The sequence below is a fragment of the Aeromonas sp. R4-1 genome (assembly GCF_040908325.1).
GTDB classification, from domain to species: domain Bacteria; phylum Pseudomonadota; class Gammaproteobacteria; order Enterobacterales; family Aeromonadaceae; genus Aeromonas; species Aeromonas veronii.
This window is the reverse complement of record NZ_JBFODM010000026.1, coordinates 1-56,629: the sequence shown is the minus strand read 5'-3', so window position 1 is coordinate 56,629 and position 56,629 is coordinate 1. Positions and strand designations below refer to the sequence as shown.

Sequence of the window (56,629 nt, the reverse complement as noted above, 5' to 3'; positions counted from 1 at the left end):
GGCCACCTGTGGTGGACATCCCCTGAATGGGAGGCGGGTTGAAGGAGGCGACAAAGCCATCCGCCAGCCCCATCAGGCTCAAGCCCTGGAAGGTCTTGGCCAGCGAGAAGGAGTCCTGCCCGGCCCCCTGACGCTCGCTCCAGTCCTTCAGGGTAATGAAGGTCATGCCGCTGTTGCTGATGATGGCATTGGAGAGAATGTCAAAGCCCGAGAAGGTGATCACATCCTTCACATGGGGGTTTGCCATGGCGATCTTGTCGAACTGATCCGCCACCGCCTGGGTCCGGCTCATCGCGGCGGCATCCGGCAGCATGACGGCGGAGATGAGGTAGCCCTGATCTTCGTTTGGTACCAGTTCGCCCGGCACTTTCAGGAAGAGGCCGTAGATGGAGAGGATCAGCACGGCGATGATGGCAAAGGCGACCCCCACCCGACGGTTCAGGAAGGCCACACCCCGTACATAGCCGCGGGTCAGCTGGTCAAATTTTTCGTTGAACCAGACGAAGAAGCGGGCCGGTTTGTGGTGTCCCTCTTTCAGCAACACGGCACAGAGGGCCGGGGAGAGAGTCAGTGCCACCAGACCGGAGATGGCGACCGAGACCGCGACCGTGATGGCGAACTGCTTGTACATCACCCCTGTCATGCCACCCATAAAGGCGACCGGCAGGAACACGGCGCAGAGCACCAGCACGATGGCGACCACCGGACCGGAGACCTCCTGCATGGCGAGGATGGCAGCCTCCTTGGCGGAGCACTTCTTCTCGCTCATGATCCGCTCGACGTTTTCGAGCACCACGATGGCGTCATCCACCACGATACCGATGGCAAGCACCATGCCGAACAGGGTCAGCAGGTTGATGGAGAAACCGAGCACCAGCATGCCGGCGAAGGTCCCGATGAGCGACACCGGCACCGCGATACAGGGGATCAGGGTGGCGCGGAAGTTCTGCAGGAACAGATAGACCACCACGAACACCAGTACGATCGCCTCGAACAGGGTGTGTACCACCTCTTCGATGGAGATCTTCACGAACTCGGTAGTGTCGTAGGGGATCTGGTACTCGATATCCTGCGGGAAGCGCTCCTTGAGTCGCTCCATGGTGGCATGTACCGCATCGGCGACCGCGACGGCGTTGGCGCCCGGTTGCAGATAGGTGGCGATACCGATGGCCGGTTTGCCGTTGGCGCGGGCGACCAGATCATAATCCTTGCCCCCCAGCTCGACCCGGGCGACATCGCGGACCCGGATCTTGGAGCCATCGGGCATGGAGCGGACAATGATGTTCTGGAACTCCTTCACATCCTCAAGGCGCCCCTTGGTCTGCACCGTGTAGGTGAAGTCGATGGGGGCCGTGGTGGGTTGGGCACCAATCTTGCCTGCCGCGAACTGGGTGTTCTGCTCGCGAATGGCGCCGATCACGTCGCTCGGGGTGAGCTCGAGCTGGGCCAGTCGATCCGGCCGTAGCCAGATACGCATCGCATAGTCGGTACCGCCAAACAAGGTGGTATCACCGATGCCGGGAATCCGCTTGAGCTCGTCGATGATGTTGAGCAGGGCGTAGTTCGACAGATAGGTGGTATCAAACGAGCCGTTCGGTGACTGGAGGGTGACTACCTGCAGGATGGAGGTCGATTTCTTCTTGACCGTCACCCCCTGCTTTTTCACCTCTTCCGGCAGCTGGGCCATGGCAGCCGAGACCCGGTTGTTGACGTTGATGGTGGCCTGATCCGGATCGGTGCCGATCTCGAAGTAGACGTTGAGGTTCATCTGGCCGTTGGAGGCCGACCCCGACTGCATGTAGATCATCCGCTCGACGCCGTTGATCTGCTGCTCCAGCGGCGCTGCCACGGTCTGGGAGATCACCTCCGGAGTTGCGCCCGGATAAAACGCCGTGACCGAGACCACCGGCGGGGTTATCTGGGGATATTGCTCGATGGGGAGCGCCCGCATCGCCGCCAAACCGCCCAGCACGATAATGATCGAAATCACGCTGGCGAAGATGGGGCGTTCTATGAAGAACTTGGAAAACATACGGGCTCCTTACTTGGCCGCAGACTGGCTGACCACCTTGCCGGTGATCGCCTTCATCTCGTCGGCAGAGACAGGTTTTACCACGGCGCCGGGGCGAGCCTTCATCAAGCCTTCGACGATATAGCGCTCACCAGCCTGCAGGCCGCTCTCGATCAGCACGCCGGAGTCGACTGCCGCGCCCAGGGTCACCGGACGGGGCACTACTTTGTTGTCGGCATCGACCACCATCACCATGCGGTCAGCCTGGGACTGGACGATGGCGCGCGGCGGCACCACGATGGCGTTTTTGCGCAGGCCCAGATCGATGGTCATGCGGACAAACTGGCCGGGCAGTAGTACGCCGTCCTTGTTGTCGAAGATGGCGCGGGCACGGATGGTGCCGGTCTGGGGATCGACCCTGTTGTCGGAGAAGTTGAGCTTGCCCGCCTCCGGGTAGAGGGAGCCATCGGCCAGACGGATATGGGTGCGCCAGGTGGTGGCATCCTTCGCCTCAATCACCCCTTTCTTTACCGAGTTTTCGAAGTTGAGGCGATCCTGCTCCGAGTAGGAGAAGTTGACGTAGAGCGGATCAAACTGGGTGATGGTAGTGAGCAGGCCGTTGTCGCCGCTGGTGGAGATAAGGCTCCCCTCGGACTGGGAACTCTTGCTCGCCATGCCGTTGATGGGGGCGGTCACCTGGGTGTAGCTGAGGTTGAGCTCCGCCTCTTTCACCTTGGCCTGAGCGGCCTGATGACTGGCGATGGCCGCTTCATAGTTGGCGATGGTGTCGTCATAGTCCTTGCGACTCACCACCTGACGCTTGAAGAGGGGAATGATGCGATCCCGATCGGCACGGGCCTTGTTGAGACGGGCCTGCTCCTGAGCCAAAGTCCCTTTGGCCTGCTCCAGTGCCACTTTGTAGGGCTCCGGGTCAATCAGAAACAGCTCCTGACCGGCGGTAACCGGCTGGCCTTCCACATAAGTGCGCTTGAGCAGGATGCCACTGACCCGGGAGCGCACATCGATCTCCCGAAAACCGGCGGTCTCTCCCACCATCTCGGTGGTGAGCGGCACATCGGTCAGCTTGACCTCGGCGACCACCACAGGGACGGCGGGCATGGTCTGGGCCGTCTGGGTCGTCTCGCCGCCACAGGCACTCAGACCGCTGATCAGCGCCAGGGTCAGCAAGCTGCGTTTGTAAACCTCTCTTCCGGCATTGGGCACCTTCATCATCACACTCCTGTTGGATCGATTTCGGCTGCTGCGTTCAGCATGTTTCTCCATACACATCATTAACTTCATGATTAAAAAAACAACTTATTTATGATTGGAATGGGAGATGATAGGGCGGCAACCTTGAACACAACCTTCTCAAAGTGGCAATTAGGGTTGCCGATTGACGAAAAAAGTCTGACTTTTCCGATTTGGGCGGGGGGGCTTCGGGGATGTTCATCCCGGGCCAGGGCTCTTCGTAACCGTATCACGCCAGCCATTCCTTGCTGCAAAAAACAAGGTGCCATAAGGCACCTTGTCTGGATGGGGTTTTTACGCCCTTTTATCGCAGGCAACCGCGAGCCGCTTCACAGTTTACGAATTCGTCGCGACTCATCGGTTAATCTTGCGCCGCATCAGGCGAAGCAGGCCCAGATGGGGGCGTGGTCGGAGGGTTTCTCGATGCCGCGCAGCTCGTAGTCGATACCGGTCTCGGTCACCTTGTCCTTGAGAGCATCGGAGGCCATGATGAGGTCGATGCGCAGGCCACGGTTCTCGTCAAAGCCCTTGGAGCGGTAGTCAAACCAGGAGAAACGCTCGCACTCGGTGGGATTGGCGGCGCGGAAGGTGTCGGTCAGGCCGAACCCTTTCAGTCGCTCCATCCACTCCCGCTCGATGGGCAGGAAGGAGCACTTGCCATCCCGCAACCAGCGCTTGCGGTTCGCTTCGCCGATGCCGATGTCGAGATCGGTGGGGGAGATATTCATATCCCCGATCAGCACCAGCTGGTCGTCCGGGGTGTGGTTGGTCTCGAGGTAGTGCTGCAGATCCTCGTAGAACTTCTGCTTGGCCGGGAACTTGGTCTCGTGATCCTGACTTTCACCCTGCGGGAAGTAGCCGTTCATCACCTTGATGAGAGATCCGTCTTCGCGCTCGAAGGTGGCCATGATCATCCTGCGCTGGGCCTCTTCATCGTCGGTGGGGAAGCCTTTCTCCACCTTGACCGGCTTCTGCTTGCTCATGATGGCGACCCCGTAGTGAGCCTTCTGGCCATGAAACTCCACGTGATAGCCCATGACCTCCACATCGGCCAGCGGGAAGGCTTCATCGTGCACCTTGATCTCCTGCAGGCCGATCACATCGGGCTGGTGCTTGTCGATGATGGCTTGCAGCTGGTGCAGACGGGCGCGCAGGCCATTGATATTGAAAGAGATGATCTTCATGTCCGGGATGCTCATGTCATTTTTATAAGTGGCTATTGGACTAGGAATCGGCGGTGGATGCAAGTTTGGCCGCGGGCCTGCATCAGTGGCAGGCACCGCGGGGTGGGCAGAGGTGTCAGCGGGTCATCTTTTTGACGAATACCACCACAAACAGCGCCAGCGTAAAGCTGCCGGTAAAGGCTTCAAAAGCGGCGAAGATCCTGGAGAGGCCGACTGGAGTGAAGTCGCCGTACCCTAAAGTGGTGAAGGTGACCACGCTGTAGTAGAGGCATTCGAGCAGGAAGATGGCATTTTGCTCGAGCGGGGCACCGGGCTGGTAGATGAGGTGCTCGCCCTGAAAATGTAGTCCGCAGAAGAAGTAAAAAATGCTGCAGATAAAGATGAGCAGCAACGAGAAGAGCACCACCCGCATAGGGGCCTCGCCATAGCCGCAAAAGAGATCGACCACCCAGGAGGTAAAACGCTGGCTCGACCAGAACGGCAGTTGCAGGCGGCGCATGGTGAGCTCCTGCTGGATATAGTTGCCGGACATGGTGAAGATCCCCTGTGCCTCGGAGGCTTTGCGCAGATCCCGGTAGGTCTCTTCCGCCTCCTTGAACCAGATGCGCGCCTGTTTGGGATCCCGTTCGCGGCGCCCCTTGCGATCCTGCATCACCCGTTTGCCGGTCTGCATGTTGTCGAGCCGGGTGTTGTGCCAGCGGATGCCGAGCAGGTTGACGTCATCGAGGGTAGCGCACTGGAGGTTGGCATCACTCAGATCAGCCTTCATCAGGCTGCCGCCCTTCATGTGCAGGCCGTAGAGGTGACCACCGCGCAGGTTGGCTCGATAGAGGTTGCACTGCTCCAGTAAAAATCCCTGATCGGACTCTTTGTTGACCAGATTGAGACCCGCCAGATTGGCGCGGGCCAGCTGCAGGCCGTGGCAGAGTCCGCCAGCGCGAACGTACTGTTCAAGCGCCTCGGCGGTGTGGGCTTCCTGGTGGGTATGGTGGGGATCATGCCAGTGGCAGAGATCGTGCTCGCCAGCCTCTTCACTGCAGTGGCGGCCATCGGCCACCAGATAACGACACATCGCCATCTTCGTTTCCCTCGCATTGCCGAACTGGTTTCAGCATAGGCGGGGAAAAGGGGGGGCGGCGGCGTCTTAGCTGAACTGGTTGAACTCCTGACGCAGCTTGCGAAAACGCTCCTGCTGGGCCGGGTTGAGGGGGATGCCGTCGAGCACGTCCAGGGTGTCCTTGCACTCGGCACCAAATTCCGGACTCTTGCGGTTTTTCTGCATCAGTTGCAGCAGCACCTGGATCTTGTTGAGAGCCGCACCGGTATTGGCGGGAGCGCGGCGCAGGGCCTCGCGAAAATGGCCGAGGGCCTGCTCCAGCTCGCCGCTCTGATAGGCCTTGATCCCCAGATCGTTGAGCTGCTGGTAGCGCTGACGCCGCTCCAGCACCGTCTTGTCATCCCGGGTTGCCTGAATGCAGGTGGTGAGCAGCCGATCTTCGTCCTCCGCCAGCAGCCCTTGCAGGCTTTCGGCATATTCGAACTCGCCGAGCTGATAGAGGGCGAGGATGGTCTCGCCAAGGAGGGCGGGGGGCATGGTGGCAGGCTCATCGAGCCAGTTCTGGTTGGCGCGATAGAGCATCTTCTTGCCCTTGAGCAGCTCCCCCAGCGCAATCTGCACCCTGGCCTGACAGATCTGCTCGAACACCGGGTAGTTGAACTCCGACATCATCAGCGAATCGCGGATGCGCGACAGGGCCGAATTGACCTGCTTTTGCAGGTTGGCGATGTGGTAGCTGTCGTTGCTGTTGAGGGCGTAGAGGGTCAGGGTCTGGATATAGGCCCCCAGATAATGGGGCGTGCGATGGATGGAGTTGCGCGACAGGTCGATCAGCGACATCAGCACATCCTTGGCCTGGGCGTAGTCGTGGCGCTGCAGGCAAACCTCCGCCAGTCGTCGGGAGAGTTGCACCGACTGAGGGGAGATATCCACTGCCCGTCTGAGCTCCTGCTGCGCCTGCTCGTCATTGCCAAGGGCCAGCAGGGATTCTGCCAGCCAGAGGTGAGCCTCCACCATCAGCGGGGTATTTTTGAGGGTCGCCTGCAGATGGCTGACCGCCTCTTCGTGGAGCCCCAGGGTGTTGCACGCCTTGCCCAGAGTCAGGCGGGCCCAGCTGTTCTCTTGCCCGGCCAGCAGTTGGCGCATCAGGGAGCGCGCCTCCTGCGCCTGACCCAGCTTGAGGTGGGTATCGGCCTGCAGGCAGCGGCAGTAGTTGGCAAAACGGGGCACCGCATCGGCCCGCTCGGCGCAGGCGGTAATGAGCGCCGCCAGATTGTCATCGGCCAGTGCGGTAAAGACGCTGGCCAGGGCGTTGCGCCGGGCGAGGGCGCGCTTCAAGCGAAACGAGAACTGCTCCTGAGAGAAGGGCTTCATCAGGTATTCGTCGGGTTCGGCTTCCAGCGCGCTCAGTACCATGGCGCGGGAGCTGTCTCCACTGACCATTATCACCACGCTCTGGGGCGGGATCAGGTCTTTGTCGCGCAGGCTCTCGAGCAGCTGGCGGCCATTCTCGCCAACCCCCAGATCGTAATCGATGAGATAGATGTCGAAACTGCCCTTCTGGCAGCGGCGCCGCGCATCCTCGGCGGTATTGGAGTAGGTGATGTTGCTGATACCCAGATTGAGCAGCATCGCCTTCATCATCACCTGAAACGAGCGCTGCTCATTGACCATCAGAATGCGTTGTGGCTTGGCTGGGCTCTTTTTTTCTGGCTCTTGTTCAGGTGTCTGCATCTGTCTGGGTCGAGGCGCTACGGGCTGATGGGAGAAAGTGTGCCACCAAAGCGCCCGAAGAGGCAATTGGCCAAGTTGTCGATTGCGAACCATCTCCGTTTGTCCGCGATGAGTGAAAGAAAAAGGCCCTGTTGCCAGGGCCTTGAACTCACCGTTTTTTCTCTGCCAGATAGGGAGCAAATTGCGGCGTGTACTCGGACTTGAACCCCTGTTCGGTCTTGATGATGAGATAGACCGCCAGCTGGTGCTGTTTGGCAAATGCCAACCCCGCTTCAGGCCCCATCACCATCAGCGCGGTATCGAGAGCATCGGCCTCCAGCGCGGTCGGGGTGATGACGCTGGCGGAGACCAGCTTGTGGGTGACCGGCTGGCCGGTGGCGGGGTCGATGATATGGGAGTAACGCTGGCCATCCATCTCGTAGTAGTTGCGATAGCTGCCCGCGGTGCTGAGCGCCATGTCGTTGGGGATGACGATATCGGAAAACGCTCCCGGCTGATCGGAAGGTTCGACGATGGCCACTTTCCATGGCGAGCCCTTGCTGTTGTTGCCCTTGCTGCGCACCGCACCGGCCACTTCGATCAGGTAGTTGTGTACCCCCTTGCCCTCGAGCAGGGTGGCGATTTCATCCGATGCCGCCCCTTCGCCGAGAGTGGAGAGGTCGAGATAGAGATCCGGGATCGTTTTTTCGAGCAGGAAGTGATCCCCTTGCGGGGTCAGGCTCAGCTTGTCGATCCCCACCTTGTGGCGGGCGGCGGCGATGGCCGCCTCATCGGGTCGCTTGACCGGCCGTTTGTCCGGGCCAAAGCCCCACAGATTGACCAGAGGCCCCACGGTCACATCCAGCTTGCCGTCGGTCAACTTACCGGCATCAATCCCCTGCTGGACTATGATGGCCATGGCGGGCGGGATGGCAAACGGGGTATTGGCGGGCCCCTGATTGAAACGGGAGATGAGCGAGCCCGGATCGTAGGTGGAGATCTCCTTGTTCATCCGGGCCAGCAGGCTCTCTACGTCGCTTTTGAGGGCGGGCTCCCCACCGGGGTAGCTATCGCTCAGGGTCACCACATAGTAGGTGCCCATGGTCTTGCCCTGAATACGGGTCTGGGCAGGCGGGGTGGGCTGGCAGCCGGCCAGCGCCAGCAGCAGGGTCAGCAGCAGGCCGCGCAGGGCCGCCACGGGGGTTATCGCAATCATCCGGCGCTCTCATCTGGAGAAGGTTCATATCGGGGCGCTAGCTTAGCCAAGGGGCGCCCGCCGGGCGAGCCCTGATAGGGGCAATCGGAGGGAAAAGGGCAGAAAAAATTAAACAGTTTTGAACCTGTGGCGGGAGCGGGTCGTATCGTCCATCCGTGAGGGAGAGAGTGGCGAGTAGAGCACCGTCTGGTGACCTGGCCCGCAGCTTTGGCCAAAAGCCATAGCCGATTGAAGACAATTGAGTAAAATGAAGGTCGATTTAGACGGCATCTTTGCGAAGCGTTAACCGCATCCGCCAAGTCGTTGCCATCCATTGCCAATCAAAGGAGAAGATGATGAAAAAGGCGATTACCCTGCTGTTTCTGAGTACCCTGGCTGCCCCCGTGCTGGCGGATGAGTGTGCACTGGTCATTGAAGGCAATGATGCCATGCAGTACAACCTCAAAGAGATGAGCGTGCCGGCCACCTGCAAGGAGGTGACGGTCACCCTGAACCACACTGGCAAGCTGCCTGTGACCGCCATGGGTCACAACTGGGTGCTGGCCAGCACCGCCGACTATCAGACCGTGGCGACTGCCGGGATGAGCGCCGGGGCCGAGAACGGCTATCTGCCCAAGGATGATCCCCGTGTGCTGGCTCACACCAAGCTGATCGGCGGCGGCGAGAGCAGCAGCGTCACTTTCAAGACCGACGGTCTGGCGGGCAAGGATCTCACCTTCTTCTGCTCCTTCCCCGGCCACTTCGCCATGATGAAGGGCTCCTTCAAGGTCAACTAAGGTGCTGACCGGCACGAGCCGGTTGCCTCGATAGCAAAAGCCGGAATTACCCGGCTTTTTCATCTCTGCTGTTTGTGTGTGGCATGACTGCACACCGCCGACTTTCGCGCTATTTGGCCTGCAGGGTAAAGAAGGCGATGGCGGTCTTCTTCTGGCATTCGAAGTGAATGCTCTCTTCACCGGTCACCATCAGCGTCTCGTTGATGGCCACATCTTTGCCCTGCACGGCCAGCTGGCCGCTCAGCAGGTGACAGAGGTAGGTCTTCTCTGGCTCGAGGGTAAGGGTCAGCGGGAAGGGGAGGTTCAGTACCCGCACGTTGGCGCTGATGCGATCCGGATGGTAGATAAGCCCGAGATCGGTCACCTCTTTTTTCAGCAACTCGCAGTGGGTCTCCTCATCGCCGCTAAAGTGCGCCGCCTCGAAGGTGGCGTAGGGGTGACCGTTGAGCACAAAGCCTGCCCCGCTCACCGGCAGCAAAATGCGCTGATAGCTGGGAAAGGGGGAGAAGGGGCCCGCGCTCTTGATGGGGGCCGAGCTCAGTCGATAGTCAAAATCGAGTTTGGCAAGGCTGCTCCCCTTGGGGGAGATGAGGATCTGGCTGGTGGTGCCCTGCTGGTTTTTCCAGGGCATCTTCTGGTGGTCAGACTCTTTAATCAGGGTGATCACGGGCACTTCCTCACGATAAAAAAACGCAGGGAGCCGGGGACATCTGCCCCGGCTCCCTGATAGAGATTGGCGATGGTAAAGGCGATCAGCCCTGACCATCCAGTGCTGCCAGCCGCGCTTCCATGGCGGCGAGACGGCTCTTGAGCTCGTTCACCTCCTGCTCCAGCTCGCTCAGGCGGTCGGCGGCAGGGGAGGCATAGGCCGCAGCGGGGGCAGCATCCATCATCGCCTGAATATCCACTTCGCCGCTGAACAGGTGGGCGTAGCGGGATTCGCGCTTGCCCGGCTCGCGCGGCAGCTTGACCACGTAGGGGCCACGCTCGATGAGCTGGGTCAACACCGCATCCACCTCGGTGACATCATCAAAGCTGCAGAGGCGGTTGGTGCGCGAGCGCAGCACCCCCGGGGTTTGTGGGCCGCGCAGCAGCAGTTCGCAGACAATGCCGAGTTCCCGGGCACTGAATTTCAGCTCGCCAAATTCGGTGTTGCAGAATCTGTGCTGATAGCGGGGCACCCGGGCGTTGAAGCCTGCAGTGTTGACCACCAGCCGCTTGCGGATCAGCTCGTCCACCACGGCGCGGATATCGAGCTCGGAGAGCTCCAGCACCGGCTCGCGGTTGCTCTTCTGGTTGCAGGCGTTGACCAGTGCATTAAGGGAGAGGGGATATTGATCCGGGGTGCAAATCTCTTTTTCAATCAGACAGCCGATGACGCGGGCTTCCAGCGGGCCAAGTACTAACTCCATTTCCTACTCCCTTCCAAATCGAGACATCAAGAGCCCCTATCTTAGTCATGGTCCGCGCCGCGTCTAGCGTTGCGCGCCATTTTTGCGAGCTGATCAGGGCGTTGGCGAAAGGCTCGCCAACGCCACAGACCTTTGCTTTTTATCGCTGTCCCTGATAGAAGCGCGCCTTATTGGCATACATGGCGTCGTCAGCCACCCGGCTCAGCTCCGCCAGCGGGGTCTGGTCGCTGCTGCTCCAGCCGATGGCAAAACGCAGCGGGAAGCTATGCTCCCCATGCTGCACGATGGCGTGTTGCTGGCTTGCCTCCAACCTGCCTGCCAGCTGCTGGCTGGCGAGGTGATCCGCCTCCGCCAGCAGAACGAACTCGTCGCCGCCGATGCGGAAAATCTTCTCATTCTGACGGCAGAGAGTGCGCAGCTGGCGAGCCATCTGGATTAGCAGGGCGTCGCCTGCCTCGTGCCCATACTGGTCGTTGGTACGCTTGAGGCCGTTGAGATCGAGCATGAAGAGGGCGAGGTGACGCTCCGGATGGCGCGCCAGCACTGCTTGATAGTGGTGGAAGGCCTCTTCGAACGCCTGCCGGTTGGGTAGCCCGGTGAGGTTGTCGGTGCGGGCGACCCGCGCCAGCTCGTCGGTGAAGAGGCGCCCCTCGATGCCCACCGCCAACTGCTTGGCAAACAGCCGCAAGATGGCCCTGTCTTCGGACTCCAACCCTTCTGCGCTCACCATCAGATAGCCAAACAGCACGCCGCTTTGGCTGCCGGGCAGGGTCATGATCTTCCAGAGTGCGTTATCCCACTGGCATTCGGAGTGTTTGACCTCCTCATCCATCAGTTGAGCCAGTTTCTCCTGCAGGGCATCCCGCAAGGGGGCATCGACCCCCTGGGTCAGGGAGTAGTGAGGCTGGCCATCGCGGCGGATCACCAGCCCCCAGCGGTGGCCGGGATAGAGCTGCGAGAGTTGCAGCAGGGCGGAGCTGGCCAGCTCGGCAATATCGATATCCAGCTGCTGGTGCAGACCGAACTGCAACCAGGATTGCAGGATATGGCGGCTGCGCTCCTCCCGGCTCAGGGCCGAGCGCAGGGCGGTCGTTTGCGAGGCGACCTCTTGCTCCAGTTCGTCGTTGAAGCCGAGCAGCCGCTGGTTGAAGGCCTCTTTCTCGCTATTGGCCTGCTGCAGCTGTTCATTTTGCTGATAGAGCGCCCGCACCTGATCCGAGATGGTGCTGGCCATCTCCTGCAGCAACTGGCGCACCTCGTCGTACTCCACAAAGCGCAGCGGTGCCTGCCGTTGCTGGTAATTGCCCTTGCCATAGCTGCGCACCAGCGCGGCCAGCGAGCGCAGCGGTCGGGTGAGCCAGCGGGTGAGCCAGACGCAGCCGATGGCCACCAGCAGCAACATGACAGCGATGCTGACGGTCAGCAACTGCTGGGATTTATTGAGCTCGCTGACCCTGTCATTGCTGTAGCTGTAGAGGGTGATGGTGGGGGTGCTCTCCTGCTCCAGCTGGGGCCAGCCAATGGCCAGGGGCTGCGCCATCTTGCTTGGCTCCCTGTCATCCATGGCGTTGGCGCTCTGGTGAGCCCCTTCGTAAAGACGGTTCTCGCCCTGGGAGATCACCAGATATTCGCTTCCCTTGAGATAGGGTTCCAGCAACTGGGCCATCTGCCGCCAGGGGAGAATGGCCATCACGAAGCCGGAAGGGGTCTGCATCACCCCTGCTCGCTGGTGGTTGCGATAGATGGGGGCTACCAGCGCCAGCCCGCCGCTGCGGTTTTGCTCCATGTCGTCGACCAGCACGGGATCATCGACGGGCAGCAGCAGATGCTTGCCCTGTTTTGCCTCGCGGGTCTTGCCCCAGGCTATCAGCTGCGGCATCAGGTTGCTCGATTCGAGGTGGGAGGCCTGGCCATTGATGTACTCCACCACCAACCCCTTGTCATCGATGAGGTAGGCCGAGGTGATCAGGCTGTTGGATTTGACAAAGGTGGCCAGCGCCAGCCGGGCATGGCTGGAGAAGAGAAAGTTGTCGAGGGCCTGATGGAGTACCCGATCCTGGCTGAGCTGATTGAGCTGGGTGCCGATCAGCTCGCTGCGAAAGCGGGCCTCGCGGGTCATGCTGGTGAGGGCTCGCTCCAGCTGCGACTGCTCGCTCTGGGCGATGATCTGGTGCTGACGGATCAGCAACACAGTGCTGGCCAGCAGCGCCGGCAGCAGGGCGACGGTGAACAGGATGATGATGAGGGTCGGGCCGAGCCGAAAGGTGCGATGTTTCATGGTGCTTTGACCTGCCGGTACTGCTGATCGGCCAGCTGCTGCATATAGCGGGCGGTGTCGGCGGCACTGATCCCCTCTTTAAAGCGCTCGAACCCTTTCTCCATCGCTTGCCAGGCGATGGACATGGCGCTGTCGGAGGGCATGGGGGTACTGAGGGTGAACTGTTCCAGCAGCACTTTTTCCTGAGGCGTGGGACGGCGGCTGATGGCGGTAAAAGCCTGCTGATTGACCGGCAGCAGCGCCCCCTGATGATAGATGAACTGTTGAATATCCTGACGCTGGATAAAGGTCATCAATGCCTTGATGACGGGTTGCCGATCCTCATCGTCCATCGCCCCGCGGGAGGCTCCCAACACGTAGGCGCCGCTCATGGAGTGCATGGGATGGCTTTGCCAGCGGGGCAGCAGGGCGACGCCCAGCTTATCCCCCATGTTCTTCACCAGATCATTGAACGCCCAGTCCCCATTGATGAGGTAGGCGCTCTTGCCCTCATTGAAGCGGGCGAGGGCGGTGTCATAGTCGCACTCGGGATCGACCCACTGTTCGCTGGCGACGGTGCGGTAGGCCTCCAGCGCCTGCACCATGGCCGGGCTGTCGAGGGTGATGCGCCCTTCGGTCACCGGCGAGCCGCCAAAGGTGTGTAAAAAGGCGGCGAAATAGTACATGTCGTGATAGGGCCAGCTGACGGGGTAGACCCCCTTGGCCTTGAGGGTCGGGGTGATAGCAGTCAGTTGCTGCCATTGGGTCACCGGAGTCGAGACCAGCGCCTTGTTGTAAAACAGCATCAGATGGTTGCCCTGCATCATGGGCATGCCCCAGCGTTGCCGATCCAGGGTGACATAACGCAAGGCACTGGCCATTAGCGCGGGGGAAAACCACTCGGCCGGGAGGGGAGCGAGGGTCATCTGGCGATAGAGGCCGATAAAATCGGAGGGGATCAGCATCAGGTCGGGCAGCCCCCTTGCCTGAGCCGCCAGCAGGAGATCCGCCTTGATCTTGCCCGGCTCAATCTGGGTGACCCGTACTCTGTGGTTCCCCTCCTGATTGAAGCGGGCGATCACGTCGTCGATCACGTAACCAGCCTGCTGGGAGTGCCACAGCTCCAGTTCAGGCTCCTGAGCCTGCAGGGGATGGCTCAATGCGAACAGGCAAAGCAGCAAGAGATGATAAAAAGATAGTTTTCTGCTCATGTTATCATCACCGTTATTCCCTGAATTCCAAGGGAAAAATGTAACAAACTACCGGCAAGATCGGTAGGCTCGGGTGTCAACTAATTGACTGAAACAACAAAAAGCCCGGCGCGTGGGCCGGGCTGGGGGATAAATTGCTTATCCGCATATTCTTCGAGGCATCTATTGTGGATGTTGTTTGAGGATGTCGTATATCTCCTCTTTCAGTTTGAGTTTCTGTTTTTTCAGATCTCTCACCTCGGCGCTATAGTCGCTGGCGTGATGCTTTTCCAACTTTCTAATCTCCGCATCCAGGTCGTTGTGCAAGTCAAACTTCTTCTGGAAATGGACATCACTGCTCTTCAGTTTCGAGATAAGTTCTCTGTACTCTGGGAACATGTAATGGAGCCTCCTTGGTTTCGTTTGATTGTGCCTGTAAGACCAAAGCTACCCCTTAGTGCCGGGGATAAATGTGATCCTGATCGGATTTGGGGGCAATGATTTGGAGTATTCGGCGGGATATTTATAACTTGTTGAATCAAAACAAGATAAGTGATTTATCAATCTGAATGGTGAGCCAAACTGTGGGACAAGTCACAACAGGGGCTGTGTCGGCGTGAGGGTGCAGGATCAAAAAAGGGGCCGACTGGCCCCTTTTTATGGATGCACAGGCAACGTTACTCTTTCTCTTCGTCCGCCTGCTCTTTTTTCTTTTTCTTCTCGGGCAGCGGCTTGCCGTCGCGGTGGATCACCTTGCCCGCCTCAAAGCCAATCTGGGCCGCCAGCTCCTCCAGATCCGCCGACTTGGCCTGATCCCCGATGGCGTAGCGATAGTTGGCGATGGAGAGCTTTTCGGCCACCGGCGTGCCCGGGACGATAGGCTCGCGCCAGCCCTGGCCGATGTGGGCCACTAGGGTGCCGTTCATCAACAGCTCGCCGACGATCTCCTGGGTTGGATTGCCCTTGCCGTAGGTGAGACCCTGCGGGTGCTTCTTGCCGACCAGCGGCTCGTTGCTGGCGGGGATCAGCTTGGTGCGGATCAGCCACTTGGGCTTTTTGGTGTTGCCCACCGCCTTGCCGGTCTGGTACTCGTTGATCTTGATGGTCTTGATCATCTGGGCCATGAAGTCCTTGGTCAGCGCCTTCTGGGCGTCGCTGGTTTCATCGATGGCGATGGGGGCCACATACCAGGTCTGAGTGGCTTGAGCCTTGGGAGCGGCAGGGGCAGTTTGTGCCATGGCCAGGGGGCTGAGCAGGATGGCAGCCAGCAAGAGTCCTATCTTCTTCATTGTGATTCCGCTTTTGTTTCAACAAGAATTTTGTTTTGCCAGCGACGACTGCGCCAGCGCCAGAACATGGCCAGACCGCGCACCCACTCGTCGCAGGCCAGCGCCAGCCAGATACCGACCAGTCCATAACCCTGCATGATACCGAGGAAATAGGAGAGTGGCACGGCAATTCCCCACATGGAGAGCAACGCCATGTAGAGGGGGAAACGGGCATCCCCGGTGGCCCGCAGGGCGTTGATTACCACCAGATTGAAGGTGCGGCCGGGCTCGAGGATAAGGCTGATGAGAAACAGTTGCGCCACCTGGGTGATGATGTCGGCATCATCGGTAAAGAGGCTGATGATGGTGCGGCCGTTGAGGGCCGCCGCCACGGCGATGACGCAGGTGACCGCCAGCCCCAGCTTGAGGCTCTTGAGCAGCTGCTGATAGGCGCGATCGAACTGTCTGGCCCCCGCCAGATGGCCGATGATGATCTCGTTGCCAAGGCCGATGGAGAGGCCAAACAGCAGGATAAACAGGCAGATCTGGAAGAAGTAGGATTGGGTCGCCAGCGCCTTGTCCCCCAGCAGTCCGACAAAGGCTGTCACCACCATAAACTGCAGCATCCAGGAGAGGTTCTCTCCTGCCGCCGGCAGGCCGATATGGAGCACCTTGCCCAGCATCTCCCGGCTGGGGTGGACGATATCGCGCACCACCAGTCGAATGCCGGTCTTGCGGGCTACCAGCCACACCAGCAGCACCACGCCGATCAGGCGGCCCGCGACCGTGCTGATGGCGACACCGGCGACGCCAAGCTGGGGCAGGCCGAACCAGCCGTAGAGCAGCAGCAGGTTGCCGACGAAGGTGATGAGGTTGACGATCAGGGTCACATACATCGCCTGACGGGTGTGGCCGTGAGCGCGCAGGGTGGCTGCCAGACAGAGGGCTGCGGCCTCCGGCAACAGGCAGAGACCGATGATCTGCAAGTAAAGCGTCCCGTCGCTCATCAGATTGGCAGGCAGGTTCATCAGCGCCAGCATGGTGCTGGCCCCCGCCATCACGCCGATGGCTGCTACCAGACCGATCAGCAGGTTGAAGCCGATAGCGGTGTGGATCACCACCCGACTCTTCTCCCGATCGCCGGCCCCCAGATACTGGGTGATCACCACGCTGGTACCGATACTGACGAAGCTGAACAATGTGATGGCGAGATCGAACACCTGATTGCCGACCGCCAGCGCCGCCACTCCCTGATAGGAGACATGACCCACCATGAAGGTATTGAGGGCACCCGTCAGAAAGTGCAGGGCGAGATCGATAAAGAGCGGCCAGGTCAGCGCAAAGAGGGTGCCCGGGCCTGCGTGGGATTGAGATTGCATGGCATGTCCAACAGCTGGGAGGGCACGGGGGAGTGCCCTCTGGGGGCGCATTTAACACCAAGGCCAAGGCCGGTGCAATCCTTGTGCAGGATTGCACCGGCCAGGGGCGCAGGCCAAGGGGTCAGGCAGGCGTGGCGCCCGCCTCCTGTTCGCTTGGCAGGGTGAGGCGAGCCGAGTCGGGCAGGGCATCATCCTGCGGCCAATTCGAGCGGATGGCATCTGTGGTGCTCTCCACCACCGCATCATCCTTGAACACCGGCTCGCGGTAGCAGCGGGTCAGGCGTAGCGCCTGATACATATCGGGGCAGAGGATGATCCCCTCATCGCCCACCCGCACGCCTGCCTGCTTTAGCCAGTGGGTCATCTGGCCGTGGCGACCCGCCATCACCATATGGATGCCGCGCCGTTTCAGCTCCTTGTGCAGCTCTCCCACCATGCTCATCACGCTGATGTCCTGATGGGTGAAGCAGGCGACCGCATCGATCACCAGGCACTTGGGGGCTCGGGGATCCTGCACCAGCAGGGCCAGTACCCGCCGCTTGAAATAGGGGGCATTGAAGTAGGTGAGCGGCGAGTTGAAGCGATAGACCAGAATACCCGGGATCGCCTTGGCCTGTTCGTTGTCCCCCAGGGTGCGCACCACCCCCTCGTCATCCATACCAAGCAGCTGGTCGGTGGGACGCATCACATTGCGCAGGAACTGGAACAGCCCCAGCAACACGGCGAGGGTGATCCCGGGGATCACCCCCATGGTGAGCACGCTGATAAAGGTGACCAGCGCCAGCCAGAAGGCGGATCGATCGGAGTGGCGCAGTGCCCAGAGACCGCGAAAATCGGTGAGCGACAGGGAGGCCATCACCAGCACCACCCCGAGGGCGGCGGTGGGTATATATTTGAGCGGCGCCGTCAGATAGAAGGTGATGAGGGCGATCACCGCCGCAGCGATGATGGAGACCAGCTGGCTCTTGCCGCCGTTGGCGTCGTTGACCGCGGTGCGTGAATCCGCGCCGCTGATGGCAAAACCCTGGGAGACCGCGGAGGCGAGGTTCGCCATACCGAGGGCCCGAAACTCCTTGTCCGCGTCGATTTCGTAACCGTTTTTGGCTGCAAAGCTGCGAGCGGTCAGCATCATGGAGACGAAGCTCACCATGGCCAGGTTAAGGGCAGGCAGCACCAGCTCCCGCATCAGACCGGGGGGAAATTCCGGCATCTGGAAGGCGGGCAGACCGGAGCCCACCGCCCCCAGGGTGGCGATATCAAACTGGCCGAGATTAAAGCCCCACACCAGCGCAGCGGTCACCACCATGGCCACCATGGAGGAGGGCCATGCCGGTTTGTAGCGCTTGGCCAGCAGCAGGGTGAGCAGAGCCACCAGACTCATGGCCAGGGTCGGCAGATGGGTCTGGGTGATATAGGTGGCCCCGCTGGCGATCCGCTCGATGAGGTAACGTTCGCTGAAAGTGAAGCCGAAGATCTTGGAGAGCTGGCCCACCATGATGGTGATGGCCACACCATTGAGCAGCCCCATCAGGATCGGGCGGGAGAGAAAGTCCGCCAGCACTCCCAGCTTGAAGCGGCTGGCAATCAGGCACCAGAAGCCGGTCATGGCGGTCATGGTCATCACCAGTTGCCAGTGACGGGTGGGGTCGCCTGCGGCCAGCGGCGTCACCACAGCGGCGATGACCGCACAGGTGGCGGCATCGGGGCCGACAATCAGCTGGCGGGAGGTGCCAAACAGGGCGTAGACCAGCATGGGCAGGATGCAGGAGTAGAGGCCGACGATGGCACCCACCCCGGCAAGCTCGGCATAGGCGATGGCGACGGGCAGCGCCACGGCCGCCACCGAGAGTCCGGCGCGAAGATCTGGCATCAACCAGGCGCGCTGGTAATGCAGCAGGGCGGCGAGGCCCGGTAGCCAGCGTTCGAGAGAGAAGAAGTCGCGCATTATTTAACCCATTGAGTTACAACCAGCTTTTCCCCTAGTGTGCCCAAGGTTATCGAAAGATTGCAATCAGGTTATGGCCAGTTTACCTGAAGGTCAGGCCAGATAGCCCGCCAGCGTTTCTCCTTGATGCGCTGGGTAAAAATCTGTTTGTCCTGGCGACATCTGGGGTTGGCACTCACTTGCAGCGACCAGTTGATGGTAAAGCCGTAGGGGGCAAGCCACTCGCACTCGCCATCCTGATTCAGGCGCACGCCTATGCAGGTGGGCACCTCGACCCAGTGGCTGAGCGCCTCAAGGCTGCTGGCAAACGGCGTCACCAGCTGCCGCGTGTGCATGCGGGCCTGATTGCGCACCTCCCACTGCTGGCCGGGCAGGCGTTTGGCGAGCCAAGCTTCGTGCTCCGCTTCAGCCAGCCCTTGCGGATCGGTTTTGTCGAGATAGATAAGGTCGATATCGTTGAGCGGGGTGGGCTCTGCCTTGTGGTGAAGGTGATCCCAGATGAGGTTGCGGATAAAGCCTGCTCCCAGCGCCCAGTCGGGCAGATTGAGCTCGGCCGCGGCTTGCAGGCAGGCCATCCGCTGCGGATCGGCCCGCAGCAGGGCTTCTGTTTTGGCTTGGAATTGCTGTTCGAGGGCGGAGTTCAGAGGTTCAGTTGTTGGCATTGCGGCGTAACCAGACATCAATGTAGCGGCAGCTCGGCACTATAGTGAGCCCCTCCGCCTGAGTCCAGTTGAAGAAGGCGCGCGCCAGCTGATCGGCAATCCCCTGCACCCGCAGCTCGGGAGGCACGAAGGTGCTGTAGGCGTCGATGGTCTTGGCATCGAGCCGCCGGTAGCGCAGTCTCGACTCTTTCCCCTCCACCATACAGATGAACTGCTGCTGGTTGGCCTGATGGATGATGTCGCTCATGGTGGGCACCTCTGGCATAAAGTTGGGTCTCTCGGCACAACATAACTGTTAGCCAAGGTATAGAACAGATAATGAGAGCCCGTGGTCAATATCATCCCCCTTTGACAGAGGGCGCATCGATATCGCGATGCAGATCAAGGTGCCCGATGGTGAGTCGGGCACCGCGTTAGTGTCAGCACAAGAGTGTTGGCAAAGGGGGGAGGGATCAGGCCCAGGCCCGCTCCAGCAGGGTAAGTAACTGCTCACGGTCGGCATCCTTGCGATTGAACAGCAGGGCACCATCGTTGATCGCCAGATCGCGGATCTCGGTCAGTAGCGAGCGATCGCTTACCCCAGCCTCACTCATGGTGCGCGGCAGCTTGACCGCTTGCCACAAGGTGTCGCGCAGGGAGCGAATGGCTGTGATGGTCGCCTCCGCCCGCTGATGGGCCGGGGTGGCGGCAAAGCGTTCTGCCCCCACCAGCGGCAACAGCAGCCGGGCCAACTCGCTATCCACCTCGGGGCGGTTGTAGTCGAGCACGGTCGGCAAAAAGAGGTTCATGCACAGCCCGTGGGGCAGATGGCAGCGGGCTCCCAGACTGTGGCCGAGGGCGTGCACCAGCCCCACCATGGAGTTGGAGAATGCCATGCCAGCCAGCGTGGAGCCTTCCGCCAGTTGCAGCCGCAGCTGTTTGTTTTGCGGGTCGTGGATGATTTGCGGCAGGGCGCTGGCGATCTTCTCCACCGCCATCAGGGCCAGTGCATCGCTCACCGGGTTCTTGGCGGTACCGATAAAGGCCTCGATGGCGTGGGTCATGGCGTCCATGGCGGTGGCGGCGGTGATATTGAGGGGCAGCCCCTGGGTCAGGCGCGGGTCGAGCACCGCCAGCTGGGGAAGCAGGAAGGGGGAGGTGAAGGGCACCTTGCGCCCGCTCGCCTCATCCTTGATCACTGCAACCAATGTCACTTCTGATCCTGTGCCCGCCGTGGTGGGCACCACCGCCAGCGGCTTGAGGGGACGGGTCAGGCAACCGGCGCCCGAGGAGTCGAGCAGATGATCCCCCCCCATGGATGTGAGAATGTTGACCGCCTTGGCGGTGTCGATGACCGAGCCGCCCCCCAGCGCCACCAGACTGTCGCAGTCGAGCTCACGATAGCGTTTGGCGATCCGCTCCACCACGGCGGTGGAAGAGTCGGCCGGGATCTCGTCCCAGATGGCGGCGACCGGCAGCTCCCCCTCGGCCAGCACATTGGCCAGCAGGGTGGCAAGGCCGGTGGCATTGACCCCCTTGTCGGTCAGCAGCAGCGGGCGACGAGCACCCAGGCTGGCCAGCTCGCTGGCCAGCTGCTCCAGCGCCTGTTCACCGGCCAGCAGTTTGACCGGGCAGAAAAAATCGTAATAGCGGCTCATTTCAAGGCTCCTTGCGCGTTAGCCGGTCACCAGACCCAGATAGATGTTGCAGGCCCGGCCAAGCTTGTTGGTCGGGGCGGGATAGTGGCGCAGCAGCGGCCGCGCGATAAAGGCGGGCAGGATCAGGGACTGCAACTGCTCAAGCCCCCGCACCAGATGCATGGCAACGGTCAGGTCTCCCTCCACCAGCAGCCGGTTTTCGCCAAATGCCTGATTGACCCCGAGCCGAAAACTCAGGGCGCGAAAGGCGATATTGGGATGCTTGAAGCGCACCCGTAGCGGATGGATGGTGGCATGAGGGGCGGCTGGCGCACCGGGATACCAGCGGCCACCCTGCTTGTGCATGTTCATGGCGTAGCCGATGCCGCCCACTTCGAGGCGGATTGCCAACCCGTCCGGCAACGGCGCCAATTCGCGGCGTACCGCCTCATCGGTGCGGGCGGCGCGGCAGAGTGTGCGACCCACCACCCAGAGCAGAGTGGTGATCCAGAGGCGGCGACCAAGGGCGGCTAGAGATTCAACGGTCGGAGTTGTCATAGGGGTTGGCTCCTGAGATGGCTGACCAGAAGAGGGCGAACGCACTGGCTTGCCAGTAGTCGTCCTCTCCCAGCTCCGGTTGATCGACAAACAGTGATGCGCAGGCGAGGAACTGGCCCTGACACACCTCCAGCAACAGTGGCGCGGGGGCCTGCATCAGCTCGCCGCTGGCCTGCCCCTTTGCCAGCAGGGCAGGCAGAAAGCGCAGGGCATCGTTCAGGATCTGGCTGCGGGCCGGTCTGGCCAGCAGCGGAGAGTGAAAGAAATCCAGCACAAATTTGAGCTCATTGGGGTTAGCCTGCATCCACTCCATCGCCAGCTGCCAGTAGTGGCGGGTCTGGTCGTACAGCGGCAGGGTGGGATCTGCTTCATGGATGGCGCTCCCCATCCGGGTCTTTACATCCTGATAGAGGGCGAGGATCAGCGCCTCCTTGCTCGGAAAGTGGTGGAACAGAGTACCGTTGGCTACCCCGGCCGCCTTGGCGATACGGGCGGTGGCAGCCCCCTGCAAGCCATCTTCGGCGCAGAGGGCGAGGGCGGCATCCAGGATCTGGCGGCGCTTGTCGGTCATGTTTTGTGGCTGCGGGATAGCCTGGTTCATGGTCATCTCCATCAGCGCAGGAAGAAGGCCATCATCAGCTTCTGGATCCAGCTGTGGTAGGGCGGATGGATCAGGGAGCCGGTGGTGAACTTGCCGCGGGTCAGCACGGTTTTCGCCTTGGAGAAGGTAAGAAACCCTTCGTGGCCGTGGTAGTGGCCCATGCCGGAGGCGCCGATGCCGCCAAACGGCACATCGTCGGCAGCCACCTGAAACAGGCTCTCGTTGATCGCCATGCCGCCGGAGTGGGTCTCCCGGGTCACCCGTGCCTGCAACTCGGGGTCGAAGCTCATCAGATAGAGGGCCAGCGGGCGGGGCCGCTCAGCCACATAGGCGAGCGCCTCCTCCAGGGTGTCGTAGGGGATGAGCGGCAGCAGCGGCCCGAAGATCTCCTGCTGCATCACCTGACACTGACCCGCCACCCCGGTCAGCAGGTGGGGCACCAGCAGGCGACGCTGATCATCGCGGGCCGGACTGCCACAGGGGTGGAGCTGGGCACCCGCCTGCTCGGCTTCATCCAGCCAGCTGACGAGACGTTGATACTGGCGGTCGTTGATGATGGCGCCGTAGTCAGCACTATTGAGCCCCTGCGGGTAGAGCTTGCTGAAGTGGCGGCGATAGGCGGCGATAAAGTTATCCACCTCGCTGCGGGGCAGCAGCACATAGTCGGGGGCGACGCAGATCTGTCCGGCGTTGAGGCTCTTGCCGAAGATCATCCGCTCGACCGCGGTGGCGACCGGCATGTCGGGGGCGATGAGACAGGGGCTCTTGCCACCCAGCTCAAGGGTGAGGGGGGTGAGCTGGGGCGCGGCGGCGGCCATCACCAGCTTGCCCACCATGGTGGAGCCGGTAAAGAGCAGGTGATCAAACGGCAGTGAGCTGAACGCCGCCGCCATCTGGGCATCCCCCTCGATGATGGCGATCTCGTTTTCGTCAAACACGCTGGTGAGCATGGTGCGCAGCACGGCATTGGTGTGGGGGGTGAACTCGGAGAGTTTCAGCATCGCCCGGTTGCCCGCCGCGATGGCGGTGATGAGGGGGCCAAGGCTCAGCATCACCGGAAAGTTCCACGGCACGATAATGCCGACCACCCCCAGTGGCTGGAAGTGCACCTCTACTTTGGCGGGTGCCAGCAGCAGGCCGGTGTGACGGCGGTGGGGCTGCATCCAGCGTTTGAGTCGCTTCTGGGTGTAGTTGATCTGCATGATGCAGGGCAGCACATCGGCAATCAGACTGTCGTAGTGGCTGCGCTGGCCATAATCTGCTGCCAGCGCCTTGCACAGCTGCCCCTTGTGGGCGAGCAACGCCTGTTTGAGTTTGGTCAGCTGTGCCCGGCGCTCGGCCAGGGTTGGCATGGGGTGAGCCAGACTCGCCCGCTTGAGCCGCGCCAGCTGATCCGGCAGGGACAATTTGATGGCGAGGATATCCTCAGGAGTGTGTTGAAGCTGCGCCGCACCCATGTTGTTCTCCGCATGAAAAATGACCGACTGATTAGTCGGTCTAAATCTAGCCGTTTGTTGCCGGAATGTAAAGCTGGCAAGCTGTCTGCCGTTCACCACGAGCTGGACGCAAGAGAGAACTGTGTGTCTCCCCACACTTTTGTGGTTTGCTCGTTGGTGACTTATCTAATAAGGGGTAGTTTTTGGCTATTAACCTACACGGAGAGAGCACTATGACCAGGGAACTGAACAGCTTGTTGGCCCGGCTTGAAGATGTGGTTGAGCGGATGCCGGATTGCTTCAACACCTACGAATTCGCCCAGAAGCTGGCACTGCAATATCAGCCGGAATTCTTTGCCGCGGGCCACTCTCTGGCCGAGCACGAGGGCAAGGTACTGCGGGTGCTGCACCAGAAGATCGCTGAGGCGCTGGCAGGCAGCGAGATGGTGATTGAAGGGGCTCTGCTCCCCTGCGTCACCCCCTGGGGGGAGAAGGCGACCTCACCGCGCTGGCATCGCAAGCACTGAGGGTCGTAGTCAGGCAGATCACTGCCAGATAGCAGATAACAGATAACAAACAACGATAAAGGGCGCGGCGCTGGCAACAGGGCTGCGCCGTTTTTTGTGCAGATTGTCGCCAGCCGTGTGTTGTTGCCGGGAGCAAAGGCCCGCTCTGTGATCCCATGCCGGGATACGAGACCGTCAGCCGGGTAGACTCTCCCTTTTGTCGCAGGGTTTGTCACCGTAGGAATTTCTCATGACCCATAAAATCATTCTGGATACTGATCCGGGTATCGACGATGCCATGGCCATCCTGTTTGCCGAGGCCCACCCCGCCATCGAGCTGCTCGCCATCACCACTGTTTTTGGTAACGCCACCATCGACAATGGCACCCGCAACGCCCTCTGGCTCAAGCAGAAGTACGGCATGAAGGCGGATGTGGCCAAAGGCGCTGCCGCCCCGCTGCTGCGCGAGCCGGTCGGCCCCACCACCATAGTCCACGGCCCGAGCGGCTTTGGCGACATGGAGGCGGGAGAGGTGACTATCGCTCCGGATCCCCGCCCCGCTTGGCAGTACATAGTCGAGGCAGTGAAAGCTGCGCCGGGGGAGATCACCCTGGTCACTATCGGCCCGCTCACCAATCTGGCGCTGGCGCTACAACAGGCCCCCGAGATTGTCTCGCTGGTGAAACAGGTAGTAGTGATGGGCGGCGCCTTTGGCGTCAACGGCCATCGTGGCAACGTCACCCCCTATGCCGAGGCCAATATCCACGACGATCCCGATGCCGCCGACCGGGTCTTTACCGCCGATTGGCCGGTAGTGATCATCGGGCTTGATGTGACTCAGCAGAGCTTCTTCAGCAGCGCCTATCTGGATGAGCTCAGGGACAAGGCGGGGGAGCCGGGCCGCTTCCTGTGGGATGTCAGCCGCTTCTACCTGCGCTTCTACTCCGAGAAGCTGGGGCTCTCCGGTTGCCATGTCCACGACCCGTCCGCCATCGCCTATGTGATTGATCCGACCCTCTTTACCCTGCGGGAAGGGCCGGTGCGGGTTATCACCAGCGGCCCGGCCATCGGCCACACCCTGCAAAAGTTCGATGGCAAACGCCACTCCCACGATGACTGGGCAGCCTATCGTCCGCAGCAGGTCGGGGTGGCGGTGCGCGATGAAGCCTTGCTGGCGCTCTATCGCGAGACGCTGGTGGGCTGGGGCAAGGATTGCTGAGCAAAGAGGCGCTATTACGTTGAGGCGGGGGCTGTGATCGGCGCCAAACAATCGGAACGCTCGGCCGCTTATACTGCCTGATATCAAGAGCTTGGGAGGGATGAAGATGGCCTGGATTTCCTTGATAGTGGCGATAGCCCTGATCTGGTGGTTGATGAAGCTGGGACGTGGCGCCCTGTTCGAGATCCGTCTTGCACCCGGCAAGGTAGTGGTCAAGCAGGGCAAGGTGTCACCCGCCTTTATTGAGCATGCCAAGCAGATCCTGCGCCACGACACGGTGCGCGGTCGCATTGTGGGGCAGCGTGATGGCGATGGCGTGAAGCTGATCTTCTCCCGATCCATCCCCGAGCCGGTGGCCCAGCGGTTTCGCAATATCTTCCCCTATGGCGATTACCGCCAGCCAACGGCGCCACTGCCGGGGCCAAAATCCCGCAAGGGATAAGCACCGGAACCTGGTTCATCAATAGCAAACGGGCCTCCAGTGGAGGCCCGTTTTCTTATGGCACTTGGTCAAGAGAGAGCTGACAGCCCTTACTCCTTGCCGTGCAGCTCGCGCTGGGTCTTGACCGCCGCCGCCTTGACGGCGGTGCCTTCATTGCCCCAGGAGGCGCGCAGGGTGTTGACCAGCTCGGCGAGCCGCTCGTCATCCATGGTCCAGCCATAACCCGGCATGTGGTAACCCAGATGGCCGTGGGTGACCGGTGTTTCGGCGCCGTGCAGCAGCACATTGATCAGGCTCGACGGATCGCTCGCCAGCACGGTGCGGTTGTTGACCAGCGAGGGGATGACGTGGTCATTGCCCTGGCCGTTGACCCCGTGACAGGTGGAGCAGTACATGGCGTAGTCCGCCTTGCCGCTGGCACTGGCGTAGGCACGGGCCCCTTTCTCCTCCACCGGTTCATCTTTCAGATCGGTCAGATAGGTGGCGATGCTGGCCAGATCGGCGTCGCTGAAATACTGGCTGCTGTGAGTGATCACTTCCCCCATGGGGCCCGCGACCGCTTCATGCTGGCTGCGGCCGGTTTTCAGCAGGTCGATCAGCGCCTGCTTGCTGTAACGGCTGTCGCGAATATCGGGGGCATACCAGCCATCCAGCGCAGCACCGCTCAGGTAGACGGGATCCGCCTCGGTCAGCGCTTTCTCCTGCATGCCGAGCCCGCGCGGGGTGTGGCAGCTGCCGCAGTGACCGGCACCCTGCACCAGATAGGCGCCGCGGTTCCACTCTTCGCTCTTGCCAGCCACAGGGGTGAAGCGGCTGTCATCGTGGTAGATCCAGTTCCAGCCCATCAGCGGCCAGCGCATGTTGAGGGGCCAGGGGATGTCGCTCTCCTTGTTGGCGATGGCCAGCGGCTGCACCTCCTTCATCAGATAGTGATAGAGATCTTCGAGATCCTTATCGCTCATCTTGGCGTAGGCGGTGTAGGGCATGGCCGGATAGAGGCGATGCCCATCGCGGGCCACCCCTTCGCGCATCACCTTGATGAACTCCGGCAGGCTGTAGTTGCCGATACCGTGGGTCTTGTCGGGGGTGATGTTGGTGGCAAATACGGTGCCGATGGGGGTCGGGAACCCTTTGCCGCCCGCCAGTGACTTGCTGGTTTCGCTGGTGTGACAGGCAGCGCAGTCGCCCAGCTTGGCCACGTACTCGCCTGCCGACATGGCGGGGGCTGCGTTGGCGGCAAGGGCGGGCAGGGCCAGCAGCAGGGCGCTGGCGGTCAGTGACAGGGCGCGGTTCATTGGGCACCTCCCTTGCTCATGGCTACCAGCTCGTTGACGGCGCGCCACGCTTCGTCGATGGCGGCGTGGGCGTAGGGGCTCCAGCCTGCATCCGAGTTGGCGATGGTGATGTTGCCGATCGGCTGGCGACCCAGTTCAATCCATTTTTCGCACTGCGCTTCGTCATCAAACAGGGTGTTGGTGACATAGGAGTAACCGTGAGACCAGCGGTTGACCGTGATGGCGAGGATATCCTGCTCATGGTTGAAACCGGCGCTGCCCAGCATCCCCTGCAGCTGTTCGCGGATCATCTGTTCATGCTGCTCGAACGGCATGCCGAGGATCATGGCGCGCCCCTTGCGGGACTGTTCGCGGGCCGACAGACCGCTGCCCGGCAGGGTCGGCACATAGACCATGTGCAGGCACATCGGCTGATCCGGGCTCTTGGGATGCTCGTAGCCACCCATGCTGACCGGATAGTCGAGCTTGACCCGGCTGTAGGGGGCGGCGGGGGAGTAGACCTCGTGTACCCCCAGCTTGACGAAGGCTTGCCAGTTCTTGATCACCACCTTGGTGTAGACCAGCGGCGCCTTGGCATTCTGGCGCAGCGCCTCCTTCTGGGGCTCCGGCATCTCGGGCACCATGTAGGGGATCATCATGTTGTAGCCCGCCATGATCGACTGCTTGGCCCGCACCCGATGCAGTTTCCCCTCCTTGATGTAGGTGACATCCACCGCCAGCTTGCCGTCGGCGAGGCGCACGTTTTTGGCCTGCAGCGCCGTGCTGCCAAGGCGCAACTGCACCTTGTGCTCCGGCAGGTCGAGCTTGCTGTAGTCAAACTTGGCCAGCACCACATCCTGCATGGTGTGACCCGGCGCCACCTGCGGAATGAGCTTGCGCACCATCAGGCGGGTGAGACCGGCGTTGCCATCGGGGAAGTGGAAGATGTAGGGATCGTCCAGCTCCGCCTGCTCCTCGGCATCCAGCGGTGTCAGATTGAGGCCGTCGAACCCCGGCAAGGCGCAGAGGCGCGCATCGGCGCAGGCGGTGGCGTCGATGCCGACCGCCTGGAAGTCGTTGGTGCGCTGCTGGAAGTAAGTGATCGCCCGCTCGCTGAGACCCACTTTATCGCGCAGGAAGGTGGTGTAGCTGTTGCGAGTCACCCACTCATCCTGCTGCTCGCGGGTCATGCCGCTCAGGTAGTCGATCTTCGATTCGTGCAGGGCCAACAGGGCGGCCTTGTCGGCATCATCGAGGGGGAAGTCACCGATAAACTCTGCCAGCGGACGACCGTTCAGGCGATCGCGCGGGATATCGTCCGCCACGTTGTGGCCCGGATCCCCGTTCACTATCTTGTTGACGCCAAAGTGCTTCTCGTCGAAATAGACGCCACGGCTCAGCCCCAGATCCGGATAGAAGGTCTGCTGGAAACCGGCGGCCAGCTCGTCGATGTTGACCTCCAGCGCCTTGAGCAGCCCGAGCGCCACCGGGCTGTAGACCGAACGCGGTGATTGCAGGGATTCGCTGCCGCCGTAACCCAGCCGCAGGCCATCGGGGGTGGTGAATTCGTTGCGCTTGGCGTGGCCGCCAAAGTCGTCGTGGTTGTCGAGTAGCAGGATCTTCTTATCTGCGCCGAGCAGTTGCTGATAGAAGCAGGCGGCGGCCAGACCGCTGATCCCGGCGCCGACGATCACCAGATCGTACTCCCCCTCAAGGGGAATATTGGCAAAGTCATACTGCTTGCCGTCACGGGCGATGCTGTGGGCCGGTTCGAAGGAGCCCGGGTGGTTACCGCGCAGGCCGGTGAGGGCGGGCGGGTAGGCCAAGGTTTTATCCGCCAGCGTGCTGCCGCCTTCGGCAGCCTTGAGCAGATTGATGGGGGCGACGCCTGCCGCAATGGTGATGGCAACGCCGTTGAGAAAATCTCTGCGTGTAATACTCATGGCTATCCCTGTGTTAGGAGAAGTAATGAATAAGTGGATTCATTATGGGAGGGAGACACAGATCCTGTTCAGGATTGGGCGCCGAATCTACCGCTATCCTCACGCTGAGTCCATACGATTGCTAATGGATTATTAAGCACCATTTTCCTGCTTGTGACGAGAGTGATGCGCTGATGGGGGTGATTTGCCCTGTTGCAGGGCAAATTATCTTCCGGCTCGGTCGGTCAATGATTGCCGCAGCTGATTAGTTTGGGAGGCGTTCGGGCATCATTGTCGACTCGGGGGGATGATCGCGCTAAGCTCTTAACTACTTGTTTTATCGACTCTCTTTTTATTCATAGGCATAAAGGCCACTCAGGAGGCGTAATGAACTGGTACATCTCGGTCCTCAAGCAGTATGCGGTATTCAGTGGACGGGCCCGTCGCACCGAATACTGGATGTTCGTGCTGTGCAACGTCATCGTTATGCTGCTGCTCGGCATGGTGGACAAGCTGATTGGCGGTGACAATGAGCTGATCAGCTCCATCTATTCGCTGGCGGTGCTGCTGCCCTCGCTGGCGGTAGCGGCCCGTCGCCTGCACGATACCGACCGCAGCGCTTGGTGGCTGCTGCTCGGGCTTATCCCAATCATCGGTACCCTGGTGCTTATCTACTTTATGGTTTGCAACGGTCAGCAGGGGCCAAACCGCTTCGGTGACGATCCCAAAGCGGCCCCCTCACAGGGCTTTATCGTCAGCTAACGGGCGCGGCTCAGCCAATAATCGGCCAATAAAAAGAGAGGGAGGCGTGATGCCTCCCTCTCTTTTTCGTGTTGATGGCCTATCAACGCTCGATCAGCGGGGCGGAGCGGTAGCTCCACATGCCGTAGGTGCGCAGGGCGTCGCGGTAGATGCCGAGCAGCTCACTCTCGCTCGGGGTGGCCAGCTCCTCGAGGGGCTTGTCGGGGTAGCTGACGCTCGCCACCTTGATGTTGGCCGGGCCAATCTGGTCGCAGGCGATTTCCAGCACCGTCTGGCCGCGGCGTACATGGCTGGCGGAGCTTACCAGCACCGCATAGTCAATCTGGTGGCGGGCGAGGGCATAGGCGCTGTAGAGGGCGTTATCCACCGTGCTAGTGGCGTAGTTCTCTTCAATCAGGCGGCTGCGGTCGATGCCGTGGTTGGCCAGCCAGTCAGCCATCAGCTTGCCCTCGGTCTGGCGGTTCTGGGGCACGCCGCCGGTCAGGATGATCAGCGCTTCCGGGTCGGCTTTGGCCAGCTCAAGGGTGGTTTGCAGACGGCCCAGCAGGATCTTGTCCATGCTGCCGTCGGGATTGAGGGCGTAGCCCAGGGTGACGATGGCGCGTTTGCCCTCCCTGCTGGCCTTGACCTGATCCTCGGTCAGTTTGGTCTGCAGCGGGGCGGCGGTGATCCGCTGCACCCGGGCGATGATCTCCTCCAGATCGGCGGCGCGGCCACTGTTGCGATCCGCCACTTTCGCCAGATAGCTGCGGGAAGCCTCCTTGTTGCCCTTCACCAGCTGCCAGATGGCGAGATAGCTGTTGATGTCGAGATCATCGGGGGCGACGGCCTGCGCCTGCTCCAGCAAGGTGATGGCGCGGCTCAGGTTGCCGTTGTAGATCTGGGCGTTGGCCGCCGAGATGAGCAGGTCGGTGCGGTAGGGTTCCAGCTGGTAGGCGGCCAGCAGCCGCTCGGTCACCAGCTCCATATTGCTCGGCATCTTGGCGGTAAAACCGGCGTGGGAGATCTTGGCTGGCGACTTGTAGATCTGCAGCGCTTCGCCGAGCAGCATGTCCACCGCCTGGCGTTTGCTGACCAGGGTATTGAGGTCGTGCTCCATCTGCATCGAACTCTCGGCCGCTTGCAGGGTGAGGGGCGAGAGCGCCAGCAGGCCGCCGAGGGTGAGGGCAAGAAGGGTCTGTTTCATCAAAAGGTCCTCTGTCGGGCTGAATCGCGCCGTGGCGCAGCGGTTTGCGGGCCGATGCGACGAGGCAAATGTGCGTCAATTCAGTCTGTTAGTGCCAAAGAGGGGGCAATATACCAGTTAACGGTGCGGCAAACTGTGAGTCGGGGCGAGTCGTCGGGTGATGCCACACCTGTGGCCGCAAAAGTGGCCGCAACGGATCAGCTGCCATCTGAAAAGGGCAGGGGGAGCGTGACTCCCCCTGCTGGGAGGGGCGTTGGCCCCTCCCTCTATCGCGATGCAAGAGAGCTGGGGTGTCAATCCATCTGCTGGCGAGTGCTCGCGGTCAGTTCCACATCGGGGAGATGCGGGCTTCCAGCGTCTCTTGCTGCTCTTCGGGCATATCGCTGAAGAAGTTGAGCTGGGTCTGCTCTTCCACCTCGCGTACCGAGACCCGGTAGTCGGCGATCTGGCTGATGGGCACCTCTTCCTGCGGCATGATAAAGGCGATGGCCTGCAGTCTGGCCGGGTCCATCACGATCTTGTAGTAGGCGCTCGGGATCGCCACACCCTGACCGATGGACTCTTCAGAGCCGGTAAAGATGGGGCCGGTGATCACCTGCACATCCTTGCGGGAGACCGCCCACTTGTTCACCTTGTCCTCCAGCACGCGCCACGCCTTCTGGTTGAGCACCCCGATCTGCGGCGTCATGTTGCTCAGCAGGAAGCTCTCTTTCATGGTGTTCTTGTTCGATTTCATGTCCCCCGCCGGGGCCTGATGGCCACGGTCGTAGCCCGAGCCCTTGTAGTCGGAGAGGGTGGCGCGGTAGGCGACCGGGATCTCCCTGTCCTCGGCGAAGGCATCCTTGCGCGACACTGTGCCCTGTGCGCTCTGGGCGGTCATCCGGTAGGAGACCCAGTCCGCCACCTTGTAGTCGTAGTTGTAGCCGACCGCATACCCTTCACGGCAGAGCTTCTGATCCGATTCGGAGGGGAGGCCAAAGCGCACGTGCTGGCCGCATTCCCAGTGGGCGGCCAGCAAGGGGGTGGCAGTGAGGGTGAGGGTAACAGCCAGAACCAATTTATTGATTTTTATCATTTTTGTGATGCTCCAGTTTAGTAGGCGGAGCCATTTGACATGAGAGCTGACCAGCGCTTCAATTGCTGTTTTTTTACACGTCACCGTTCTGTGACGGCTCGCCAAGATCCGTGATGTGACTGGTTAATATGTTTTAAATCAGTGGCTTGGTCGGTGGGATGATATGCGGTTGCTCGGCAGACAACGAAAAGGGGCCCGCGATGGGCCCCTTGTGATGAGCTGTCTGACTGCTATCAGGCGGCGTTTGCCTTATTGCCCAGCGTGCGGGCCAGCAGTGCTTCCGGATTGTGAATCGCCTCCTTGGTCTTCACATCGATGACCTCGATATTGGTGAAGCGCTCGCGGTTCTTGATAGCCACGTCGTGGGCGAAGATGACGCAGCGGGCGTTTGCGACATCCTTGGCGGTAATGCGGTTGATGATGCCGTTGGCGCCCTGGGTCTCGACCTTGATCTTGATCCCCTGCTTGGCGGCAGCCTTCTGTAGGCTCTTGGCGGCGAGGAAGGTGTGGGCCACGCCAGACGGGCAAGCAGTGATGGCCAGAACGTCTGCTTCTCCTTCCGCTTCAATGATCTCGAAGCTGGTTTGGGTGGTGGTCACGTCATCTTCTTCGCTCACTGGCTTCTTCAGCAGGTTGACGATGATGGCGGTGGTCAGTGCGCCGAGGATGGTACCCAGGATGTAGCCCATCTTGCCTTCAACAACCGGCAGGACAATCCAGCCACCCCAGGGGGCGTGGTTGATACTGTGCATCATAAAGCCGGTGATGTTGCCGACGATGCCGCCTGCGACGATGGCCGGGATAACGCGCATGGGGTCAGCAGCGGCAAACGGGATGGCACCTTCACTGATACCGATCATGCCCATGATGGCGGCCGCTTTACCGGATTCACGCTCCTCTTTCTTGTAACGCTTCGGAGACATGAAGGTCGCCAGCGCCATACCCAGCGGCGGTACACAGATGGCGATACCGACGCCGCCCATCAGCCAGGGCTGGGTGTTGACCTGAGTCTGGGCAAACAGGGTTGCAACCTTGTTGACCGGGCCGCCCATATCGAAGGCAGTCATACCACCCAGAATGGCACCCAGCATCACTTTACCTGAGCCCGCCATGCTGGAGAGCCAGTGGTTCATCCCTTCCATCATGGCGGCGATCGGGGCACCGATCCCCCACATCACGATGCCACACACCAGGAAGGTACCGATCAGCGGATAGATGAAGATGGAACCGAGGGAGGTCATGGAGTCAGGCAGCTTGATCCGTTTGAGCTGATTGACCACGAAACCTGCGATAAAGCCCACCAGAATGGCACCAAGGAAACCGGTTTGATAGTGCTGAACGGCAATCCAGGAGCCGATCATGCCCGGGGCCAGGCCCGGCTTGTCAGCCAGCGAGTAGGCGATGTAGCCACCCAGTACAGCGGTAAACAGGGTCAGACCGGCGATACCCATGGTGGCCATGTCTTTAAGGAAGCCCGCTTCCGGCACGGCGCCCTTGCCGCTCATCATCACCGACAGTGACAGCAGCACACCGCCTGCCACGATGAAGGGGATCATGTGGGAGGTACCAAACAGCAGGTGCTGCTTCATGGTATTGAGGCGATCCTTGAAGGGGCGCTCTTCAGGGGCCGCCGGGGCAGTGGCTGCCGGTTTGGCGGCTGGCGCCGGTTTTTCCGCTTTCGGGCCTTGCTTGAGCAGAGTCAGGGCTTGCTCGACGGTAGTGGCCGCCTTCATCTGCTCGATAAAACCGGGTTCCAGCAGACGGGTAGAGAGCTCCGCCAGCACTTCGATGTGGTGGTTGGCACCGCCATCCGGGGAGGCGATCATGAAGATCAGCTGGGTCGGTTTGCCATCTTCGGCGCCGTACTCGATACCTTGGCGGCTGACACCGATGGCAATGGCCGGACGACTGACCGCCTTGCTCTTGGCGTGGGGCAGGGCGACACCCTGCTCGAAGCCGGTGCAGTCCAGCTGCTCGCGGGCCCAGATATCCTTGACGAATTGCTGTTGATCAGACACGGCGCCATCGCGCGCCAGCATCTGTGCCATCTCGTCGAACAGGGCCTCCTTGCTGGTGGCCTTCAACTCCAGGCAGATGAGTCTGCCGTTGGTCATGGTGGGTAACATATTACTCTCCTGGCTCCGTTGCCGAGCCGCATGATGGGGGGAACAATTGACCTGGATATTGTTCTCCCATTGGCGCGGTGCCGAAATCGGACAAATGTGCCGTTTACTGGATTTTTGTGCTGGCAAGAATGAGCTGTGACTCTCATCTCGTTTTGGCGTGATGATTGAATTCGATGTGAATGTAAATTTAATCATTTAATATCAAATGCTTATTTTGTTTTTGTTCGTGCGAAATCTTATCTGGGTGTCCAGGTCGATGATGAATTTGCTGTGATGGAATGGATATTTGTGTGATTAGTTATGGCGCAATAGTGTGAGCTGGTTGGCAAATAGCAGGCGCCTCAAGTGATTTTATTGTCATTAATTGGGAGGGAGATAACTCTGTGAGTCTGGTCAACCGTGTTGTGAAGCGATGAAAGGGGATGGATGGGGATAAAAAACAAGGGCCATCATTGATGGCCCTTGGGCATATTCGGGGGGGGGGGGGCATCGCTCGGGATGTGCTCGTTAGCAGCGGTTGCCGGCGCGGGCGACCCGCCCTTCGGCCAGCAGCTGGTAGCTGCCGGTGGTGGCCGGGATAAAGGCGGACTTGCCCTTCTCGAGACGCAGCGTCTCATCGCCGCGCTTGAGGAGCACGGTTGCATCGATGGCAAACAGGATCTCGGCGCTGGCGGTGGTGAGCTGGTGCTCGCCTGCCGGGTAGATGCTGAAAGTGAAGTCAGGTACCGGCACGTCGAAGTGCTGTACCGCACCATCACAGCGGGGGGACAGCAGGATCTGGTCGTCCGGCTTGGGCAAGCAGCGGGTGCAATCCAAAAGCTCTGCCACATCGATGTATTTGGGGGTGAGGCCGGCGCGCAGCACGTTGTCCGAGTTGGCCATGATCTCGAGACCCGTGCCGCGCACATAGGCGTGCGGGGTACAGGCATCGAGGAACATCGCCTGACCGGGCTCAAGCGTCACCACGTTGAGCAGCAGCGGCGAGAATAGGCCCACATCTCCCGGGTACTGGGCCGCCAGACTGGTGATGAGGGCAAACGTCTCCTCATCCTGATGGGCGGCGGCATAGGTTAGCAGCCCTGCCAACGCCTCCTCCTTGCGTGCCCCTTCCAGTACCAGCAGCTGGTGGAAGAAGTGCTGCAGGCCCGCTTCATTCTGGCTGGCGGCAAGGGCTGCAGTCAGATCGGCGATGGCCGCCAGATTGACCCGCTCGAACAGTGCCAGAATGGCGGGAATGGCGCGAAAGCCGTTCATCGCCTGATAGGGGGTGAGGGCAAAAACCAGCTCCGGCTTATGGTTCGGGTCCTTGTAGTTGCGATTGCTCGCCTTGATATCGATGCCTGCGGCCTCCTCTTTGGCAAAGCCCGCTTCAGCCTGAGCCTTGCTCGGGTGCACCTGAATGGAGAGAGCCTTCTCGGCACACAACACCTTGAACAGGAACGGCAGGCTGCCAAAACGGGCGAAGGTGGCCTCACCCAGCGCGGCGGCCGGAGCCCTGTCGATCACCGAAGAGAGCTTTTGCACACTGCCCGCCAGCGTCACCTCGGAGCAGCCGTTGGGGTGGGCGCCCATCCACAGCTCGGCCTGGGGTTTGCCTTGCGGGTTGGGAATGCCAAACAGGGTGGTGAGGGAGTCATGACTGCCCCAGTCATAGCCTTGAATCGGGTTTTGCATCAACAGAAAGGAGGGCAGATCGCTACTGCTCATAAGGGACGCCTCGTCTAGTTTGAAGAAAATCGGGTGCAGAAAAGGGTGGCATTACTGCTGTGGACCGGACTATAACATGAGCGGTCGCGCGCGCCGCAACCGCTTGCCTCTCTCTTGATCAGGATCACCATGTCTCTCATCTTCAGCCAACTGCTCGACGGAGCCCTGAGCGAACAGGTTCCATTTGACCAAATCTGGTTTGCCAGTGAACAGGGGGTGCCACCCAGTTTCAGCTATCAGGTCAACTTTCCCCGCCTCGAGCTGGTCTTTAGCGGCGAGTATCTCAACCAGATCTGGGACAGGGAGGAGGGGGTCAGAGAGATCAGTGTATTGCCGGGGCAGGCGCTCTACATCCCCCCCAATGGCTGGAACAAGCCGCTTTGGACCACCGACTGCTCGGTGCTGAGTCTGCTGTTTGGCAAACGCCAGCTGGGGTTCAGTCTGGTGAGCAAGCGCCGTGAAGATCCCGATTTCTTCGATGTGCAAAAGCACAGCATCATGGCGCGGGCGGGCCATGTGATCGAACACATTTTGGCGGCGCTGAACGTACTGACCGAGGATCCTGGTCGCTCCCCCACCGATGATCACCTGCTGCAGGCCCTGCTGGCGAGTGCCCGTCAGCTGTTGCTGGAGTCCGCCACGGATCGGCCACGGGGGGCAGAGCTCTTTCACGGGATCTGCATCTATATCCAAGAGAACTTTCACCGTCCCATCACCCGTGACTCCATTGCCCACCGCTTCAACGTTTCAGCCAGCCATCTCTCCCACCTATTTCGCGAGCAGGGTCATATGCGCCTTGCCGATTACATCAGCTGGGTGCGGATCGATCGGGCCAAATTCATGCTGAAAAAGTACCGCTTTCGTCTTGAAGAGGTGGCCAGTCGCTGCGGTTACAGTGACGTGAACTACTTCTGCCGGGTGTTCAAGCAGAAGACGGGATTGACCCCGACCCAGTACCGTTCCCTGAGTCAGCCGCAGGCGGCCAGCGAGCTGGAGGGATAACGGGGCTGTGTCGGGAAGGCGTGGTGACGGCGCACTGGCGGGTGGCTACCTCTTTGGTCTGACATGCTTTCTTGTCGTTTTATTATGAAAATGAATGGGCTAAGATGGCCGCGCGCAACAAACAAGTTGATAACAAACGGAAGTTAGGAGATGCCGATGGAAAGCAAAGTAGTAATCCCGACCCAAGGTCAGAAAATCACAGTCGATGCCAACGGCAAGCTGCAGGTTCCCAACCATCCGATCATTCCGTTTATTGAAGGGGATGGCATCGGTGTTGACGTAACCCCGGCCATGTTGAATGTGGTGAATGCTGCGGTCGAGAAAGCCTACAAGGGCGAGCGCAAGATCGCCTGGATGGAGATCTATACCGGCGAGAAATCGACTCATGTTTATGGTGAAGGTGCCTGGCTGCCGGCCGAAACCCTGGATTTCATTCGTGAATATTGCGTGGCCATCAAGGGCCCGCTGACTACTCCGGTCGGTGGCGGTATTCGCTCCCTCAACGTAGCCCTGCGTCAGGAGCTGGATCTCTACATCTGCCTGCGCCCGGTGCGTTACTACGACGGCACCCCGAGCCCGGTGAAACGTCCTGATCTGACCGACATGGTGATCTTCCGCGAAAACGCCGAAGACATCTACGCCGGCATCGAGTGGAAGGCCGACAGCGCCGAAGCAAACAAGGTGATCGCCTTCCTGCAAAACGAGATGGGCGTGAAGAAAATTCGCTTCCCCGAGTCCTGTGGTATCGGCATCAAGCCGATGTCCAAGGCCGGTACCGAGCGTCTGGTGCGTGCCGCCATCGAGTATGCCATCGACAATGATCGCGACTCCGTGACTCTGGTGCACAAGGGCAACATCATGAAGTTCACCGAAGGTGCCTTCAAGGATTGGGGTTATGCTCTGGCTCAGAACGAGTACGGTGCCCAGCTGATTGACGGCGGCCCCTGGTGCTCCTTCAAGAACCCGAAAACCGGCAAGACCATCGTCATCAAGGATGTCATCGCCGACGCCTTCCTGCAGCAGATCCTGCTGCGCCCGGCCGAGTACGACGTTATCGCCTGTATGAACCTCAACGGCGACTACATCTCCGATGCGCTGGCTGCTCAGGTTGGCGGTATCGGTATCGCACCGGGTGCCAATATCGGTGACGGTGTGGCTCTGTTCGAAGCGACCCACGGTACTGCACCTAAGTATGCTGGTCAGGACAAGGTTAACCCGGGCTCCCTCATCCTCTCTGCCGAGATGATGCTGCGCCACATGGGCTGGGTTGAAGCGGCCGATCTCATCATCAAGGGCATGGAAGCGGCGATCCGCAACAAGACCGTCACCTATGACTTCGAGCGTCTGATGGAAGGGGCCACCCTGCGCTCCTGCTCCCAGTTTGCTCAGGACATGATCGACCAGATGTAATCTGCTGCTTGCCAGAAACGCAAAACCGGCGCCATGTGCGCCGGTTTTTTTATCGCGAAAGAGCGAAGGGGCTTATTGCGCCTGCTCTACGTGTTGCTGATAGCGTTGCTGCCATTTGCTGGTTTCTGCTTCATCACCCTGGGCCTTCCAGAAGGCGCAGATGGTGTTGGCAAGTTCCGAAGCCATCGCGTGATCTCCGTCACGTCGACTCATCAGATAATCTCCCAGCCAGCTTTGATATTGTTTCATTACCCGATCTCCTTATCTCATGTGCCCTTGAGGGTGCCCACCTTGACGGGAGCCTGTCGGCTCATCTGGGGGGAACATCATCAGGCATGATGGTGCAAAGTCACGACCCGGGCAGAGAGCCCGATGGGCAATCTGGCGGCGAACGTGACGCGAGATGTCAAAAAATGAGCGCCATTTTAGCACAAACTGACCAACTTGGGGAAATTGTCGCCATGGATTGCGACAGAACAGCCCCATCCCCTTGTTCCCAAAACAGAAAACCCGCCGTGATGGCGGGTTGATTTGCAGATAAATGTGGCAAAAGAGCCTAGATCTTGGCGCTGGCCAGGTACTTTGCCATCTCTTCGGCAGGCACCATGCCACCGCCGGTGGCCCACACCAGATGGGTGGCCTGTGCCATGGTTGCGGCATCGCAACCGCGCCCGGTTAGCCACTCGGGATTGGCTGCCACCCGCCACGGGCCGGCCATACCAGCCAGAGCGGAGGGCTCGAGTGTGATCTGTTCATCGCGCGCCAGCAGCCCCAGCAGGTCATACATCTCCTGATCGCTCAGGGTGTAGAAGCCATCGAGCAGCCGTTCCATGGCGCGGCCGACGAAGCCGGAGGCGCGACCTACCGCGAGGCCGTCGGCTGCGGTGAGGTTATCGATGCCCAGATCCTGCACCGCAATGGCATCGTGCAATCCGGTGTGGACCCCCAGCAACATGCAGGGGGAGTGAGTGGGCTCGGCGAAGAAGCAGTGAACGTTATCCCCGAACGCCAGCTTGAGACCAAAGGCCACGCCGCCCGGGCCGCCACCCACGCCGCAAGGGAGGTAGACAAACAGCGGGTGGTCGGCATCCACCTTGATACCCATCTCGTCGAACTGCATTTTCACCCGCTCGCCTGCCACCGAGTAGCCGAGGAACAGGGTGCGGGAGTTCTCGTCGTCTATAAAGAAGCAGTTGGGATCGCGCTCGGCCTCTTTGCGCCCTTGTTCCACCGCCACCCCGTAATCTTCGGCATATTCGACCACGATGACGCCGTGTTCGCGCAGCTTGCGCTTCTTCCACTCCCGCGCATCGGCTGACATGTGGACGGTGACGGTAAAGCCGAGCTTGGCGCTCATGATGCCGATGGACATGCCAAGGTTGCCGGTGGAGCCCACTGCGATGCTGTACTGGCTGAAGAACTGGCGAAACTTGTCGCTGAACAGTTTGCGGTAGTCATCCTCTTCGCAGAGCAGTCCCGCCTTGATCGCCAACTGTTCGGCGTGAGCCAGCACCTCGTAGATACCGCCTCGCGCCTTGATGGAGCCGGAGATGGGCAGGTGACTGTCTTTTTTCAGCAGCAGTCGACCGGTGACCTCGACCCCGTAGCGCTGGTTGAGCGTAGCCTGCATCGCCGGAATAGCGGCGATCTCGGACTCCAGAATACCGTTGCTGGTGCGGGTCTCGGGGAAGGCTTCGCACATGTAGGGGGCAAAGCGGGCCAAGCGGGCGGAAGCGTCCGCCACATTGTTGTTATCGAGCCCCACATAGGGCAAGCCGGCAGCCAGAGTGGTGGTGTTGGGGTTGAACCAGGTGACTTGCTCAAGCGCGATCAGGGATTGCACCAGTGGAAATTGCGTTGTGAGCTGTTGTACGTCGATGTTTTTCATAGTGTTCTCGGTCTTGTTACACGATAAAGGAGAGCAGGAAGGTACCGGCCAGCGCCATCAGGGAGGCGACCAAGGTGGCGGTGGTGTAGTACTTGAGTGTTTCGTTCAGGGTGGCGCCGCAATACTGCTTGACCAGCCAGAACAGAGAGTCAGTCACCATGGTGCAGCCAATAGCGCCGGAGCCGATGGCCAGGGTCATGATCTCTGGGCTGATGTTCGGGTAGTGCACCATGATGGGGGAGACGATGGCGCTGGCGCCCATCATGGCGACGGTGGCGGAGCCCACGGCGGCGTGCAGCACGATGGCCACCAGCCAGGCGAGCAGAATCGGGTGCATATCCAGCTGGGAGAGGATAGTGGCCAGACTATCGCCCAGCCCGCTTGCCTTGAGCACGCCGTTGAAGGCGCCGCCTGCCCCGATGATGAGCAGGATATTGGCGATGGAGGAGAAGCACTCCTCGGTCTTGTTGAGCAGCCCTTCCATCTTCATCTGCTGGCGGATCCCCAGCACGTAGTAGGCGGTGAAGGCGGCGATAAACATGGCGGTGATGGGGTTGCCGATAAACTCCAGCACGGTGTAGAGGTGGCTGGCGTGCTCCATATTGAGCTCGGCGACCGTCTTGGCCAGCATCAGCAGGATGGGCAGCAGCACGGTAAAGAGCGAGGCGCTTAAGGTCGGGAGAGTTGCCTCATCGCGCGCTTTGATGTCGGCAAAGGCCGCTGGCACCTCCTTGAACGGGAGCCGGTTACCCAGCAGCTTGAGGAACAGCGGGCCGCCCACCAGCGAGGCAAACAGCCCGACCGCGAGGCCATAGACGATGACGGAGCCGACGTCAGCCCCCAGCTGATTGGTGACGTAGAGGGCTGCCGGGTGGGGCGGCACTATGCAGTGCACGGCCATCAGGGCGGTGCAGAGCGGAATGGCCAGGGTCAGCAGCGAGGTGTTGGTCTTGCGGGCGATGGAGAAGGCGAGCGGAATGAGCAGCACCACGCCGACCTCGACAAACAGGGTGATGCCGCACACCAGACCCACCAGTACCATGATGACCTGTGGCGAGAGCCTGCGGCATCTCTGCAGGGCGAGACCGATGCGCTCTGCAGCCCCTGACACCTCCATCATCTTGCCGAGTATGGTGCCAAGACCGATGACGGCGGCGAGAAAGCCTAGCGTGCCGCCAATGCCCGCTTCCATGGCATTGACCATGTTGACCGGGTTCATCCCCATCAGGGTGCCGACATAGAAGCTCGCCAGCAGCAGGGCGAGGAAAGGATGCACCTTGCCCTTCACTATGGTAACCACGATAAGAACGATGCTACTTAGCAAAGTAGCGATGACCCATACCTCTGAACTCATACTGCGCCTCGACATCTGTTGTGTGTGATTGTTTATGCGCTTATTGAATGAAAATGAGGTGGGCTGACAAATGATGAAATCGACCACTTGGATGAACTGAGGTGATGCAAAGGCGCTGTATTGGTCACAATTTATCGAAATTACACTCTTTGGGTCTTTTGACTTCATCCTGAAGGTGGCCTGTGGGTGTATCATCGGCGGCTCTTGCGAAGAGGGGGATGAATGTATAACAGGGATAATTACATATCGCGCAACAAGCTGCTGAGTGGCTACCAGCTGGCCAAGCTGCACACCTTCGAGGCGGCCGCCCGCCACGGATCTTTTGCCATGGCAGCTGATGAATTGTCGCTGAGTCCCAGTGCCGTGAGCCACCGGATCAGCGCGCTGGAAGAGGAGCTGGGGTTCAAGCTCTTTGAGCGTTTTCACCGCAAGGTGGTACTGACGGCGGATGGGCAGCGGGTGTTCTGGGCGCTCAAATCCTCGCTGGAGTTCATCAATCAGGAGATCCTGGAGATCAAGAATCAGGAGCTCTCCGGTACCCTGACCATCTATTCGCGTCCCTCCATCGCCCAGTGCTGGCTGGTGCCCAGGTTGGCTGATTTCTCCCGCCTGCATCCGCAGATCGAGCTCAATATCATCACCGGCAACGAGAACATCAACCTGCATGGTTATGGCATCGATTTGACCCTCTATTTCGATGAGAAGAGCCCGGAGCGGCTTGCCATCCACCCGCTGATAGATGAGTTCATGCTGCCGGTCTGCAGCCCGGAATATGCCGAGCAGCACGGGCTTGTCGGCAATCCCGCCAACTTGTCCTTGTGCCGGCTGCTCCATGATCGGCAGGCATGGGGATTTGACTCGGATACCGATGAATGGAGCTGCTGGGCTCGCCACGCCGGGGTCAGCCTCGAGGCATGCCAGCTGAGCATGGGTTTTGATCGCTCGGATCTCGCCATCATCGCCGCCATGAATCACGCCGGGATCGCCATGGGGCGCAAGAATCTGGTGAGCAAGCGACTGGCACGCAACGAGCTGGTGGCCCCTTTTGCCGGGCTGGAGGTCAAGTGCGAGCAGCGTTATTACATGGCGACCCTGCCCAACCGCGAGTGCCCCAAGATCCAGGCCTTTATCGACTGGGCACAGGGGATGGCGGCCGAGATGGAATGAACCGAGGCCGGTGCGCAAGAGCAACATGAAGATGGTAAAGCGCGAGTGAACGAAGGTTGCGGTTTAACGTAGCGGGAAAATTGGGGGAGAGGGGTTGGCTGATGGTGGTTGGTCGCGAGTTGCCTTGCTGCCAACCGTGGCNGGCAGCAAGGCAACGGTCGGGATCAGGTGGTCTTTTCCAGATGGTTCTGGTAAATCTGCTGCCACTTGTCCAGTTCGTTTTCATCTCCCTGCTGCTGCCAGAACTCGCAGATGGAACTCGCCATCTCGCATGCCATGGCGTGGTCACCGTCACGGCGACTCATCAGGTATTGCCCCAGCCAGCTTTGATACTGTTTCATTGCACGATCTCCTTATCTATTTAACCCTTGATACTGCAGCTGTGGGACACCCGTCCCGCAGTGTTGCGCCACACTCCACTTTCGCCGCGCGTGTTGTCAATCAGGACAGAGAGCGTATGAGAAAAAGGCAAAAGTGTTAAAAATTGGCCACCACCTTATCACAAAATGGTGTGATATGCAGGCTTTGGGTCCAATTGAGTTATAAGCGCGGGTTGTGTGTCCCGACATAGCGACAGGGATTGACGGAGAGTATCGGCACGCAACTTGTGCCGCAAGCAGGCGTTTGAGCGGTTACTGGGTCACCCGACGTGCCTGCCAGTAGCGGCTGTTCCAGTAGACGTTGTCGAGGCGGGAGCGGATCACTCCCTTGCTGGTGGAGGCGTGAATAAACTCGCCGGCACCTGTGTAGACCCCCACATGGTACTGTTGCCAGCCGGTTTTGAAGAAGACCAGATCCCCGTGTTGCAGCCGGTAGCGATCCACCGGTTTGCCAATGCTGGCCTGAGATTCGGTGGTTCTTGGCAGGTTGAAGCCCAGCACCTGACTGTAGGCGAGCTGGGTGAAGGCGGAGCAGTCTAGCCCGGCGCGGCTGGCGCCGCCCATGCGGTAGGGAACACCGCGCCACTGTTGGTAGAAGCCATCGAAGGCACTGCTCTGCCGGGGGGCTGGAGGCGGCTCCGGCGTGCTGGAACAGGCGGCCAGCAGCAGAGTCAGCAGGGATAGCAGCAGCTTGCGATACATCGGGCTCTCTCCACGGACGGGTCTACCAAACGAGACATTTATCGAACGCCATATCCTGCCAAATCGTTCTGGGGGCAGGAGGGCATGCGACAACTTTTCCATCATAAACAGGGATCTGGCTCCAGACCTAGTCTCCGAGAGGAAAAATGTGGTGGGGAACTGAAAAATGCCAGCCCGAGGGCTGGTGTTTGTTGTCACTCGTTGTGGCTGATCAGCGGTTTAAGCAGCTCGGCCAGTTTGTAGAAGGTCTGTACCCTGGTGGTGCTGGGGCGCCAGACCAGCCCAATCTCGCGATAGGAGGTCTCTCCCGGCAGCGGGATGGCCACCAGATCGGAGTTGGCAAGAATGCCGGCATCGATGGCCATCTGCGGCAGGAAGGTGGTGCCCAGACCCGCTTCCACCATCTGCACCAGGGTGTGCAGGCTGGTTGCAGCAAACGGGTTGATCTTGCTCTTGTCCCGCAGGCGGCAGGCGCTCACTGCGTGCTCGGTGAGGCAGTGCTCCCGCTCCAGCAGGAAGATGCTCTGGTTGGGCAACTCCTTGTAGTCGAACGGGGTATGCAGACCGGCCGCCATGCTGGCGGGCATCACCATGTGGAACGGATCCTGACCGACGGTCTTGCAGTGAAATCCCCCGATCTCGATGGGCAGGGCGAGGATCAGCAAGTCGAGTTGACCCTGTTCCAGCTGCTTGAGCAGATTGCTGGTTGTGTCTTCACGCAGCAACAATTCGAGGTCAGGATAGGTTTTGCTGCACTCTTTCAGCAGCTTGCTGAGCAGGAAGGGGGCGATGGTGGGAATGCAGCCAAGACGTACCGTCCCCTGCATCACGCCGCCCTGATGTTGCCCGAGCTCCATGAGATCCCGCGCATCGGAGAGTAAATTGCGAGCGCGCTCGACGATTTCCATGCCGACCGGGGTCATAATGAAGCTCTTGTGGTCCCGCTCCACCAGTTGCAGGTTCATCATGTCCTCCAGCGTCTGGATCCCGGTACTCAGGGTCGACTGGCTGACATGACAGGCTTTGGCGGCGCGGTTGAAGTTCTTGTGCTCATCGAGAGCGACCAGATATTGCAGCTGTTTGAGGCTGGGCCAACGTTGCATAGAAAAACCCGATTAATGCTATCTATTTAATTTGATTTAACTAATCTACCACCGGGTCTATAGTTTGTCGCTTGAATTAGATGGACTTGGCTCTAGGTAGCCCAATCCTCACCGGATTGTTCACTTCACATAAAGAGGAATTGAATATGGTATTGGTAGGCCGTCCCGCACCCGATTTTACCGCCGCAGCTGTTCTGGGTAATGGCGAGATCGTTGATTCATTCAACCTGTCATCCCACATCAAAGGCAAAGCTGCCGTTGTCTTCTTCTACCCGCTCGATTTCACCTTCGTCTGCCCGTCTGAGCTGATTGCCTTCGATCACCGTTATGAAGAGTTCCAGAAGCGTGGCGTGGAAGTGATCGGTGTTTCCATCGATTCCCAGTTCTCCCACAACGCATGGCGTAACACCAAAGTGGAAGATGGCGGTATCGGTCAGGTCAAGTACCCGCTGATCGCCGACGTGAAACACGAAATCTGCAAAGCCTATGACGTTGAGCATCCGGAAGCCGGTGTGGCGTTCCGTGGTTCCTTCCTGATCGACAAGAACGGTGTCGTTCGCCATCAGGTTGTCAACGATCTGCCGCTGGGCCGCAACATTGACGAGATGCTGCGCATGGTCGATGCCCTGCAATTCCACGAAGAGCACGGCGAAGTGTGCCCTGCTCAGTGGGAAAAAGGCAAAAAAGGTATGCAAGCCTCTCCGGACGGCGTTGCCAAGTACCTGTCCGAGAATGCTGACTCCCTGTAATCGGGCAGCACTCTCCTTGAAGAACCGGCGTCTTGGCGCCGGTTTTTTTATACCTGAGATTTATCCATCCTCTGACATAGTGGCCACACTCTTCTCGTTCCATCGTTCCATCGTTCCATCGTTCCATCGTTCCATCGTTCCATCGTTCCATCGTTCCATCGCTCTCCTCGCTATTCCAAGCTGCCGTTCGCTTACATACTCGTCGTTTCGAAATGAGATGCTGATCCGTATGGTGGTGGGGGGATATGCCGACAGACAATCGCCATAAAAAAAGCGCGCCATAGGCGCGCTCAGTTCACAAGCGGAGGTGTTATTCCTCAAAGATCCCGAAGTGATCCTTGGCGAAATTGACCCGCTGCTCCACGTTCATCTTCACCTGACCCAGCTTCTCGATGGTCTTGAGATTGGGCACCAGGCCGCGACCGTTGGCGATCTGGATGGCAAGACCGGGACGGGCGTTGAGCTCCAGCAGCATGGGGCCGCGGAACTTGTCCAGCACCATGTCAGTACCGATATAGCCCAGACCCGACATCTCGTAGCAGGAGGCGGCGAGGGTGAGCAGGGTATCCCAGTGGGGCACCTTGAGCTCGTAGAGATCGAGGCCGGTATCCGGATGGTGGCGCAGCGGATTGCCAAACTGCACCGCCCGCAGGGCACGACCGGTACGCAGGCACAGACCCACCCCCACGGCGCCCTGGTGCAGATTCGCCTTGCCGTCGGAGGCGGCGGTGGAGAGGCGCATCATCGCCATCACCGGGAACCCCTTGAAGATGATGACCCGGGCATCGGGTACCCCTTCAAAAGAGTAGCCATCGAACACATCATCAAAGTTGATGAGGCCTTCCACCAGTGCCACGTCGGGCTTGCCGCCAAGCGAATAGAGCCCCGCCAGAATGTTGGAGACATGGCGCTCCAGATCCTGACCGTTGGAGGCGCTGCCGTTGGGCTTGTAGAAGAGGCCATCTTCCTGACGCAGGATCACCAGGATACCCTTGCCGCCCGAGCCACGGGCCGGCTTGATGCAGAAGCCCGGCCAATCTTTTACCAGCTCGGTGATGCGACCCACATCGTGCTGGGCACGGATGGTACCGATCAGCTCAGGCACGGTGACCCCTGCATCCAGCGCAATTTGCTTGGTCTGCAGCTTGTCATCCACCAGCGGATAGAGGCTGCGCGGATTGTAGCGGCTGATGTAGGAGTGGTTGCGCTTGTTCATGCCGAGGATGCCTGATTGGGACAGGCTCCACGGGGTGGTGTATTTTTCCCAGAACCACATCGGTTACTTGTCCTTACCCGGGGTGACGCCAGATTTCATCTCGTCCACCAGCGGCTTGAAACGCTTCAGTTCGCTCAGCTTGTAGCCGGTGTAGTTACCCATCAACAGCACGGTCGCCATCAGCACCAGCTGCAGGCCGAGGAAGTTGAAGGTGAGGTGACGGATCAGTTCATTATCCATGGCCAGATAGGCGATGACGGCAACCAGCAGAGAGCCGCCGCCCTGGCGGAACACCTCTTTCGGGCCCTCTTCTTCCCACAGGATGGACATCCGTTCGATGGTCCAGGAGAGGATGATCATCGGGAAGAAGGTGATCTTCATGCCGTCGGTCAGCCCCAGCTTGAAGGCGAACGCGGAGAAGATACCGATCATCGAGATAACCATGATGATGATGGCCGATATTCGGGCGACCAGCAGCAGGTTAAGCCGCGACAGATAGGAGCGGATGATGAGACCGGTGCCGACGATCAGCAGGAAGCCGATGAGACCGGTGACCAGCGAGGTCTGGATAAAGGCGACCGCGATCAGCACCGGCATAAAGGTACCGGAGGTTTTGATCCCCACCAGAACCCGCAGGAACACCACCATCAGCACGCCGATCGGGATCAGCAGCAAGCCCTTGAACAGGGTCTGCTCTTCCAGTGGCAGGCTGTGGATGGAGAAGTTCATCATCTCTGATTTTTCGAACTTCTGCGCCAGTGCAACGCTCACCGGCTGCTCTTGCTCGATCATCGAGAAGCTGACACGGGAGTTGTGACCACCGGTCACGTCCAGCAGGGCGCCGGAGTTATATTCCCACAGCAGCAGGTTGGCCGGACGACCCTGTTCACCGGTTTGCGGGTTGAACAGCTTGTAGTCGGTCGGGCTGTTGAATACCTGCAGGTAATCCACCAGCTCCTGACGACGGCGGCCATCTTCCAGATTCAGGGCATGCACCACGCGGGTGGGGACGTCAGCATTGTTGAGCAGCTCGGCGATCAGGTTGGCGCGGCTCTTGTGCTTTTTCAGCAGCTCGGCGTTCTGCTCCTGCTTCTCGATCTCCTTGATGATCTCGCGAGTCAGGGTGTAGCCGTCGGCAGAGCGCTCCTGTGCTCGCTCGAGGATCTGTTTCATCGCGGTGGCGTAAGGCTCACTCTCGATCTGCTTCTCGATGGCAGGTGGCTGCGGATTGGCGGCCGGTTTGGCATGGGCATCCGCCATCATGTCGACGCGGTAGTAGAGCTCCTGACGGCCAGAGGCGGTGCGGATGGACCACTCGGCGCGGGCATCGCCATCTTTCTCGACAAAGGAGAGGCCGTAGCCGGGGCTGGCGGCGTTCTCGTTCATCAGGGTGAAGCCGGGCTGGGTGCCCGGAATGGCCAGGGAGGCGATCACCGGCTCACCGGTCGCCTCAAACTCCAGCTTGGCTTCGATGGACCAGATCTGGCGCTTTTCACCGGGCGTCAGCGGCACATCCAACGCGATATGGTGATAGATCGTCATCCCCAGGCCGACAATGTACAGCAGGGCTACCAGCAAATAGAACGGCTTACGGGAAACCATGAATTATTTCACATCCTTGAGCTTGGGTTTGGGTTGGATATATTCGCGGGCCACATCAACCACAGCGATGTCTTTCAAAAATTCGCGACCCAGCAGCACAGGGAAGGTCATGTCGCTACGGTCTTTCAGGGTAAATTCGGCTTTCTCGGTCATGTCGCCAATGCGCACGGCCAGACGTACTACCGGACGGCGGTCCAGATCGTCGGCAGAGGCCTGACGCACTCGTACATGGCGTACCAGCGGCGCTTCGATCTGGATCTTGTCGTCCACTTCCTGATGGCTCAGGAAGAAGCGCACCCAGTTTTTGCCGTTGCGCTCGAAAATGGTGATCTCCTGCGCACTGATGGAGGAGGTGGTCGCACCGGTATCGACCCGGGCCTGGAAGGCGTCGTTGGCCGCATCAACCCAGATCCACTCGGCTTCACCGACCATCAGCTTGCCATCGATGGTGTGACCCTGATTGGGGGCCGGGCACTTCTCGGTGGGGATGGCCATTGGCTTGGGCGGTTCGGAGGGGAGGGTGGCGAGCTTGTGGTCTACTTGCTTGACGGACTCTTTCATATTGGTGACATCTGTGTTGAGCTGAACCAGCAGGTGCTGTTGCTGCACATACTGCTTCTGTTGCTGTTCCATGGATGTTTGCAGGCGCTGCTCGCTCTGGCTCAGCTCGCTACGAAGCTCGGCCAGCGTCAGAGCAGGGACCTGAGGCGCTTTTTCCATATTGACACACCCGCCGAGACTAAGCAGGGAGAGCAGGGTCATTCCTTTTAATTTGCTTTTCATGTCATTCATTTAACTGTGCTTCCTGGAATTGGGTCAGTGTAACTTCCTGAATCGCCATCGGCTAGTCTTTGGCCTTGCGGGCAATCAGTACGGCACGTTTCGGCGCCGGGTGTCCTTCTACCGTGAGTGCCGGATTGTCTGGATCCAGATAGTCACTCAGGGATTCATTAATCATCCAGTCGGTACGACGCTGTTCGTCGGTGCTGGTCATATTCTCGTCTACTATCCGCACGTCGGTGAAGCCGCAGCGCTCGACCCACAGCTTGAGGGCGCGGCTTGAGGGAATAAACCAGACGTTGCGCATCTTGCCGTAACGGTCGGTGGGCATCAGCACGTCGTTGACCCCGCCATCAATCACCAGGGTCTCCAGCACCAGCTCGCCATCATCTTTCAATTGATTGCGCAACTGCTCGATGTGCTCGATGGGGGATTTGCGGTGATAGAGCACCCCCATGGAGAAGACGGTGTCAAAGGCACGCAGCTCCGGCAGCTCCTGAATGCCGAGCGGCAACAGGTGGGCGCGCTGATCATTGCCCGCGAAGTGGCGAATGGCCTCGAACTGGCAGAGGAACAGCGGGCTAGGGTCGATGCCGACCGCCAGCTTGGCCCCTTCACCCACCATGCGCCAGAGGTGGTAACCGCTGCCGCAGCCCACATCCAGCACGTAACGGCCTTCGAGCGGGCTGATATGGGGCAGCACCCGATCCCACTTCCAGTCAGAGCGCCACTCGGTATCGATGTGGATGCCGTGCACCGTGAACGGCCCCTTGCGCCAGGGCATGAAGTGGCGCAGCAGGCTCTCGACCTTCTTGCGTTCACCTTCGCCAATGCTCTCGGCCGAGCCAATCTCGACCCGGCTTTTCAGCTCGATGTTGCCGGGGGAGACCACCGGCAGCTTGTTGAGGGCACGATTCCAGCGCGGCAGGTCGCCATGCTGGTTGTCATGTTGCCAAGCGTGCAGCTGGGCGGGCAGGGTATGCAGCCAGTGGCTCAGCCGGTTTTTGGCAATCAGTTGATAGAAATTGGCAAAGTCGATCATGGCTGGGCGTCGCTGGATTTGATGGCAATCATGGAGCCGAAGTTGAAGCACTGGAACCAGAGATCTTGATGGACGAAACCGGCCTCCCGCAGGCGTGCCTGATGCACCGGCAGGCTGTCGGTGCGCATCACGTTCTCAAGGGCGGTGCGTTTCTGGCTGATCTCCAGCTCGCTGTAGCCATTGGCCCGCTTGAAGTCGAGATGCAGATCGATGAGCAGCTCGTTGACCGGTTCATCTTCGAAGCGGAACTTTTCGCTCAGGATCAGGATCCCGCCCGGGCGCAGCCCATCGTGAATGCGCTGGATCAGGGCGGCCCGTTTCTCTGGTTCGACAAATTGCAGGGTGAAGTTGAGCACCACCACGGAGGCGTTCTCGATCTCGATGTCGCAGATATCTGCTTCCACCAGCTCCACTGGCACCTCGGATTTGAAACCGGAGAGGTGGGCGCGGGCGCGCTCGATCATCGGATGGGAGAGATCCACCGCCGTGATACGGCAGCCGGGCTGGCTGACATGGCGACGCATCGCCTGGGTCGCGGCGCCCAGTGAGCAGCCGAGATCATAGAGTCGGCTCTCGGGTTGGGCGTAGCGGGCGGCCATCATGCCGATGGCAGAGATGATGTTGCTGTAACCCGGCACCGAGCGCTGGATCATATCGGGAAACACGTCGACGACCTGTTCGTCAAAACAGAAGTCACCCAATCGGGCGATCGGGGCGGCAAAAATTTGATCTTTGGTATGCATGCTGGCGCAACCTGACAGTCGGGACATCACCCGGCTGTATTGTTCAATTGAGTCGTTGGGTGACACCCATCAGAGTAGATTTATCACCTGTTTACGAACGGGATGGCTGGTCATGAAATCCTTTGGACCTGTCCTGTTCGTACGGGCCATGTTCCGGACCCTTACTTGGGGCGGTAGTGTAGAGGATTGATGGCCGTTTGTCTTGACGCCAGGGCTTGCCACGCCACAAAAAAGCACTTTTTTTGCAGCGAAACGATGGCCGCAGAATGGGTTGGCTAAAAGCGCAGCACTCCCTGCCGTGCGCGATCGTTTTCCCCTGGCCAGGGGGCCATCTCCTGCTCCAGCAAGCGGGTGATCTGGCGGGCCAGCTCAGGTGCCTGGGCGTTGTCGGCAGTATGTATATAGAGGTAGAGGTCCTTGCCCTCGGAAAGCCACTGGCGCCAGTGGGGGAGCCAGCTGGGTAGGAAGGGGTGATTGGCCGCCGGGTCCGGCAGGCCGATAAAGCGCACCATGGGGGCGTTGGCGGTGGCCAGCAGATGCACCGGCAGGCGCGGTTTCTTGCCCTGGGCATCGACAAGGGCTGGCGTGGTTGCTTGCACCGAGAAGAGTGGCCGGCTGTCGAGCATCACCCGGTTCACACCCTGTTCCATCAGCAGTCGGTTCAATGCCCGCTCGGCCTCCCCCTTGGCGAAGAAGTCGGGGTGGCGCACTTCGAGGGCGTAGCGAAACGCCCGCGGCAGCCGATCGATGAAGGCCGCCAGTCTGGCCAGTCCCTCTGGCCCAAAACGGGCGGGCAACTGCAGGGTGAGCAGCCCCAGCTTGTCGTGTAGTGGCGCAAGCAGCTTGATAAAGTCGGCGACTTGCTTGTCTGCGCTCACCAGATCGCTCTGGTGGCTGATGGTTTGCGGAAATTTGAAGTTCAAACGAAAGTGATCGGGCACCGCATCGGCCCAGCGCTGTACCGTGTCCGGTGTCGGCAGGGCGTAGAAGGTGGTGTTACCCTCCACCGAGTTGAAGACGGTCGCATAGTGGGCGAGATGTTCGGCAGGCTTGGCGCCAAGGCCCAGCAACTGGCCTGGCCAGCTGGGGTGGGACCACTGCGGCAGGCCCAAATAGAGGCTCATGATGGCTATTCTCTTCGCTCTTGGTGCATTCGTGCCGATTTTTTGCCCGCTTTTTGCCATCGAGTGCAAAAAACTGGCGAAAGGAGGCTGCTGGCCATTTTACCCAAAAGGGGGTTTTCCTCTATAATGCCAGCCCTTTTGTTTTTCAATTTCTTGTGACCCATGCCTATCTACGAATATCGTTGCGACGTCTGTGGCCATGAATTGGCAAAACTGCAAAAGCTTTCCGATGCCCCCCTGACCGACTGTCCGGCCTGTAGCAAGCCGAATCTGGTCAAGCTGATATCGGCGGCAGGCTTCCGGCTCAAGGGAACCGGATGGTACGAGACTGATTTCAAACCGGGTAAGAAAAAGAATCTGGCCAGCTGTGAGACAGACGGTGCTTGCCAGTCGTGCCCGGCGGCCCAAGGTTAACCGTCTCTCTACAATTTCGAAGGAAGAAGTCCATGCGCTCTATCTATTGCGGACAGGTCAATGAGGCCCATGCAGGGCAGACCATTACATTGTGCGGTTGGGTTCATCGTCGTCGTGATCTCGGCGGTCTGATCTTTATCGATATGCGCGACCGGGAAGGGATCGTTCAGGTGTTCTTCGATCCGGACAAGCCGGAGGCGTTCGCCCTGGCCTCCGAGCTGCGCGGCGAGTTCTGCATCCAGGTGACCGGCGTGGTGCGCACCCGTCCCGAGTCCCAGCGCAACAGCGACATGGCCACTGGCGCCATCGAAGTGTTCGCCCACGAACTCAACATCATCAACCGTGCCGAGCCGCTGCCGCTGGACTTCAATCAGGTCAACAGCGAAGAGATCAGCCTCAAGTATCGTTACCTGGATCTGCGTCGTCCCGAGATGGCCAAGTACCTGAAGACCCGTGCCAAGGCCAGCGCCTTCGTACGCCGCTTCATGGACGAGCACGGCTTCCTCGATATCGAGACCCCGATGCTGACCAAGGCCACCCCGGAAGGTGCCCGTGACTATCTGGTGCCGAGCCGCGTGCACAAGGGCAAGTTCTACGCTCTGCCGCAATCACCCCAGCTGTTCAAGCAGTTGCTGATGATGTCCGGCTTCGATCGCTACTACCAGATCGTCAAGTGCTTCCGTGACGAAGACCTGCGTGCCGACCGCCAGCCGGAATTCACCCAGATCGACGTGGAGACCTCCTTCATGACCGCGCCGCAGGTGCGTGAAGTGATGGAAGAGATGATCCGCAAACTGTGGCTGCACATCCTGAACGTGGATCTGGGCGACTTCCCGATCATGACCTTCGACGAAGCCATGCGCCGCTACGGCTCCGACAAGCCGGACCTGCGTCTGCCAATGGAGCTGGTTGATGTGGCCGATCTGCTGACTGCTGTCGAGTTCGCCGTGTTCGCGGGCCCCGCCAACGATCCGAAAGGCCGTGTGGCTGCCCTGAAAGTCCCGGGCGGTGCCGAGCTCTCTCGCAAGCAGATCGACGAATACACCAAGTTTGTCGGCATCTACGGTGCCAAGGGCCTGGCCTGGATGAAGGTCAACGAAGCGGCCAATGGTATCGAAGGCGTGCAGTCTCCGGTTGCCAAGTTCCTCTCTGACGCCATCGTGCGCGAGATCCTGGCTCGTACCGGCGCTGCCGACGGCGACATCATCTTCTTTGGCGCTGACAGCAAGAAAGTGGTCTGCGATGCCATGGGCGCCCTGCGTCTGAAAGTGGGTCGCGATCTGGGCCTGCTGGAGAACAGCTGGAAACCGCTGTGGGTCATCGACTTCCCGATGTTCGAGGAAGATGGTGAAGGTGGTCTGGCCGCCATGCACCACCCGTTCACCGCGCCGAGCAACATGAGCCCGGCCGAGCTGAAAGCCAACCCTGTGGGTGCTTACGCCAACGCCTACGACATGGTGATCAACGGCTACGAAGTGGGTGGAGGCTCTGTCCGTATCCACAACAGCGAGATGCAATCCACCGTGTTCGATATCCTGGGTATCACCCCGGCCGAGCAGCGCCTGAAATTCGGCTTCCTGCTGGATGCGTTGAAGTACGGTACCCCGCCGCACGCCGGTCTGGCCTTCGGTCTGGACCGTCTCAGCATGCTGCTGACCGGCACCGAAAACATTCGGGACGTCATCGCCTTCCCGAAAACGACCGCGGCCGCCTGTCTGATGACAGACGCCCCCAGCCTTGCCAACGCCGCCCAACTGGGTGAGCTGGCGATTGCAACCACCGTCAAGGGCGACGAGTAAGCCGATACCGGCACCGGAGGCCGCCGCCGTGCGGCCTCTGTGTTTCCCTTGGGTTAGTCATGATCAGTGTTACTGACATTTAAAAAATAACGGAGAGTCTCTATGGCAGGTCACAGTAAATGGGCCAACATCAAACACCGCAAGGCCGCTCAGGACGCCAAGCGTGGCAAGATCTTCACCAAACTGATCCGCGAAATCACTACCTCCGCGCGTCTGGGTGATGCCGATCCGGCCAACAACCCGCGTCTGCGTGCTGCGGTGACTGCCGCCCTGACCAACAACATGACCCGCGACACCATCAACCGTGCCATTCAGCGTGGCGCCGGTGGTGGCGATGGCGAACAGCTCGAGACCATCGTATACGAAGGTTACGGCCCGGCTGGCTCTGCCGTGATGGTAGAGTGCCTGACCGATAACCGTAACCGTACCGTAGCCGAAGTGCGCCACGCCTTCAGCAAGTGCGGTGGCAACCTGGGTACCGACGGCTCCGTTGCCTATCTGTTCAGCAAGAAAGGTCTGCTGACTTTCGTGGGCGTAGACGAAGATGCCCTGATGGATGCCGCGCTGGAAGCGGGCGCCGATGACGTGGTCACCGAAGAGGATGGCACCATCGAGGTGTACACCACCCCGAACGACTTCGGTACCGTGCTGGACGGTCTGGAAGCTGCCGGCTTCAAGGCCCAGAGCGCCGAAGTGACCATGATCCCCTCCACCGAAGCGGAGCTGGATGCAGAAACTGCACCCAAGCTGATGCGTCTGATCGACATGCTGGAAGATCTGGACGATGTGCAAGAGGTGTATCACAACGGCTCCATCTCCGATGAAGTCGCTGCGACCCTCTGATCGCTGAATCGTGCTCTCCCAATGGCAGCCAGATGGCTGCCATTTTTTTATCTTTGCATCGTGGCAACTGCTGATGTGTCGGTTGAGCAACCGGTGCAACAACTCTCTTCACTGACAGTCTTTCCCGCTTTCTCTGCGAATTATCATTGCTCTGTCTCTGCCAGTCGGTTGGCCCTGCACGTATGCCAGTCGCAGTTCTGCTGCATTGCGTTAGCGAGGCTCCGCTTATCCTGTTTATCACACCTTTAGCTCTTGAGATGGCGTTGACTGCTCACATCTGCCCGTCAGGGTAATTCGTTGCGGGTAGGGGATAGGAGGTGATGGAGCGTGCTCTTGTTATCACCGGGGCCCATCAATACAGAGTCACAGGTTGGGATGTCGATAACGGATTGGTTGGGGCGAGTTGGTTGGTTGGTTGGTTGGTTGGTTGGTTGGTTGGTTGGTTGGTTGGTCTGGAAGATAGGTGCTGCACTAAATAACTGATCCCAATAGTGCTACACCTTCGCTGTGCCATAGCCATTCCCCGGGAAAGGAGACACGGTATCCATGAAGTGTTTCACTCGGGCCAGCAGGTTTGCCATCCCTCTGCATTGATGATTGCGCGTGATGGTTTCATGTAACTTGTGCCACAGCCGTTCGATGTGATTAACCCAAGGACTGTAAACTGGCTGGAATACCAGGCAGAACTTGGGATTCTTCTTCAACCATCGCTCGGTCTGTTTGCTTTTGTGAATGATGTAGTTATCGAGGATCAACGTGATGGTTTTGGCTCGTCGGTAGTGGTGGCGCAGCTTTTCCAGCATGGCAATAAACAGCGATGAGTTTTTCTTGATCCCGCTGACGTAAAGTACCCTTCCGTTGCCTGCGTGGAGAACGCCTGCCAGATAATGCTTGGCATTCTGCCCCGGTGTGACAACCCGCTTTTGCTGCGCTCTGAACATCCAGTCGGCTCCTAATTTGGGATTGAGGTCTATATCGACTTCATCCTCATAAAACACCGGATTATCGGCATCACAGCGGGCCAGCGCGGCGTCGATATTCGCCATTTTTTCCTGATAGGCTGGGTCTTTTATCCGCAAGGTCGGCACGGGCCTGCGCCAGACAATGCCCATACGAGGTAACCATCGGCGGAGCGTGGAGGCTGCCACATTGAGCCCTGTTAACCGATTGATTTTTATAGCCAATAGTTCAGTACACCAACGGCTGCGCTGATAACCAAAATCTTGCGGAGAAAACTGCATGAGCAGCACCAGTAAGGTGACAATCTTGGCGATAGGTAAGACTGGGGCACGGCCAGCCGGTAAGGCTTCTAGCGCATCTATGCCTTCATCTCGATACCACCGAAGCCAACGACCGATGGTCGAGCGCGCAGCGCCGGTAAGGTGATGAACATCGGTGATCGTGCGTCCTTCATGTAACAGCAAGATGGCCATCAAGCGACGAGCATGTCCTTTATCACGGGTGGCATGGATGATTTTGTGAATGCGGCGCCGTTGTGGTCGTGGCAGAGGTGGTAGGATAGGCATCAACTCAGTCCTTTGGGTGTGGCTTGTTTTGTTT

At 59.8% G+C, this 56,629-nt stretch carries 52 protein-coding genes (1 of these 52 cut by a window edge); 12 read left to right on the top strand and 40 right to left on the bottom strand.

The window, feature by feature from the left end; all coding sequences use genetic code 11:
* The 6 genes from AB5Y90_RS03360 to AB5Y90_RS03335 all read right to left on the bottom strand — a co-directional run.
* Positions 1–2,032 carry the 5' portion of an efflux RND transporter permease subunit gene (locus tag AB5Y90_RS03360; protein ID WP_005353224.1) on the bottom strand. Its footprint begins 1,073 nt before the window's first position, so the window shows 2,032 of its 3,105 coding nt (coding positions 1–2,032); the start codon lies at positions 2,030–2,032; its stop codon lies beyond the left edge, outside the window.
* Between the two features lie 9 nt (positions 2,033–2,041).
* Complete coding sequence (locus tag AB5Y90_RS03355) at positions 2,042–3,241, bottom strand: efflux RND transporter periplasmic adaptor subunit (protein WP_042056448.1); 1,200 nt, start codon at positions 3,239–3,241, stop codon at positions 2,042–2,044.
* 398 nt (positions 3,242–3,639) lie between these two features.
* Complete coding sequence (xthA, locus tag AB5Y90_RS03350; protein WP_368166560.1) at positions 3,640–4,446, bottom strand: exodeoxyribonuclease III; 807 nt, start codon at positions 4,444–4,446, stop codon at positions 3,640–3,642.
* Positions 4,447–4,561: 115 nt separating this feature from the next.
* Positions 4,562–5,524: an ion channel gene (locus AB5Y90_RS03345; protein ID WP_270818975.1), complete on the bottom strand. Its 963-nt coding sequence runs from the start codon at positions 5,522–5,524 to the stop codon at positions 4,562–4,564.
* Between the two features lie 66 nt (positions 5,525–5,590).
* Positions 5,591–7,237, bottom strand: coding sequence for a tetratricopeptide repeat-containing response regulator (locus AB5Y90_RS03340; protein WP_042056451.1), 1,647 nt, complete (start codon positions 7,235–7,237; stop codon positions 5,591–5,593).
* Between the two features lie 148 nt (positions 7,238–7,385).
* Complete coding sequence (locus AB5Y90_RS03335; protein WP_368166559.1) at positions 7,386–8,432, bottom strand: FAD:protein FMN transferase; 1,047 nt, start codon at positions 8,430–8,432, stop codon at positions 7,386–7,388.
* A gap of 335 nt (positions 8,433–8,767) precedes the next feature.
* On the opposite strand from AB5Y90_RS03335, the gene azu reads away from it, so the two are divergent.
* Positions 8,768–9,208 (top strand): azurin, encoded by a 441-nt coding sequence (azu, locus tag AB5Y90_RS03330; RefSeq protein WP_005337768.1) that lies wholly within the window; start codon positions 8,768–8,770, stop codon positions 9,206–9,208.
* Between the two features lie 109 nt (positions 9,209–9,317).
* On the opposite strand, the gene AB5Y90_RS03325 is transcribed toward azu, so the two are convergent.
* The 14 genes from AB5Y90_RS03325 to AB5Y90_RS03260 form a co-directional block, all read right to left on the bottom strand.
* Positions 9,318–9,875, bottom strand: coding sequence for a HutD family protein (locus tag AB5Y90_RS03325; protein ID WP_368166558.1), 558 nt, complete (start codon positions 9,873–9,875; stop codon positions 9,318–9,320).
* 85 nt (positions 9,876–9,960) lie between these two features.
* Positions 9,961–10,620 carry a YceH family protein gene (locus AB5Y90_RS03320; RefSeq protein ID WP_307896488.1) on the bottom strand — a complete coding sequence of 220 codons (660 nt, stop codon included), beginning with the start codon at positions 10,618–10,620 and terminating at the stop codon, positions 9,961–9,963.
* Positions 10,621–10,759: 139 nt separating this feature from the next.
* Positions 10,760–12,898, bottom strand: a complete 2,139-nt coding sequence (locus AB5Y90_RS03315) for a diguanylate cyclase (protein WP_307896489.1) — start codon at positions 12,896–12,898, stop codon at positions 10,760–10,762.
* Positions 12,895–14,088 (bottom strand): extracellular solute-binding protein, encoded by a 1,194-nt coding sequence (locus tag AB5Y90_RS03310; protein WP_307896490.1) that lies wholly within the window; start codon positions 14,086–14,088, stop codon positions 12,895–12,897. The genes AB5Y90_RS03315 and AB5Y90_RS03310 overlap by 4 nt, the downstream gene beginning before the upstream one ends.
* A gap of 162 nt (positions 14,089–14,250) precedes the next feature.
* Positions 14,251–14,466, bottom strand: a complete 216-nt coding sequence (locus AB5Y90_RS03305; RefSeq protein ID WP_005337763.1) for a YdcH family protein — start codon at positions 14,464–14,466, stop codon at positions 14,251–14,253.
* Positions 14,467–14,744: 278 nt separating this feature from the next.
* Positions 14,745–15,356 carry a hypothetical protein gene (locus AB5Y90_RS03300; protein ID WP_005361671.1) on the bottom strand — a complete coding sequence of 204 codons (612 nt, stop codon included), beginning with the start codon at positions 15,354–15,356 and terminating at the stop codon, positions 14,745–14,747.
* A complete protein-coding gene (locus AB5Y90_RS03295) occupies positions 15,353–16,714 on the bottom strand; it encodes an MATE family efflux transporter (RefSeq protein ID WP_013723595.1) in 1,362 nt (453 codons plus the stop codon). The genes AB5Y90_RS03300 and AB5Y90_RS03295 overlap by 4 nt, the downstream gene beginning before the upstream one ends.
* A gap of 121 nt (positions 16,715–16,835) precedes the next feature.
* Complete coding sequence (locus tag AB5Y90_RS03290; RefSeq protein WP_194495774.1) at positions 16,836–18,659, bottom strand: SulP family inorganic anion transporter; 1,824 nt, start codon at positions 18,657–18,659, stop codon at positions 16,836–16,838.
* Positions 18,660–18,730: 71 nt separating this feature from the next.
* Complete coding sequence (locus AB5Y90_RS03285; protein ID WP_368166557.1) at positions 18,731–19,321, bottom strand: nucleotidyltransferase family protein; 591 nt, start codon at positions 19,319–19,321, stop codon at positions 18,731–18,733.
* Positions 19,308–19,568, bottom strand: coding sequence for a GNAT family N-acetyltransferase (locus tag AB5Y90_RS03280; RefSeq protein WP_005337747.1), 261 nt, complete (start codon positions 19,566–19,568; stop codon positions 19,308–19,310). Before AB5Y90_RS03280 ends, AB5Y90_RS03285 begins: the two co-directional genes overlap by 14 nt.
* A gap of 205 nt (positions 19,569–19,773) precedes the next feature.
* Entirely contained in the window at positions 19,774–20,958 is a 1,185-nt protein-coding gene (locus tag AB5Y90_RS03275; RefSeq protein ID WP_368166556.1) for an iron-containing alcohol dehydrogenase, read from the bottom strand.
* An 18-nt stretch (positions 20,959–20,976) separates the two neighbouring features.
* Entirely contained in the window at positions 20,977–21,495 is a 519-nt protein-coding gene (locus tag AB5Y90_RS03270) for a hypothetical protein (protein WP_021230683.1), read from the bottom strand.
* Positions 21,476–22,096, bottom strand: a complete 621-nt coding sequence (locus AB5Y90_RS03265; RefSeq protein WP_307896494.1) for a TetR/AcrR family transcriptional regulator — start codon at positions 22,094–22,096, stop codon at positions 21,476–21,478. Before AB5Y90_RS03265 ends, AB5Y90_RS03270 begins: the two co-directional genes overlap by 20 nt.
* 11 nt (positions 22,097–22,107) lie before the next feature.
* Complete coding sequence (locus tag AB5Y90_RS03260) at positions 22,108–23,553, bottom strand: coniferyl aldehyde dehydrogenase (RefSeq protein WP_307896495.1); 1,446 nt, start codon at positions 23,551–23,553, stop codon at positions 22,108–22,110.
* A 212-nt stretch (positions 23,554–23,765) separates the two neighbouring features.
* On the opposite strand from AB5Y90_RS03260, the gene AB5Y90_RS03255 reads away from it, so the two are divergent.
* From AB5Y90_RS03255 to AB5Y90_RS03245, 3 genes are all read left to right on the top strand, one after another.
* A complete protein-coding gene (locus AB5Y90_RS03255; protein WP_005353197.1) occupies positions 23,766–24,059 on the top strand; it encodes a hypothetical protein in 294 nt (97 codons plus the stop codon).
* A 229-nt stretch (positions 24,060–24,288) separates the two neighbouring features.
* On the top strand, positions 24,289–25,257 hold the full coding sequence (locus AB5Y90_RS03250) for a nucleoside hydrolase (RefSeq protein ID WP_005337734.1): 969 nt from the start codon (positions 24,289–24,291) through the stop codon (positions 25,255–25,257).
* 106 nt (positions 25,258–25,363) lie between these two features.
* Positions 25,364–25,699: a DUF3634 family protein gene (locus AB5Y90_RS03245; protein WP_005353195.1), complete on the top strand. Its 336-nt coding sequence runs from the start codon at positions 25,364–25,366 to the stop codon at positions 25,697–25,699.
* Positions 25,700–25,788: 89 nt separating this feature from the next.
* On the opposite strand, the gene AB5Y90_RS03240 is transcribed toward AB5Y90_RS03245, so the two are convergent.
* Positions 25,789–26,994, bottom strand: a complete 1,206-nt coding sequence (locus AB5Y90_RS03240) for a cytochrome c (protein WP_368166555.1) — start codon at positions 26,992–26,994, stop codon at positions 25,789–25,791.
* Positions 26,991–28,916, bottom strand: coding sequence for an FAD/NAD(P)-binding protein (locus AB5Y90_RS03235; RefSeq protein WP_043821315.1), 1,926 nt, complete (start codon positions 28,914–28,916; stop codon positions 26,991–26,993). The genes AB5Y90_RS03240 and AB5Y90_RS03235 overlap by 4 nt, the downstream gene beginning before the upstream one ends.
* A gap of 366 nt (positions 28,917–29,282) precedes the next feature.
* Between AB5Y90_RS03235 and AB5Y90_RS03230 the strand changes: the two genes are divergently transcribed.
* Positions 29,283–29,657, top strand: coding sequence for a DUF805 domain-containing protein (locus AB5Y90_RS03230; protein ID WP_005337730.1), 375 nt, complete (start codon positions 29,283–29,285; stop codon positions 29,655–29,657).
* An 82-nt stretch (positions 29,658–29,739) separates the two neighbouring features.
* Here AB5Y90_RS03230 and AB5Y90_RS03225 read toward each other — a convergent pair whose 3' ends face one another.
* The 4 genes from AB5Y90_RS03225 to manA form a co-directional block, all read right to left on the bottom strand.
* On the bottom strand, positions 29,740–30,843 hold the full coding sequence (locus tag AB5Y90_RS03225) for a YdcF family protein (protein ID WP_219594487.1): 1,104 nt from the start codon (positions 30,841–30,843) through the stop codon (positions 29,740–29,742).
* A gap of 322 nt (positions 30,844–31,165) precedes the next feature.
* Positions 31,166–31,918 (bottom strand): DNA/RNA non-specific endonuclease, encoded by a 753-nt coding sequence (locus AB5Y90_RS03220; RefSeq protein WP_368166554.1) that lies wholly within the window; start codon positions 31,916–31,918, stop codon positions 31,166–31,168.
* A 233-nt stretch (positions 31,919–32,151) separates the two neighbouring features.
* Complete coding sequence (locus tag AB5Y90_RS03215) at positions 32,152–34,044, bottom strand: PTS fructose transporter subunit EIIC (protein WP_307896498.1); 1,893 nt, start codon at positions 34,042–34,044, stop codon at positions 32,152–32,154.
* Between the two features lie 507 nt (positions 34,045–34,551).
* Positions 34,552–35,751, bottom strand: a complete 1,200-nt coding sequence (gene manA, locus AB5Y90_RS03210) for a mannose-6-phosphate isomerase, class I (RefSeq protein ID WP_368166553.1) — start codon at positions 35,749–35,751, stop codon at positions 34,552–34,554.
* A gap of 129 nt (positions 35,752–35,880) precedes the next feature.
* Here manA and AB5Y90_RS03205 point away from each other — a divergent pair, with 129 nt between their 5' ends.
* Both AB5Y90_RS03205 and icd read left to right on the top strand, forming a co-directional pair.
* Positions 35,881–36,753 (top strand): helix-turn-helix transcriptional regulator, encoded by an 873-nt coding sequence (locus AB5Y90_RS03205; protein ID WP_368166552.1) that lies wholly within the window; start codon positions 35,881–35,883, stop codon positions 36,751–36,753.
* 156 nt (positions 36,754–36,909) lie between these two features.
* Positions 36,910–38,163 carry an NADP-dependent isocitrate dehydrogenase gene (gene icd / locus AB5Y90_RS03200; protein WP_005347179.1) on the top strand — a complete coding sequence of 418 codons (1,254 nt, stop codon included), beginning with the start codon at positions 36,910–36,912 and terminating at the stop codon, positions 38,161–38,163.
* Between the two features lie 72 nt (positions 38,164–38,235).
* Here the strand turns inward: icd and AB5Y90_RS03195 are convergent, their stop codons facing one another.
* The 3 genes from AB5Y90_RS03195 to dsdX all read right to left on the bottom strand — a co-directional run bounded on the left by AB5Y90_RS03195 (position 38,236) and on the right by dsdX (position 41,405).
* The gene (locus AB5Y90_RS03195) at positions 38,236–38,412 is read right to left on the bottom strand and encodes a hypothetical protein (protein WP_005337712.1); all 177 of its coding nucleotides are present in this window, start codon (positions 38,410–38,412) and stop codon (positions 38,236–38,238) included.
* Between the two features lie 307 nt (positions 38,413–38,719).
* Positions 38,720–40,051, bottom strand: coding sequence for a D-serine ammonia-lyase (locus AB5Y90_RS03190; RefSeq protein WP_307896500.1), 1,332 nt, complete (start codon positions 40,049–40,051; stop codon positions 38,720–38,722).
* Between the two features lie 16 nt (positions 40,052–40,067).
* Entirely contained in the window at positions 40,068–41,405 is a 1,338-nt protein-coding gene (gene dsdX, locus AB5Y90_RS03185; protein ID WP_368166551.1) for a D-serine transporter DsdX, read from the bottom strand.
* Positions 41,406–41,627: 222 nt separating this feature from the next.
* On the opposite strand from dsdX, the gene dsdC reads away from it, so the two are divergent.
* Positions 41,628–42,572, top strand: a complete 945-nt coding sequence (gene dsdC, locus AB5Y90_RS03180; RefSeq protein WP_307896502.1) for a DNA-binding transcriptional regulator DsdC — start codon at positions 41,628–41,630, stop codon at positions 42,570–42,572.
* A 164-nt stretch (positions 42,573–42,736) separates the two neighbouring features.
* Here dsdC and AB5Y90_RS03175 read toward each other — a convergent pair whose 3' ends face one another.
* The 3 genes from AB5Y90_RS03175 to AB5Y90_RS03165 all read right to left on the bottom strand — a co-directional run bounded on the left by AB5Y90_RS03175 (position 42,737) and on the right by AB5Y90_RS03165 (position 44,757).
* Complete coding sequence (locus tag AB5Y90_RS03175) at positions 42,737–42,913, bottom strand: hypothetical protein (protein ID WP_005337704.1); 177 nt, start codon at positions 42,911–42,913, stop codon at positions 42,737–42,739.
* Positions 42,914–43,204: 291 nt separating this feature from the next.
* Positions 43,205–43,654 carry a C40 family peptidase gene (locus AB5Y90_RS03170; protein WP_005337703.1) on the bottom strand — a complete coding sequence of 150 codons (450 nt, stop codon included), beginning with the start codon at positions 43,652–43,654 and terminating at the stop codon, positions 43,205–43,207.
* A gap of 194 nt (positions 43,655–43,848) precedes the next feature.
* Positions 43,849–44,757, bottom strand: coding sequence for a hydrogen peroxide-inducible genes activator (locus AB5Y90_RS03165; protein WP_005337702.1), 909 nt, complete (start codon positions 44,755–44,757; stop codon positions 43,849–43,851).
* A 146-nt stretch (positions 44,758–44,903) separates the two neighbouring features.
* On the opposite strand from AB5Y90_RS03165, the gene AB5Y90_RS03160 reads away from it, so the two are divergent.
* The gene (locus tag AB5Y90_RS03160) at positions 44,904–45,506 is read left to right on the top strand and encodes a peroxiredoxin C (RefSeq protein WP_005337701.1); all 603 of its coding nucleotides are present in this window, start codon (positions 44,904–44,906) and stop codon (positions 45,504–45,506) included.
* 310 nt (positions 45,507–45,816) lie between these two features.
* On the opposite strand, the gene AB5Y90_RS03155 is transcribed toward AB5Y90_RS03160, so the two are convergent.
* The 6 genes from AB5Y90_RS03155 to AB5Y90_RS03130 form a co-directional block, all read right to left on the bottom strand.
* The gene (locus AB5Y90_RS03155) at positions 45,817–46,782 is read right to left on the bottom strand and encodes an alpha-L-glutamate ligase-like protein (protein WP_005337700.1); all 966 of its coding nucleotides are present in this window, start codon (positions 46,780–46,782) and stop codon (positions 45,817–45,819) included.
* A gap of 3 nt (positions 46,783–46,785) precedes the next feature.
* On the bottom strand, positions 46,786–48,324 hold the full coding sequence (locus tag AB5Y90_RS03150; RefSeq protein ID WP_005337699.1) for an inactive transglutaminase family protein: 1,539 nt from the start codon (positions 48,322–48,324) through the stop codon (positions 46,786–46,788).
* A 3-nt stretch (positions 48,325–48,327) separates the two neighbouring features.
* The gene (locus AB5Y90_RS03145) at positions 48,328–49,116 is read right to left on the bottom strand and encodes an ATP-dependent zinc protease (protein WP_005337698.1); all 789 of its coding nucleotides are present in this window, start codon (positions 49,114–49,116) and stop codon (positions 48,328–48,330) included.
* A 52-nt stretch (positions 49,117–49,168) separates the two neighbouring features.
* Complete coding sequence (gene cmoB, locus AB5Y90_RS03140) at positions 49,169–50,146, bottom strand: tRNA 5-methoxyuridine(34)/uridine 5-oxyacetic acid(34) synthase CmoB (RefSeq protein WP_307896504.1); 978 nt, start codon at positions 50,144–50,146, stop codon at positions 49,169–49,171.
* Positions 50,143–50,889: a carboxy-S-adenosyl-L-methionine synthase CmoA gene (cmoA, locus tag AB5Y90_RS03135; protein ID WP_108612837.1), complete on the bottom strand. Its 747-nt coding sequence runs from the start codon at positions 50,887–50,889 to the stop codon at positions 50,143–50,145. The genes cmoB and cmoA overlap by 4 nt, the downstream gene beginning before the upstream one ends.
* Before the next feature lie 275 nt (positions 50,890–51,164).
* Positions 51,165–52,013, bottom strand: coding sequence for a DUF72 domain-containing protein (locus AB5Y90_RS03130; protein ID WP_368166550.1), 849 nt, complete (start codon positions 52,011–52,013; stop codon positions 51,165–51,167).
* 162 nt (positions 52,014–52,175) lie between these two features.
* Here AB5Y90_RS03130 and AB5Y90_RS03125 point away from each other — a divergent pair, with 162 nt between their 5' ends.
* From AB5Y90_RS03125 to AB5Y90_RS03115, 3 genes are all read left to right on the top strand, one after another.
* The gene (locus AB5Y90_RS03125; protein WP_005337686.1) at positions 52,176–52,427 is read left to right on the top strand and encodes an FmdB family zinc ribbon protein; all 252 of its coding nucleotides are present in this window, start codon (positions 52,176–52,178) and stop codon (positions 52,425–52,427) included.
* 32 nt (positions 52,428–52,459) lie between these two features.
* Positions 52,460–54,226: an aspartate--tRNA ligase gene (gene aspS / locus AB5Y90_RS03120; protein WP_005361614.1), complete on the top strand. Its 1,767-nt coding sequence runs from the start codon at positions 52,460–52,462 to the stop codon at positions 54,224–54,226.
* Positions 54,227–54,328: 102 nt separating this feature from the next.
* Positions 54,329–55,069 (top strand): YebC/PmpR family DNA-binding transcriptional regulator, encoded by a 741-nt coding sequence (locus AB5Y90_RS03115; protein ID WP_005337681.1) that lies wholly within the window; start codon positions 54,329–54,331, stop codon positions 55,067–55,069.
* Between the two features lie 284 nt (positions 55,070–55,353).
* Here the strand turns inward: AB5Y90_RS03115 and AB5Y90_RS03110 are convergent, their stop codons facing one another.
* Positions 55,354–55,530: a PT domain-containing protein gene (locus AB5Y90_RS03110; RefSeq protein WP_368166561.1), complete on the bottom strand. Its 177-nt coding sequence runs from the start codon at positions 55,528–55,530 to the stop codon at positions 55,354–55,356.
* A gap of 33 nt (positions 55,531–55,563) precedes the next feature.
* On the bottom strand, positions 55,564–56,595 hold the full coding sequence (locus tag AB5Y90_RS03105) for an IS630-like element ISAhy2 family transposase (protein ID WP_001809438.1): 1,032 nt from the start codon (positions 56,593–56,595) through the stop codon (positions 55,564–55,566).
* Positions 56,596–56,629 lie beyond the last annotated feature (34 nt).

Bases quoted from the DNA above. Each gene is read 5' to 3' on its own strand.
- AB5Y90_RS03320 (WP_307896488.1), bottom strand. From the start codon at position 10,620: ATGGAGTTAGTACTTGGCCCGCTGGAAGCCCGCGTCATCGGCTGTCTG.
- AB5Y90_RS03265 (WP_307896494.1), bottom strand. From the start codon at position 22,096: ATGAACCAGGCTATCCCGCAGCCACAAAACATGACCGACAAGCGCCGC.
- AB5Y90_RS03235 (WP_043821315.1), bottom strand. From the start codon at position 28,916: ATGAGTATTACACGCAGAGATTTTCTCAACGGCGTTGCCATCACCATT.
- AB5Y90_RS03105 (WP_001809438.1), bottom strand. From the start codon at position 56,595: ATGCCTATCCTACCACCTCTGCCACGACCACAACGGCGCCGCATTCAC.
- AB5Y90_RS03195 (WP_005337712.1), bottom strand. From the start codon at position 38,412: ATGAAACAATATCAAAGCTGGCTGGGAGATTATCTGATGAGTCGACGT.
- AB5Y90_RS03240 (WP_368166555.1), bottom strand. From the start codon at position 26,994: ATGAACCGCGCCCTGTCACTGACCGCCAGCGCCCTGCTGCTGGCCCTG.
- cmoA (WP_108612837.1), bottom strand. From the start codon at position 50,889: ATGCATACCAAAGATCAAATTTTTGCCGCCCCGATCGCCCGATTGGGT.
- AB5Y90_RS03335 (WP_368166559.1), bottom strand. From the start codon at position 8,432: ATGATTGCGATAACCCCCGTGGCGGCCCTGCGCGGCCTGCTGCTGACC.
- AB5Y90_RS03175 (WP_005337704.1), bottom strand. From the start codon at position 42,913: ATGAAACAGTATCAAAGCTGGCTGGGGCAATACCTGATGAGTCGCCGT.
- AB5Y90_RS03160 (WP_005337701.1), top strand. From the start codon at position 44,904: ATGGTATTGGTAGGCCGTCCCGCACCCGATTTTACCGCCGCAGCTGTT.
- manA (WP_368166553.1), bottom strand. From the start codon at position 35,751: ATGAGCAGTAGCGATCTGCCCTCCTTTCTGTTGATGCAAAACCCGATT.
- AB5Y90_RS03300 (WP_005361671.1), bottom strand. From the start codon at position 15,356: ATGAAGAAGATAGGACTCTTGCTGGCTGCCATCCTGCTCAGCCCCCTG.
- AB5Y90_RS03155 (WP_005337700.1), bottom strand. From the start codon at position 46,782: ATGTGGTTCTGGGAAAAATACACCACCCCGTGGAGCCTGTCCCAATCA.
- cmoB (WP_307896504.1), bottom strand. From the start codon at position 50,146: ATGATCGACTTTGCCAATTTCTATCAACTGATTGCCAAAAACCGGCTG.
- AB5Y90_RS03250 (WP_005337734.1), top strand. From the start codon at position 24,289: ATGACCCATAAAATCATTCTGGATACTGATCCGGGTATCGACGATGCC.
- AB5Y90_RS03130 (WP_368166550.1), bottom strand. From the start codon at position 52,013: ATGAGCCTCTATTTGGGCCTGCCGCAGTGGTCCCACCCCAGCTGGCCA.
- AB5Y90_RS03275 (WP_368166556.1), bottom strand. From the start codon at position 20,958: ATGAGCCGCTATTACGATTTTTTCTGCCCGGTCAAACTGCTGGCCGGT.
- AB5Y90_RS03345 (WP_270818975.1), bottom strand. From the start codon at position 5,524: ATGGCGATGTGTCGTTATCTGGTGGCCGATGGCCGCCACTGCAGTGAA.
- icd (WP_005347179.1), top strand. From the start codon at position 36,910: ATGGAAAGCAAAGTAGTAATCCCGACCCAAGGTCAGAAAATCACAGTC.
- xthA (WP_368166560.1), bottom strand. From the start codon at position 4,446: ATGAAGATCATCTCTTTCAATATCAATGGCCTGCGCGCCCGTCTGCAC.
- AB5Y90_RS03205 (WP_368166552.1), top strand. From the start codon at position 35,881: ATGTCTCTCATCTTCAGCCAACTGCTCGACGGAGCCCTGAGCGAACAG.
- AB5Y90_RS03245 (WP_005353195.1), top strand. From the start codon at position 25,364: ATGGCCTGGATTTCCTTGATAGTGGCGATAGCCCTGATCTGGTGGTTG.
- AB5Y90_RS03215 (WP_307896498.1), bottom strand. From the start codon at position 34,044: ATGTTACCCACCATGACCAACGGCAGACTCATCTGCCTGGAGTTGAAG.
- AB5Y90_RS03255 (WP_005353197.1), top strand. From the start codon at position 23,766: ATGACCAGGGAACTGAACAGCTTGTTGGCCCGGCTTGAAGATGTGGTT.
- dsdC (WP_307896502.1), top strand. From the start codon at position 41,628: ATGTATAACAGGGATAATTACATATCGCGCAACAAGCTGCTGAGTGGC.
- AB5Y90_RS03295 (WP_013723595.1), bottom strand. From the start codon at position 16,714: ATGCAATCTCAATCCCACGCAGGCCCGGGCACCCTCTTTGCGCTGACC.
- AB5Y90_RS03220 (WP_368166554.1), bottom strand. From the start codon at position 31,918: ATGATAAAAATCAATAAATTGGTTCTGGCTGTTACCCTCACCCTCACT.
- AB5Y90_RS03115 (WP_005337681.1), top strand. From the start codon at position 54,329: ATGGCAGGTCACAGTAAATGGGCCAACATCAAACACCGCAAGGCCGCT.
- aspS (WP_005361614.1), top strand. From the start codon at position 52,460: ATGCGCTCTATCTATTGCGGACAGGTCAATGAGGCCCATGCAGGGCAG.
- dsdX (WP_368166551.1), bottom strand. From the start codon at position 41,405: ATGAGTTCAGAGGTATGGGTCATCGCTACTTTGCTAAGTAGCATCGTT.
- AB5Y90_RS03230 (WP_005337730.1), top strand. From the start codon at position 29,283: ATGAACTGGTACATCTCGGTCCTCAAGCAGTATGCGGTATTCAGTGGA.
- AB5Y90_RS03305 (WP_005337763.1), bottom strand. From the start codon at position 14,466: ATGTTCCCAGAGTACAGAGAACTTATCTCGAAACTGAAGAGCAGTGAT.
- AB5Y90_RS03145 (WP_005337698.1), bottom strand. From the start codon at position 49,116: ATGAATGACATGAAAAGCAAATTAAAAGGAATGACCCTGCTCTCCCTG.
- AB5Y90_RS03150 (WP_005337699.1), bottom strand. From the start codon at position 48,324: ATGGTTTCCCGTAAGCCGTTCTATTTGCTGGTAGCCCTGCTGTACATT.
- AB5Y90_RS03165 (WP_005337702.1), bottom strand. From the start codon at position 44,757: ATGCAACGTTGGCCCAGCCTCAAACAGCTGCAATATCTGGTCGCTCTC.
- AB5Y90_RS03270 (WP_021230683.1), bottom strand. From the start codon at position 21,495: ATGACAACTCCGACCGTTGAATCTCTAGCCGCCCTTGGTCGCCGCCTC.
- AB5Y90_RS03310 (WP_307896490.1), bottom strand. From the start codon at position 14,088: ATGAGCAGAAAACTATCTTTTTATCATCTCTTGCTGCTTTGCCTGTTC.
- AB5Y90_RS03340 (WP_042056451.1), bottom strand. From the start codon at position 7,237: ATGCAGACACCTGAACAAGAGCCAGAAAAAAAGAGCCCAGCCAAGCCA.
- AB5Y90_RS03125 (WP_005337686.1), top strand. From the start codon at position 52,176: ATGCCTATCTACGAATATCGTTGCGACGTCTGTGGCCATGAATTGGCA.
- AB5Y90_RS03225 (WP_219594487.1), bottom strand. From the start codon at position 30,843: ATGAAACAGACCCTTCTTGCCCTCACCCTCGGCGGCCTGCTGGCGCTC.
- AB5Y90_RS03315 (WP_307896489.1), bottom strand. From the start codon at position 12,898: ATGAAACATCGCACCTTTCGGCTCGGCCCGACCCTCATCATCATCCTG.
- AB5Y90_RS03280 (WP_005337747.1), bottom strand. From the start codon at position 19,568: ATGAGCGACATCATCCATCAGGCCAACCAGCAGCAGTTCATCTGTATG.
- AB5Y90_RS03260 (WP_307896495.1), bottom strand. From the start codon at position 23,553: ATGGGTGCGGCGCAGCTTCAACACACTCCTGAGGATATCCTCGCCATC.
- AB5Y90_RS03355 (WP_042056448.1), bottom strand. From the start codon at position 3,241: ATGAAGGTGCCCAATGCCGGAAGAGAGGTTTACAAACGCAGCTTGCTG.
- azu (WP_005337768.1), top strand. From the start codon at position 8,768: ATGAAAAAGGCGATTACCCTGCTGTTTCTGAGTACCCTGGCTGCCCCC.
- AB5Y90_RS03290 (WP_194495774.1), bottom strand. From the start codon at position 18,659: ATGCGCGACTTCTTCTCTCTCGAACGCTGGCTACCGGGCCTCGCCGCC.
- AB5Y90_RS03190 (WP_307896500.1), bottom strand. From the start codon at position 40,051: ATGAAAAACATCGACGTACAACAGCTCACAACGCAATTTCCACTGGTG.
- AB5Y90_RS03285 (WP_368166557.1), bottom strand. From the start codon at position 19,321: ATGCCAACAACTGAACCTCTGAACTCCGCCCTCGAACAGCAATTCCAA.
- AB5Y90_RS03170 (WP_005337703.1), bottom strand. From the start codon at position 43,654: ATGTATCGCAAGCTGCTGCTATCCCTGCTGACTCTGCTGCTGGCCGCC.